Source organism: Mesorhizobium sp. URHB0026, assembly GCF_054059755.1.
Map to the genome: position 1 here is coordinate 782,501 of NZ_JBSSCN010000001.1, position 56,025 is coordinate 838,525.

Sequence of the window (56,025 nt, forward strand, 5' to 3'; positions counted from 1 at the left end):
GCTGTTCGCCGCTCTCGACGGTCGCCAGCAATTGGCGACCCCACCCGAAATCGCCGAACTGATCGGCCTTGCCAGCAACGGCGATTCCGGCGAGGTGGCAAAGACCACCAGGCTGGTGGCGCCGCGCCAGATCGCCAAGGCCAAGGATCGCCGCCGCATGGAAGTGTCGATGGTCACCAAGGTCGGCGACCGCGATGTCATCCACACCATGCCTTTCGTTCAGATCAAGATGGCACTCGCAGCCGGCCATACCACCAGCCGGGCCTACCCCCCTTTCGACCCGATGCAGGTGTTCGGCGACGACGGCGACGATGCATCGGCACAGCCTGCGACAGCGTCGGCAGCCTCCGGCCAGATCTACGGCGCCAAGGTCGAAAGCGAAATGAGCCTGAAGACCGTCGACTTCCCAATCGCGACCGCTTCCTTCGACGAGAAGAGTGACCTGTCGGCCGACGAAGTCGAAAAAGTGGTACGCGAGGCCGGCACCGACCTCAGCGACGGCGCCGTGCAGGTGGCTTCGCTTCATTATGTCGATCCGCAGCGATTCGGCGAAGCCTTTGCCGAGAGCATGGCCGGCTCCTACGATGTGAAGATCGTGCCGGAAAATGTCTCCGTATCGCCACGCGCCAACGCGGACGACCAGGCACCGGCTTTCGCCGAGGAAATCATCCCCTTTACCAAGGACACCGACCTCACGGAGGCTTTCGCCGATTCGGGCTACACGGGCGATGATGCCACCGGCATGGCCGAAGCGATCGCCAAGTTGCTCAACGCGCCGGCGCTCAAGGCCGGAACGGTGCTGCGTGTTGGCCTCGAGGTCCACGGCGACGCCGCCAAGGTCGTGCGGACAAGCGTCTATGACAAGACCACGCATATCGTCACCATCGCGCTCGACGATCGCGGCCAGTACGTGCCGGCCCAGGAGCCCGAGCCCAATCCCGAATTGCTGACCGCGTTCGACGATTCGTCGGCACCGGTGGTTGTGCGCGGCAACCTGCCCAACGTCTATGACGGCATCTACCGCGCCGCCTATTCCTACGGCATGTCCAAGGCGATGACCCAGCGGCTGATCAAGCTCCTGGCATCCGATGTCGATTTCCAGTCCCGCCTCAATCCCTCCGACCGCCTTGAAGTGCTGTTCTCACAGCCTGATGGCGACGACCAGACCTCGGACAATTCCGAGCTTCTCTATGTCTCGGCGACCTTCGGCGGCACGACGCGCAATTTCTACCGCTTCCAGATGCAGGACGGCAGCACGGACTATTTCGACGAAGACGGCTCGAGCGCCCAGCAGTTCCTGCTGCGCAATCCGCTGCCCGCCGGAAAATTCCGCTCCGGCTTCGGCGCCCGCAAGCATCCGATCCTCGGCTATGTCCGCATGCACACAGGCGTCGACTGGGCAGCCCCGATCGGCACGCCGATCATCGCCGCCGGCAATGGCGTCATCGAGAAGGTCGGCTGGGCTGGCGGCTATGGCAAGCAGATCATCATTCGCCATGCCAATGGCTACGAGACCTCGTACAATCACCAGAGCGCCTTTGCCAAAGGTATGGAGCCGGGCATGCACGTGCGCCAGGGCCAGACCATTGGCTATCTCGGCCAGACCGGCCTCGCCACAGGCCCGCACCTGCACTACGAGTTGATCGTCAATGGCACCAAAGTCGATCCGATGCGCGTCCGTCTACCGGTCGGCAAGGTGCTGAAGGGCGACGATCTCGTCGCCTTCAAGCGCGAACGCGAGCGCATCGACGATCTGCTGAAACAGGAAGATGGCAATTCGCTGAAGGTCGCCAGCGCCAAGATCGAAGGCTGAGACTCAGCCTTCGTCCTGCCGAGGTTCGGCGCGCCGCGACCACGGTAGCGCTTCGCCCGAAATCGTCGTCCAGGCAATGACAGCGGAAAGCAGGCATAGCAGCGCCGTCACCAACGAGACGGCGGAAAAGGCTACGTCGCTGGCGGCGATCCTCGCCGTATCGAGTGCCGGCGAAAGTCCTGCTGGTGGCGGTTCGCCGAAGCCAGGCAGGCCAGGGGTGGCATTTACCTCCAGGGCATTGGCGTAGATCCAGGCAGCGAGGGACCCCATCGCCGCCACCGCGATCAAGCCGCCGATGCGTGAGACGGCGTTGTTGATGCCGGAAGCCGCGCCGGTGTCCTTGTCTTCCACCGCCGTCATGATCGCGGTGGACAATGGCGATACGACCAACGCCATGCCGAGCCCCATCAGCGCCATCAAGGGGAAGATGCCGGTCCAGAAATGGTGAAAGCCGGCATAGGCGAGGAAGGCCAGCCCGGCGAAGGCAACCGCCACGATCAGGCTGCCGCAGGCAATGGGAAAACGCGGCCCGATCCGGTCCGACAGCTTGCCGACGGGTCCCGACAGAAGCGCGATCGCCGCCGACAACGGCAGGAAGATGAAGCCTACCTCGGCGGTGCTCAGTCCCCAGCCTGCGATCAGCAGCATCGGCAGATAAAAAAGATTGGCTGACAGTGCGAAATAGAGAAACGAACGTCGCGACGTTGGCGCCGGCGAAAGCACCGATGCGAAACAGGCTGAGATCTATCATCGGCTCGCGCTGCCGCCGCTCAAACAGGATGAAGACGACAAGCAGCACGGCGCCGGCGGCAATGCTTGGACCGGCCATGTGGCTCTCGCCGCTGGCGCTCATTGAAGTCAGCCCATAGGCGAGCCCCCCGAAGGCCACCGTCGCAAGCGCCCCGCCGGCAAGGTCAAGGCTGCGTTTCTCCGTCGGCGCATCGGCCGGAATCTTGGCGAGCAGCAGATAGATCGAGATCAGGCCGAGCGGCAGATTGACGGCAAAGATCGCCCGCCAGATGCCGCCGCCGAAAGCCGAGAGCACCAGGCCACCGAGCACGGGGCCGAGAGCGGTGGTCAGCGCCGACGCCGCCGCCCAGATGCCGATCGCCCTGCCGCGTTCCTTCTTGGGATAGGCGTTGGCGATAATGGCGAGACTGCCCGGCACCATGATCGCGGCGCCGATGCCCTGGAGCGCGCGAAATGCGATCAGCACGACAGCGTTCGGCGCCAGCGCACAGGCAAGCGAGGTCACGACGAACAGCGCAATGCCGGCCACGAAAGCATGGCGCAGCCCGAACCGATCGCCTGCGGCACCGCCGGCAAGGATCAGCGCCGAGAGTGTCAGCGCATAGGCATTGGAAATCCACTGCGCCTCGGCAAGGCTGGCGCCGAGGTCGACGCGGATCGCCGGCATGGCGATCGCCAGGATCGATCCGTCGATGAAGCCGAGCGCCGAGGCCAGGATCGCCGCGATCAAGACATAACGCCGCTGCGATTGCGGGCAGAACGTGCCATTCGCGACCGGAGCGGTCAGCGGAACGGCGGCGGCTCGATTGGGCGCATGCATGTCAGCCTCATTAGACCGTCGGCGCGGCGGCAACAACCGGCCAGCGGCTTGTTGTCCTTGAAACCAGCCATATTGCCAGGGATCGCATCTGCCCCGATGCAAACCGCGGCAGTCATGCTAATTCATGTCGCGCGGAAGTGACCTCGGTTTTGCGACAACGACATGCATCAGGCAAGATTTAAAAGCGCGTCGCACGGATCCGTTTCGACGAGACGCGCTTTAGGTTTGTCAGGACCCGCGGGCAGGAGAAATCGATGAAGCGTCCGCTCGAAGCATCGGTTGAGGGGCGCGGCCGTATTGTCGGTATCACCGATGGCGTGTTCGCCATCGCGCTCACCCTGATCGTGCTCGAGATCAGGGTGCCGGCGCATGAGGTGGTCCACTCCGAACATGATCTGCTCGCCGCCATCGCGGCACTCGCGCCACGCTTCCTCACCTATGCCTTGAGCTTTCTGACCCTGACCATCTTCTGGTTCGGCCAGCAGGCCCAGCATGGTCTGGTCGCCAAATCCGACAGACGGCTGGCCACGCTGAACCTCTGCTTTCTCGCCTTCATCGCGCTCTTGCCGTTCTCGACCGACCTTCTCGCCGATTTTCTGGAATTCAGGACCGCGGTGCTGGTTTACTGGCTCAACCTCTTGATGCTTGGCATCACGCTGTTCGTCAGCTGGTGGTATGCGGAGAGGAGCGGCCTTGTCGCGGAGGACGTCGACCCGGAAACGAAACGCACGGTCTACCTGCGCATCGTCAAGGCGCAGATCCTGTGGGCCGTCGGCGCCGCACTTTGCCTGATCACCCCGTTGGCGAGCGTCGGCTTCATTCTTGTGGTGCAGTTGATCTACGCGGCAACGCCGAATGTGAAGTGGGTGCGCAGGATCATTGGTTGAGAATTCAAGTCAGGCCGGCATCGCCCAAATATCGACATACCCTATTCGACGAACTCCACCGGGACACCCGGCGAGACCAGCTTGGCCAGTTCACGCGCGTCCCAATTGGTCAAGCGCACGCAGCCATGGCTCTCGGTCTTGCCTATCTTCGAGGGCTCCGGCGTCCCGTGGATGCCGTAAGTCGGCTTGTCCAGCGCGATCCACACCGATCCGACCGGGCCATTCGGCCCAGGCGGAATGGTCAGGATCTTGTTGTTCTCGCCCTGCTTGAAGTTGATGTTGGGATTATAGGTGTAGTTCGGATCGAGCGCGACACGCGACACGGCATGAATGCCGGTCGGGGATGGCGTGTCCGACGAGCCGATTGTGGCGGGGTAGGCCGCGACCAGCTTGCCCGACCCGTCATAGGCAAAGACTTCCTTCTTGCCTTTGTCGGCGACGATGCGGGTCACGGGGGTAGAAACCAGTTTGCCGAAATTCGCGACCTTGATGATCGTGCCGGGACGATTAAAGTTGGCGTCCGGATTGAGCGCCTTGAGATAGTTCTCGTCCATGTGGAAGCGCTCGGCCAGCGCCTCGGTCACGGAGGTGAAGCCCATGCGGTCGAGTTGCGCCTTCTGGCTATAATCTTCCGGGATCGACGCGACATAGGGGCCGGCCGCATCCTCCGCGGTGATGGTGTAGTTGGCGAACGGGTCGCCACCGGATTGCGACAGTGCGGCCTGGATGCCGACCGAATCGGTCGATTTGAGGCTGCTGCCGTTGATCTGATTGTAGGCCGCCAGCGCCTTGTCGACATTCGAACCGAAGCGCCCGTCGATGACGCCAGGCGAAGCCCCGCCCCGGTCGAGCAGCACCTGCAGGGCCGCGACATCCTGGCGTGCGCCCAGCGAAAGCGACGGATCGACTGACGTCTTGTCGCCGGCCTTCGGCGGCAATGCCGCCTGGTCGGAGGGCGCTGCTTGGTCCGTCGGGTCTGCCGGCCGGACGGGGTCTATCGACGCCTCGTTCAGCGGTTGGCGCTTGATTGTACCCGGCTTTGCCGGCTGCGGCGCATCGGGATAATTGTTGTCGTAACTGCCGTCGTCCTGCGGTGCCGGCGGATAGGCGTCGACTGAACCACTTCCGTCAGGATCGTATTCGTCGGCGGGCGGTGGAATGACCCGGCCTTCCTCTTCCAACTGTCTGCGGCGGAAGCGGGCCATGTCCTGGGGATCGTCGAGATAGTAACGATCATCGTCGGCCGGTGCGCGGCCAAGTTCACGCATCCGGCTCTCGCGGCGCAGCGCCCGCCGGTCGAGCCGTGTCTGTGGCGGCTGGATGGCGATCACCTTGCCGGTGTCCGAATCGACGATGACGCGATTGCCCCTGGCATCGTAATAAATGTCGAGATTGCCGTCCTGGGCGAGCAGAATGCCGCCGCTCCCGGACGCACGGACAGGCTGGGCGGCACCGTCATGCGTCGGCGCGGCGAACGCATTGGAAAACACCAGTCCCGCGGCGAGCGCCGAAAGGGTGAAGATAGTGCGCAGCATCGTGCGAAACTCTCCGGTCCGTATGTGCCGCCGCTCGGCATTGTTCAGGTCGGCGAACCCTTCGCCAGCAAACCAGTTACCCCACCATATGGTTCCAACATGAACCGGGCATGAAGATGGCGGTTTTCCGGCGCCTCGGGGAATATTGGCTAGCTTGCGCCAAGCCCCAATTCCTTGCGCGCCTGCTTCGTCAGCTTAAGGGCAACAAGGCGGTGGCTCTCGCGCAGATAGTCCTTCAGCGCACCATCATCCATGCTCTGGCTTGTCCGACGCTGGAGCCACTTCATGCCGCGGGAGGCAAGATAGGGAGCGGGGCGCAGGCCGGGCTGCTCCTTGAGCACGTCATAGGCGATGTCGGAGCATTTGAAGGTGACGAAGAGCTGCTGACCCTGATCCCAGCCACCGATCGCAAACACCTTGGTCCCGACCTTCCAGACATGGGCGCCGCCCCATTGCACAACGTGGTTCGTTGCGGGCAGCGAGGCGCAGAAGCCGTTGTAATCGTCCAGCGTCATCAATCCCCGCCAATTGCATGAAAAAGCCGCGCGTCCGGTGGACGCGCGGCTTCTGAATCAGGCCGCAACCTCGGCCGCGACGATCGCCGGCTTGGAGCGGAAATTCAGCCGGTCGGAACCGGCCGTGACCTTGACCGTCGAGCCGTCCAGGATCTCGCCGAGCAGGATCTTTTCCGCCAGCGGATCCTGCAGCTCCTTCTGCATCACCCGCTTCAGCGGCCGGGCACCATAAGCGGGGTCGTAGCCCTTGGCCGCCAGCCACTCGATCGCCTCAGGATCCAGCGACAGCGTGATCTTGCGATCGGTCAGCAGGCTCTCGAGCCGCTTGAGCTGGATCTCGACGATACGGTCCATGTCCTTGCGGCGCAGCCGGTGGAACAGGATCACCTCGTCGACGCGATTGAGGAACTCCGGCCGGAACGATGCCCTGACCACGCCCATCACTTCGTCTCGTACGGCATCGACATCCTGGTCCTCGCCGAGAGCGACGAGATATTCGGCGCCCAGATTAGACGTCATGATGATCAGTGTGTTGCGGAAATCGACGGTGCGGCCCTGCCCGTCGGTGAGCCGCCCGTCATCGAGCACCTGCAACAGCACGTTGAAGACATCCGGATGCGCCTTCTCGATCTCATCGAACAGCACGACCTGATAGGGCCGGCGCCGCACCGCTTCGGTCAGCGCACCGCCTTCCTCATAGCCGACATAGCCGGGAGGCGCGCCGATCAGCCGGGCGACGGAGTGCTTCTCCATGTATTCGGACATGTCGATGCGCGCCAGCGCCGTCTCATCGTCGAACAGGAAATTGGCCAAAGCCTTGGTCAGCTCCGTCTTGCCGACGCCGGTAGGCCCAAGGAACATGAACGAGCCGATCGGCCGGTTCGGATCCTGCAAGCCCGCACGGGCACGCCGCACTGCCTTGGAAACGGCCTGCACCGCTTCGCCCTGGCCGACGACACGCTTGCCGATCTCGTCTTCCATGCGCAACAGCTTATCACGCTCGCCCTGCAGCATCTTGTCGACCGGAATGCCGGTCCACCGCGACACGATATGGGCGACGTGGTCGGGCGTGACCACTTCCTCGACCATGCCGGCCTTGCCGTCCTGGGCTTCGGCCTCCTTCAGCTTCTTTTCCAGGTCCGGGATCTTGCCATAGGCAAGCTCGCCGGCGCGCTGGAACTCACCCTTGCGCTGGGCAATGGCAAGGTCGTTGCGCGCCTCGTCGAGCTGCTTCTTCAAGTCGGCCGCTAGCCCGAGCTTCTGCTTCTCGGCCTGCCACTTCGCGGTGATCTCTGTCGATTCCTCTTCCAGGCCGACGAGTTCCTTTTCCAGGCGGGCGAGCCGGTCCTTCGAGGCATCGTCCGTCTCGACCTTCAACGCTTCGCGTTCAATCTTGAGCTGCATGATGCGGCGGTCGATCTCGTCCAGCGCTTCGGGCTTGGAATCGACCTGCATCCTGAGCCGCGAGGCGGCTTCGTCGACGAGATCGATCGCCTTGTCCGGCAGGAAGCGGTCGGCGATGTAGCGGTTGGACAATGTCGCCGCCGCCACCAGTGCCGAATCGGAGATACGCACCTTGTGGTGCTGCTCGTACTTCTCCTTCAGGCCGCGCAGGATCGAGACCGTGTCCTCCACTGTCGGCTCGTCGACGAAGACGGGCTGGAAACGGCGGGCAAGGGCCGGATCCTTCTCGACATGCTTCCTGTATTCATCGAGCGTGGTGGCGCCGACGCAGTGCAGTTCGCCGCGCGCCAGCGCCGGCTTCAGAAGGTTCGAGGCATCCATGGCGCCATCGGCCTTGCCGGCGCCGACCAGCGTGTGCATCTCATCGATGAACAGGATGATGTTGCCACTGGCCGAAGTGACTTCCGAAAGCACGGCCTTCAGCCGCTCCTCGAATTCGCCGCGATATTTGGCACCCGCAATCAGCGCGCCCATGTCGAGCGCCATCAACTGCTTCTCCTTCAGCGATTCCGGCACGTCGCCATTGACGATGCGCAGCGCCAGGCCTTCGGCGATCGCCGTCTTGCCGACGCCCGGCTCGCCGATCAGCACCGGGTTGTTCTTGGTGCGGCGCGACAGCACCTGGATGGTGCGTCGAATCTCGTCGTCGCGGCCAATCACGGGATCGAGCTTGCCCGCGCGGGCGTCTGCGGTGAGGTCGCGGGCGTATTTCTTCAGTGCGTCATAGCCCTGTTCGGCACTCGCCGAATCGGCGGTGCGGCCCTTGCGGACGTCGTTGATGACCTGGTTCAGCGCCTGCGCGGTGACGCCGGCCTTGGCCAGGATTTCGGCGGTCTTGGCCGATTTCTCCATAGCAAGCGCCTGCAGCAGCCGCTCGACGGTGACAAAGCTGTCGCCGGCCTTCTTGGCCAGTTCTTCGGCGGTCGAGAACACCTTGGCCAGCGGCTGCGCCAGATAGAGCTGGCCATTGCCGCCCTCCACCTTGGGCATCGCCTCGAGCGCCGTCTCGACGCCGAGCTTGACATCGCGGACATTGCCGCCGGCGCGCTCGATCAACGACGCGGCCAAGCCTTCGTCATCGTCGACGAGGACTTTCAGAATGTGTTCGGGGGTGAATTGCTGGTGGTTGCGCGAGAGGGCCATGGTCTGCGCGGACTGGATAAAGCCGCGCACGCGTTCTGAGTATTTCTCAAGGTTCATATTTGTCTCCTTCCATCACCGGCCCGCTTTGCGGCACCGGATCAGATTGCGGTGACGGACCCGCTCATTCGAGCCGGATCCTGTTCAAGCCAGATATGGTGCATGGGCCCTTGCCCCTCAAGATGTCGCAATATGGCAGGTGCATAATATTCCACGTCAGCCCAAACAAAAACGGCGGAGATTTCTCTCCGCCGCTCAAGGCCTTGAATGCCGTTCGCTCAGTTGTCGATGTCGGAAACCACGGGTTCGGCACCGCCGCTGTCGACCGGAGCCGCCGCTGTCTCGGCCGCATCCTCATTTTCGCTGCCGCTCTCGACTTGATCGGCATTGGTGCGCGGACGGCGCGGACGCCGTGGACGGCGGGCAGCACCGCTTTCGGCGGCCGCCTCATTGAGTTCGGCCTGGGCGGCCAGACCTGCCGGTGAAAAATTCTCGAACCGCGGAGCCGGCTCGACCGCCGTGACGGTCTCGGGCGGTGAAGCGGCCTCTGCCTGGACTTCCGTCTGCCCCGGGGCCTCGTTGCGCTGTTGCTGGCCGCCCTGTTCGGGTGAAGCGTAGTCGCGCTGGCCGTAGCCGCCATTGGGGCGGCGATCGCGATGGCGTCCGCCACTGTTGTCGCGGCCGCCATTGTTGCGACCGTTATTGTCGCGCCCGCTATTGTCGCGATTGTCGCGACCGTTTTCCCGGTTGAGCGCAACCTCCGCCGGCATGCCCTCGATCACCGGCTGCGGACCTGCGCCATGGTTGATTACGGGAAGTTGTGGATCGGAACCGGCATTGCCGCTGCTATTGCCCGCCCCACTGTTGCCCGCCCCACTGTTGCCGGCCCCACTGTTGGCGGCCCCACTGTTGGCGGCCCCACTGTTGCCGGCATTGTCGAACTCGTCGCGATCGTCATCGCCGTCCTCGTCAAACTCGTCGCGTGCCTGCTGGACGTTCTGGATCGGCATCTGCGCCTGCGCGGCGGCAATGATGCGATTGTAGTGTTCAGCGTGCTGGAGGTAGTTCTCCGCCATAACCCGGTCGCCGGAGCTGTGCGAGTCACGGGCGAGCGTGGCATATTTTTCGGCAATCTGCTGAGCCGATCCACGGATTTTCACGTCCGGGCCGTTGCTCTCGTAATTGCGCGTAAGCGGATTCGGCCCCTTGCGGTTGTTGTTATTGTTGTTGTTATTGTTATTGCCACCGCCGCCGCCATTGTTGTTGCGACCGCGCATGCGCCTGTTCTGCTGTTGTGGCCTCATTCGACTCTCTTCATCTCTGAAATTTTGAAAAACTCTTCACGAACGGAGGCGCTCATGCAGCCAGCCGTTTCGTTTCTTCACCGGCGTTCGCCCGCATCGATTGCGTTGGCGCCACGTGTCATCCTGTTTCCGGTTACATCACTTGCCGGACGATTCCCGCACGAAGCTTGGGCGTCGTTTGCGCAAGAAGGCAGCTATTTCCAAGGAAAAACCGAATCGCTAAGAGCACTGCCTGCTTCGTCTCATCCGGTTAGGCGACCCTAGCCGCATTCCCCGGTATTGCCAAGCGCTTTTTTTGCACTGCGTCAAGACGTTGCCCGTTGAAAAACAAGAACCCTGTCGTTTCCGCCGAGATCGCCAAACAGCTCGCCAGCCGCGTAACCGGCTGCGCGAAATATATCGTTGACGTCGTTGCTTTGTGTGTGGCCGATCTCGACCGCAATCCTGCCTTCGGCTTCCAGAAATCTTGCCGCCTCGGCGGCGATGATCCTGTAGGGGTTCAGCCCATCCACACCGCCATCAAGGGCAAGGCGCGGGTCGAAATCGCGGACTTCGTCCTGCAGATTCCCAATCTCGTGAGTCGGTATATAGGGAGGGTTTGCGGCAATTACATGGTACCGGCCGGAAACTTTTTCGAACCAATCCGACTGAACCGCGGTGAACCGGCCGCCGAGCCCGAATTGCCCGGCATTGCGGGCCGCCGTAGCCAGAGCGCCGGCGGAGATATCGACACCGGTGGCGGTCGCGGCCGGCACGGCGCTCAGCAACGCCAGGGCGATCGCTCCCGTGCCGGTGCCGAGATCGAGGATGCGGCATGTGCCCTCCCGCGCGGCTATTGCCTTGACGAAGGGCAGCACCGCCTCGATCAGCGTTTCGGTGTCAGGTCGCGGCTCCAGCGTCTCAGGCGACAGCCGCAAGCGCAAACCGTAAAACTCGCGATACCCGAGGATGCGATGCACCGGCTCGCCGCTGGCTCGCCGTCTCAGGGCGCCATCGATCGCGGCCATGACGTCCCCGTCGATCTTGCACTCGGGGTCGGCTATCGCATGGGTGCGCGTCGTGCCGGAATAGTGCTCGACGATCAGCCGCGCATCGAGCGCGGGATCATCGATACCGGCTGCGGCAAGCCGGGTCCGCGCTTCCCGCAGCAGCGGCCCCAGCGTCGCGGGCGGATGGTCAGCCATCGATACCGATATCGGCCAGCAGCTTCGACTGATGATCGGCGATCAGCGCGTCGACGATTTCGTCGAGTTCACCCATCATCACCCGGTCGAGTTTGTAGAGCGTCAGGTTGATGCGATGGTCGGTGACCCGGCCCTGCGGAAAATTGTAGGTGCGGATGCGCTCGGAGCGGTCGCCGGAACCGACTTGCGACTTGCGCGACTCGGAACGCTCCTCATCCGCCTTGCTGCGCTCCATGTCATAGAGCCGGGCGCGCAGGATCTGCATGGCCTTGGCCCGGTTCTGGTGCTGCGACTTCTCCGCCTGCACCACCATGATGCCGGTCGGCAGATGGGTGATGCGGACCGCGGAATCGGTGGTGTTGACGTGCTGGCCGCCGGAGCCGGAGGCACGCATCGTGTCGATGCGGATGTCCTCGGCCCTGATATCGATGTCGACCTCTTCGGCTTCCGGCAGCACCGCGACGGTGGCGGCTGACGTGTGGATGCGGCCGCTGGCCTCGGTGGCCGGCACGCGCTGGACGCGATGCACCCCGGATTCGAATTTCAGATGGGCGAACACACCTTTACCGGAGATCGTGGCGATGATTTCCTTGAAGCCGCCGGCGTCGCCGTCGCTGGCCGATACCGTTTCGAACCGCCAGCCGCGTTCGGCGGCGTAGCGCTCGTACATGCGAAACAGGTCGCCGGCGAAGAGTGCCGCCTCATCGCCACCGGTGCCGGCGCGGATTTCAAGAATGGCGTTCTTGTCGTCAGCGGCATCCCTAGGCAGGAGCAGGATCTGGATGTCCTTCTGCAGCACCTCGATGCGCTCCTCGACGCCGGGCAGATCGGCCTCGGCAAGCGCCCGCATCTCGGCGTCGGTGCCCTTGTCGGCGAGCATTGCTTCGAGGTCGGCCTGCTCGTGCTCGGCCGAGCGCAATTCCCTGACCTTGGCCACCATTTCCTGCAACTCGGCATATTCCGATGCCATCCTCACATAGGCATCCGGCGCCGGCCCGGCCGACATCTGCGCTTCGAGCATCTCGAAACGCTTGACGACTTGATCCATACGATCGCGGGGCAAATTGACCATGATGAGGCTGCTACAACGGGATCGAGCGGTCGTCGGCGAAGGCCTGCAGCAACGCCCGCATCGGCAGCCCTTGCGCCGGCGCCATGAGATTGTCGTCGAAGAAAGCCTTCAGCTCCTCCAGCGGCAGCTCCGTCAGCATTGCCTTGACCGGACCGATCGAGGCCGGCGACATCGAGATCGAGCGGAAACCGAGGCCGATCAGCGCCATCGCCGAGATCGGCTTGCCGGCGAGTTCACCGCACAGGGTGACCGGCGTATGATTGCGGGCGCCGGCGTCGGCGATCTGCTTGAGCACGCGCAGGAACGGCGCCGACAAAGTATCGAAGCGGTTGGCCAGTTGCGTGTTGCCGCGGTCGACCGCCATGACGAACTGGAACAGGTCGTTCGATCCGACCGAGACGAAGTCGACCGCCTTCATCAGTTCGTCGAGTTGGAACAGCAGCGACGGCACTTCCAGCATGGCGCCCAGCTTGAGACTGGTCGGCAGATGATGGGCGAAGCGTGAGAGATGCCGCACCTCGCGGTCGATGATTTCGCGCGCCTGGGCGATTTCGCCGAGCTCGGTCACCATCGGCAGCATCAGCTTGAGCTCGCGCCCGCCGCTGGCCTTGAGCAAGGCGCGGATCTGGGTGCGCAGCAAGCCCGGCCGATCTAGCGTCAGGCGGATTGCCCGCCAGCCGAGCGCCGGATTCTCTTCCTGGATCGCACCCTTGAAATAGGGCAGCACCTTGTCGCCACCAATGTCGATGGTGCGGAAGGTGACCGGCTTGCCGCGCGCGGCCTCGAGCACGTCGCGGTAGAGTTTTTCCTGGGCTTCGGCGCGTGGAAAGGTCGAGGCGACCATGAACTGCAGTTCCGTGCGGAAAAGGCCGATGCCGGCAGCGCCCGCCTCCGCCAACTGCGGCAGGTCGACGGCAAGCCCGGCATTCATCAGCAGGTCGACCTGGACCCCGTCCCGGGTTGTCGACGGCTTCTTGCGCAGTTCGCGGTAGACCTCCTGCCGGCGCGCCCGGAACCGCACCTTCTCGGCATAGGCGGCTTCGAGATCGGATTGCGGCCGCAGATGGATCGCGCCTTCCTCGCCGTCGACGATGATGGCATCGCCGTTTTCCGCCATGGAAACGGCGCCCTTCATCTGGCCGGCGACGGGAATGCCCATGGCGCGCGCGACGATGACGACATGGCTGGTCGCCGCGCCATCCTCCAGCACCAGCCCGCGCAGCTTGTCGCGAGGATAGTCGAGCAGTTCGGCAGCGCCCATCGAGCGGGCGACGATGATGGCGTCCTTGGGCAGCGAGGCCGCGACATCCTCGGGCCCACGTCCCATCAGCTGGCGCAACAGCCGGTTGGCGAGATCGTCGAAATCGCTCATCCGCTCGCGCAGATAAGGATCGGTCATGTGCAGCATGCGGGCGCGCATGTCGCTCTGAACTTTTTCGACCGCTGCCTCGGCCGTTAGGCCGTTACGGATCGCCTCTTCCAGGCGCCGTACCCAGCCCCGGTCGTTGGCGAACATGCGGTAGGCTTCCAGCACCTGGCGATGCTCGCCCTCGAAGGCGACATCGCGGCGCTCCAGCATGTCGTCGATGGAAAGCCGCAGAGAACCAAGCGAGGCCTCGAGCCGCCGGACCTCTTCCTCGCTGTCCTCGTTGAACAAATTGGTGACGACGATACGCGGCTCGTGCAGCACGACGTGACCGAGCCCGACGCCGTCGTTGAAGGACAGGCCGGTGAAGCTGACAGGCCGGCGCAGGTCGAGTTCGAGGCCTGGCCGGGTCAGCCGCGCCAGATCGCCGGTGGCGATCATCTCGGCGATGACCATGGCCGTGGTTTCCAGCGCCTCGACCTCGTCGTCGCGGTAGTGGCGCATTGTCTTGTTCTGGACGACCAGGACGCCCAGCGTGCGCCCTGCCCTGAGCACCGGCACGCCGAGGAAGGAATTGTAGATCTCCTCCCCGGTCTCCGGCAGGTAGGCGAAGGCCGGGTGTTCTTGCGCGTTGGACAGGTTGAGCGGCCTGGCACTCGCGGCAATGGTGCCGACCAGGCCTTGCCCAAGCCGCAGCTGCGCCAGGTGGACGGCGTTCGGGTTCAGACCCTCGGTGGCGTAGAGCTCCAGCACCGAATCGGCGCGCAGCACGTAGAGCGAGCAGACTTCTGCCACCATGTTGGAGGCGATGTCGCGCACAATCCGGTCGAGCCGCTCCTGCGGCTCCAGCGGCTCCTGCATGAGCTCGCGGAGCCGTTTCAGCAAAACGCGCGGGCCAACGGCCGTGTCACGCATCGCGGCTTCTTCTCCAATAGACTTCTTGCCGAGGCAGTTTCCGCCGCGCCCGGCAAGTGCGCAACAGCTGATTCAGTCCTGCTACTGCTTATCCAGACCGTAGACGGAATGCAAAGTGCGAACCGCAAGTTCCGTATAAGGACCGTCGATCAGTATCGAAATCTTGATCTCGGATGTGGTGATGGCACGGATGTTGATCGCCTTGTCGGCCAGCGCCTTGAAGGCGGTGGCGGCGACGCCCGCATGGCTCCTCATGCCGATTCCGATGACCGAAACCTTCGACATGCCGGCTTCCGACTGCACGACATCGTAGCCGATCTCGGCTTTCAGCCGGTCGAGCACGGCCAGCGCCTTGTCGACATCGCCCGACGGCACGGTGAAGGTCATGTCGGTCAGCTTGCCGTCCTCGGAAATGTTCTGGACGATCATGTCGACATTGATGTTGGCCTCGGCCAACGGCCCAAAAATGCCGGCGGCGACGCCCGGCCGGTCGCCGACGCGGCGCAGCGAAATCTGGGCCTCGTCCTTGGCGTAGGCAATTCCGGTGACGACCTGCTGTTCCACGATCTCTTCCTCGTCGCAAATGAGCGTTCCCGGAGGATTGAGCAAATCCCCCATTCCGGGCGCATCGGGATCGTCGAAGGACGACCGCACGAAGGTACGCACCCTGTGCACCATGGCAAGTTCGACCGAACGCACCTGCAGAACCTTGGCGCCGAGCGAGGCCATTTCAAGCATTTCCTCGAACGATATCTTGGCCAGCCGCCGCGCTTTGGGCTCGATGCGCGGGTCGGTGGTGTAGACTCCGTCGACGTCGGTGTAGATGTCGCAGCGGTCGGCCTTGATCGCGGCGGCGATCGCCACGGCGCTTGTATCGGAGCCGCCACGTCCGAGCGTGGCGATGCGGTTGTCCGGCCCGATGCCTTGGAAACCGGCGATGACAGCCACCTGGCCTTCGCCGAAGCGCTTGACCAGGAAGGAGCCGTCGATGTCGAGGATGCGCGCCGCGCCATGCGCGTTGTCGGTCTTGATCGGAATCTGCCATCCCTGCCAGGAGCGCGCATGCACGCCCATGTTCTGCAAGGTGATGGCGAGAAGGCCAGCGGTGACCTGTTCGCCGGAAGCGACGACCGCGTCATATTCGCGCGCATCGTGCATCGGTGAGGCCTCGCGGGTCCAGCCGACCAGCTCGTTGGTCTTGCCGGCCATCGCCGAAACCACCACAGCCACCTCGTGACCGGCGTCGACCTCGCGTTTGACGTGACGTGCCACGTTGCGGATGCGAGCGATGTCGGCGACGGAGGTCCCGCCGAATTTCATCACGATACGCGCCATGGAAGCGAAATGCCTTTGACTGGAGCCGGCCCGCGGCCGAAAATGGAAGAAAGCGCCCGGCTGCCGCCGGCTACTGAATGCGCGGCCTCCATAGCCAAATGAGGAAGGTTTCGCAAGGCTGACGGCGGATTGCGTAGCAGCACGACATATTGCCTTCCGGCCCGGCGCCGCTTACCAAATGCTGCCTGCGGGAAATTGCTTTTGGTTCGGCATAACAGATGATTGCTCGGCTTCGGCGCGCCATGCGATTGCAATCGCTCCCGCTTGTCGCGGGCTTTGCAGTGCTGGCACTGATCGTTGGCACCCGTGCGGTGCTCGTCGAGAGCCAAAGGGCCAATCGTGCCGCCGCACGCGAGACAATCGAATACCAGGAACAGCTTTCCGGGCTGCTTTCATTGGCGCAGGAGGCCCAGAGTGGTCAGCGCGGCTACTTGCTGACCGGGGAAAAATCCTATCTGGAGCCTTACCGGAAGGCCGTCGAGGCAATTCCGGGACAATTGGCGCGGGTCGACAGCGCGACCGCTCCCGACGACCAGATCGGCCAGCAGATCGGCCACATCAAGGACGCGCTTTCGCAACAGCAGGCCGACCTGGCGGAAACCATAGCTCTCTACGAGCGAGGCGATGCGGCACAGGCCCTGCAACTGGTTCGCAGCGGCCATGGCAAGGCCGCCATGGACGAGATGCGGGGCAGCATGGACACAATCAGGCGTATCGGCGCAGCCGCGGTGGCCGCGCGCGACGAGCATACCGACCGGGTCGAGGCCTGGTTGCGCATCGGCTCACTGGCGGCGTTGCTGGCGATTTTCCTGCTTGCCGCCTACACCATCCGTCAATCCCATCGCCGCTTCCACGAGGTGGTCGTCGCCCAGCAAGAGCTGATGCGCAAGAACATCGAACTCGGCAACGAGATCCAGACGCGCGAAAAAGCCGAATCCCAGATGCGCCAGATGCAGAAGATGGAGGCTGTCGGACAGCTGACAGGCGGCATCGCCCACGACTTCAACAACATGCTGGCGGTGATCCTCAGCGCCATGAACCTTGCCCAGCGCAAGCTGAAGCGGGGCGAGCATGACATCGAAAAGCTCGTCGAGGCCGCGACCGACGCGGCCAGCCGTGCCGCCGACCTGACCTCCCGCCTGCTTGCCTTCTCCCGCCTGCAGCCTCTGGCGCCGCAGGTTGTCGACATCAACGGGCTGTTGACCGGCATGTCCGATCTTCTGCGCCGCACCTTGGGTGAAGGCATCCGCATCGAGACAGTGTTAGCGGGCGGCCTATGGAAAACCCGGGCCGATCCCAGCCAGATCGAGAACGCGATCCTCAATCTGGCCGTCAATTCCCGTGACGCCATGGACAATGAGGGCAAGCTGACCATCGAGACTGTCAACAGCCACCTCGACGACGGCTATGCATCGACGCACGCCGAAGTCACGCCTGGCCAATATGTGATGATCGCGGTAACCGACACCGGCGCGGGCATGTCGCCTGAGACCATCGCCAGGGCTTTCGAACCCTTCTTCACGACCAAGCCGGTCAACAAGGGCACGGGACTTGGGCTGAGCCAGGTGTTCGGCTTCGTCAAACAATCGGGCGGCCACGTCAAGATCTACTCCGAGCCCGGCGAAGGCACGACGATCAAGGTCTACCTGCCCCGGTTTTTCGGAGCCGAGGAGCCGGCAACGCCCGTCGGGCGGGACAAGAGCACGGCCAAGGTCACCGAGACGATCCTCGTCGTCGAGGATGACGCCCGCGTGCGGGCTTCCACGACGGATATCATGCGCGAACTCGGCTACATCGTCATCCATGCGGGGAGCGGACCGGAGGCCCTTCAGAAGCTCGCCGCGACACCAGGCATCGCTTTGCTTTTCACCGACATCGTCATGCCGGTGATGAACGGCCGCAAGCTCGCCGAGGAAGCGCTCGCGCGCCAGCCCGGGCTGAAAGTGGTCTTTACCACCGGCTTCACCAGGAACGCCGTGGTCCACAACGGCGTGCTCGATCATGACGTCCACTTCCTGGCCAAGCCGTTCACCATCGAGCAGCTGGCGGCCAAGCTGCGCGACGTGCTGGACACGAAATAAGCCGGCCTTTGATCGCCCGGCCCTTTGTCAGCAGAGGAAAATGTTGCCTTGACATTCGATGCCTCACGCCCGACTTCCTAGCGCATGACCCCGAAATGGACTTCGATTTCGGAAAGGGATCATGCGCAGAATTAAAGTGCTACAGCGTCCTTTGCGCGTCCGAAGGACGCGCGGCGCTATAGCGTCCGAGGAGACCAACCGATGCCTGAGCCCCGACGATCGACGATCGATGCCGGAGAGGTGGAACGCTTTTCCGCCCTCGCCGCCGAATGGTGGAACCCAAACGGCAAGTTTCGTCCGCTGCACAAATTCAATCCGGTCCGGCTTTCGTATATCCGCGACCAGATCGCGACGCGCTTCGGCCGCGACCCGCGGGCGGCGCGGCCGTTCGAGGGCCTGCGCATCCTCGACATCGGCTGTGGCGGTGGCCTTTTGTGCGAGCCGATGGCGCGGCTCGGTGCCGAGGTGGTCGGAGCGGACGCCTCCGAAACAAACATCGAAGTGGCGAAACTGCATGCCGCCGAGGGCAATGTCAGCGTCGACTATCGTGCCACGACAGCGGAAGATCTCGCCGAGGCCGGCGAAAAATTCGATGTCGTCCTCAATATGGAAGTGGTCGAACATGTCGCCGATATCGACCTGTTCGTCGCCAAATGCGGCGAGGTGGTCAAACCGGGCGGCATCATGTTCGTGGCCACCATCAACCGCACGCTCAAGGCGCTCGGCCTCGCCATCATCGGCGCCGAATATGTGTTGCGCTGGCTACCGCGCGGCACCCACCAATTCGGCAAGCTGGTGCGCCCGGAAGAGCTGGAAAAGGCGCTACGCGGCGCCGGTCTGACCGTCATCGACCGCACCGGCGTCACCTACAATCCGCTTGCCGACCGCTGGGCGCGGTCGAAGGACATGGATGTCAATTACATGGTGCTGGCGGAAAAGGATTCGGTCTGACAGCCAATCCTCAGCCAGCCGAGGCCGGAGCCCGGCGGTGACGCTGACGGCGGTGCGACGTGAGCCTCGAAGCCGTCAGGCTTTCTGGCTCTGCGCCTTGGTGGTGATGAACACGCCCGCGGTGATGATGACGGCGCCGACCCAGGTCAGCAGTTGATAGTGTTCACCAAGGAAGATCGTGCCGGCAAACAGCCCGACCGCTGCCGCGACATAGCCGATCTGGCTGAGATAGACCGGACCGCCAACCGCCTGCAGCCGGAAGAAGAAAGCAAACATCGCCGATGCCGAGGCCATCTGCGCCACGACGATGAGCGGCACGGCGCCAAGCTGGACGAAGGCCTTGCCTCCGAGCAAGATCAGGATGCCGACGAGCAGCATCGCCGCGGACGCCAGATGGCTGCCGACCGCGAGTTCGATCGGACCAGTTCCTTCCGGCCAGTCGATGGTGCGGTAGATGTTGCCGGCGGCAAGGCTGACCGGGATCAGCAGCCCCATCAGCACCCAGAACAGATCGGCCGGCTGGCCAGCCTCGCCGCGCGTCACCGCCACCATGACGGCGCCGACGAAACCAACTGCAATGCCTGATATGCCCAGCATGTTGGGGCGCCGGACGCCGAGCAGGATCGAAAACACCAGTGTGATCACCGGCGACAGCGTGAACATGATGCCGGTGTAGCCGGCGCCCAGATGCGGAATGGCCGAAAACATCAGGAGATTGGGGACGGCATAGGACACTGCCGCGGTGACGAAGAAATAGCGCAGTTTGTGCGGGGTGAGCCGGATGCGCTGACCACGCGCCAAGAGCACGCCCAAAAGCACTCCGCCGGCGCCGAGCGAGATTACAAAGGCCCAGACCGTGGCTGGCACGCCGGCCGCAGTGGCGAGCTTGCCGAAAGGCAGCGTCAGGCCCAGCAGGCCGCCGGTGACAACCAGCAAGCCGAGCGCCGAATCCCAGAGATATTTCATGATGAACCCTATGGGTGCACAGCCTCTTGGCCGGCGTTGAATATTGAGATAAGATAATGGAAAGATTCTTAACGTCAAGATACTATGGTGAGATAGATGGACCGCGCTGGGAAAGCCATCGAGCAATGGCAGCGGGAACGGCCGGACCTGGATGTGTCGCCGATGGCCGTGATCGGGCGCTTGAATGAGGTCTCCTCGCTGATAGCACGTGATCGCCTCGCCCCGCTGTTTGCCCGTTTTGGACTGCAGGCGGGAGAGTTCGATGTGCTGGCGACGCTGCGCCGCTCCGGCTCACCGTACGCACTGACCCCGACAGCGCTCTACGAGGCCACCATGGTGACCTCCGGCGCCATGACCAACCGGCTCGACCGGTTGGAAAAGGCCGGATTGATCCTGCGTGCACCGCACCCCAACGATCGGCGCGGCATCGTCGTGCGGCTGACCGAACAGGGGCTCGCTTTGATCGACGAGGCCGTTGCGGCACATGTGGCGAACGAGCATCAGATCCTGTCCGGCCTTACACTGGCCGAACGGGAAACGCTTTCGCAACTGCTGGAAAAGTTGATCGGCAGCGTCAGCTGATCGCTCAGTTCCGGTCGTCCGGAAACACCGGGATCGGCATGAACTCGACGCCGTCCTCGGCCAGGCCCTTGGCCTCTTCAAGCGTCGCCTCGCCATAGATGCCGCGCGCATCGGTTTCGCCGAAATGGATCTTGCGCGCTTCCTCGGCGAACTTGTCGCCGACATAGTCGGCGTTTTCGCGCACCTTCTCGGCCATCGCCTTCAGCTGCGCCAGCGCCTGCTTCTGCGCCTCGCCCATAGCAAGCGCTATGGTTTCCTGCTTGCGGGCCGTGGAAACGGCCGGGGCCATCAGCGCCTTCTCGACCTTGTGCGAGCCGCAGCTGGGGCAATCGACAAAACCGCGCTTCTTCTGCGTGTCGAAATCGTCATTGCTGCGAAACCAACCCTCGAACTCATGCTCGTTTTCGCAGATCAGGGAAAAGCGGATCAAGATGCGGCGCCCCTGAGACGCGGCGCCTCGCCGGCATTGATGGTGAAATCCCGCGCATTCCTGAGATTGGGGATTTTCTTGCGCGCGGCAATCGACTGCGCCGGGTCGATCTCGGCGACAATCACCGCTGGCTCGTCATGCGCGGCCTCGGCGATGATGCGACCCCACGGATCGACGATCAGCGAATGCCCATAGGTCTCGCGGCCGTCCTCGTGCAGGCCGCCTTGAGCGGCGGCGACGACATAGGCGCCGTTCTCAATGGCGCGTGCCCTGAGCAGCACATGCCAATGCGCTTCGCCGGTCTGGCGGGTGAAGGCCGCGGGCACGGTCAGCACCTCGGCGCCGGCCATCGCTTCGGCACGGAACAATTGCGGAAAACGCAGGTCGTAGCAGACGGCAAAGCCTAGTTTCGCATCGTTGATCGGAATAACGACGGCTTCGGTCCCCGGCTCATAGGCGGCGGATTCGCGCCAGCTTTCGCCGTTATCGAGGTCGACGTCGAACATGTGGATCTTGTCGTAGGTGGCGAGCGTCGCGCCATCGGGTCCGAACAGGAGCGCGCGGTTGGCGAGTTTGCCGTCGGCGCGCAGTATGGCGGTCGAGCCAACGTGCAGGAAGATGCCAAGCTCACTGGCGAGCTTCCGCGCGGTTGCGACAACGATGTCCTTGTCCTGCGAGGTGAAGGAGGCGGCACGCGCTTCCTTGTCGCGGATCAGCGCGCCGGTCATCTCCGGCGTCTGGATGTAGATGGCGCCCTGGGCCGCGGCCTCGCGCACCAGCCGCTCCATATCGGCCGCATTGCGCTCGGGACTCTCGCCTGAACGCATCTGCACTGCCGCCGCCCTGAAAACACTCATTGTCATCCCCTCAGTTCGACGAGCCGTTGGCGAGCAGTTTGTCCAGTCGGCCTTCTGCCTCCAGATCATGGAGGTCGTCGCAGCCGCCCACATGCGTGTCGCCTATGAAAATCTGCGGAAAAGTCGTGCGGCCGTGAGCCCGCGACATCATCTCCTGGCGCAGTTCCGGAGAGAAGGAAGCGTCGTGCTCGGTATAGGGGACGCCTTTGCGCTCCAGCAACCGCTTGGCCGCCGTGCAGTAGCCGCACATCATGCGCGTATAGATCGTGACATCGACCATGACGAATTCCGCTTCTGTTGACGACTTATATAGTCACGGACTCGTCCGCCCGGAAGTCCCCCGGCAACACACGGGCAAAGGTCAGCACGTCGACGGCGGCCGCACCTCCCCTTTTCAGCGCCTTGGTGGCGGCACGCACGGTGGCGCCGGTGGTGTAGACATCGTCGATCAGAAGCACCCTTCGGCCGGCAATCTCGATCTCGGCCTCTGCCGGCACGCGAAAGGCGGCGCGCACGTTCTCCTCGCGCTCCTGCCGCTCCAGTCCGACCTGCTGGCGGGTGAGTTTTATACGCCGCATGGCGGAGGGCGCGAAAGGCAGCCCGCTAAGTTCGCAAACCGCGCGCGCCAGTTCCGCCGACTGGTTGAACCGCCGCCTAAAAAAACGGCGCCAATGCAGCGGCACCGGCACCACCACATGCGCGTCGGCGATCAGGTCGGCGCCCACACGGACCATCCAGCGCGCCATCCAGGGTGCGAGATCCGTACGGTCCTGGTATTTCAGCCCTTGCACCATCTGGCGGGCAACGCCGGAGTAGACGACCGCGGCCCGTGCCCGTTCGAAGGGCGGCGGATCCGCGATCGCTTCCGCCGACAGAAAACCATCGCCCATGTGATGGGTGAACGGCGTGCCCATCACCGGACACCAGGGCCGCTCCAGCAGCCGCAGCTTCGGCCAGCAGGCGCCGCACAACACACCAGGCTGCGAGACCTGCCGGCGGCAACCGGCGCAGACCGGCGGAAACAGGATGCGCGCCGGCCAGCCCAGAGCCGACCGGGCAGCAGACCCGGCCAGCTTGCTGATCTCGACGGACTTGATCTTGGGCATCGGATCGGCCACGTGATTGGTTCCTCGGCGCCACCATACCAATCACATCAAGGGGCCGACATACAAGGATCAATCCCTTGCAGCCGATAATGGACACCTCTCTGTGGCTGGCGCACAAGCGGCGCGCGCTCATCCATCCGGTTGACGGCGCCGACTTCCTCATGCGCCGTGCCGCCGACGATCTCGCCGACCGGCTGGGCGCCGTCGAGCGAAAGTTCGCCAAGGCGGCGGTGCTGTTTTGCCAGACATCGGCCGCGGCCGGCGTCCTTGCGCGGAGCGGCAAGGTGGAGGATATCGCCCGTGTCGAGACGGCCGCGGCTTTCCTAAATGGTGCCGCCGGCCTGATTGCACCGCCGGAGACCGTCCCGTTCGAGCCGCAAAGTCTTGATCTGGTGGTATCGCTTTTGTCGCTGCAGGCGATGAACGACATCCCGGGCATGTTGATCCAGATCCGCCGCGCGCTGCGGCCGGACGGACTTTTCCTCGGCGCGTTCGCAGGAGCAGGCACGCTTGCGGAACTGCGCGAAAGCCTGCTTGCCGCGGAGACAGAGCTCTACGGCGGCGTCAGCCCTCGCGTCATCCCCTTCACCGACGTACGTGATGCCGGTGCGTTGCTGCAGCGCGCCGGTTTCGCGCTGCCGGTCGCCGACGTCGAGACGGTGACGGTGCGCTATGCCAACCTGTTTGCCCTGATGGCGGATCTGCGTGCCATGGGCGAAACCAGCGCGCTGGCCGACCGCAGCCGGCGGCCGGGCACGCGCCAGCTGTTTGCCCGCGCCGCGGAAATCTACGCCGAACGTTTTTCCGACCCCGACGGTCGTATCAGGGCAAGCTTCTCGACGGTCTGGATGTCCGGCTGGGCGCCCGATGCATCGCAGCAAAAGCCGCTGAAACCCGGTTCAGCCAAGGTTTCGCTGAAGACTATACTGGAGGGGCCTGATGGGCATTGACCTTTTCGCAGGCACCAGCCTCATTGCGCAAAGGCGTTGGCAAGCCTGCTGGAGTTGTCGCTGAACAACCAGGTCAGCGTGTTGAAGACCTGGCTGATACCCCCGATGATCGTCAGCGACAGTACGCAGATGATCAGGGCGTATTCGACGACCGTGGTGCCGTTTTCGTCCTCCAGAAAACGCAGCAGCACTGTTTTCATGGCCTCGATCCCCGTTGCGGAAACTTTACCGCGGACGTGTTAAGAAAGGTTAACGGCAAAGGCTTAACAGGCGGTGAAGCCGCCGACCGTCGGAAAGGTCCTGGCCTTGTCAGCAGTCGCCACTGCTTTTGCCATCGGAACGGATAATGCAGACGCCACCCGGATCGGCCTGCAGCACGCTGCGGCGTACCGTATAGCTGCTGCGATGGCTGATCGAACCGGTAGCCGTCATGTCCAGGCGGGGGAAACCGTCGCGGGCCGTTTGCGAACGCGCCTGGCTGTCGAGGAAAGGGGACGCGATCAACGCCAGCGCCACGGCGGCCGATCCGAAAAGCAGCGTGAGGCGCAGGACGCCCATGCCCGCTTCGGCGGCACGAAAGCCGCGCTCGGGCCGGATCGAATCCCAATCCCTGTCCAGGCTCATTCTATCGCTCCCCAGCGAAATGACGGCTGCCGCACGAAAACGGCAATGCGTCAACTTTTTCATGATGAGATAAATCTTCCATTAACGCTGGCTGATATGGACGGTGGTCCAATCGGATCCTCAAAGGAGATCGATCAGGAAGGGGATCAATGGCGTATCGGCCGGCGGCATCGGATAATCGCGCATCTGTTTGGGCCGCACCCATTTCAGCGCCTGCCCTTCCCTCGGCTGGGCGATGCCGCGGAAGCGGCGGCAGACAAAAAGCGGCATCAGCAAGTGGAAGTCGTCATAGGAATGGCTGGCGAAGGTCAGCGGCGCCAGGCATGGGATATCGGTCTCGATACCGATCTCCTCGTGCAGTTCACGGACAAGGCATTGTTCCGGCGTCTCGCCGGCCTCGACCTTGCCGCCGGGAAACTCCCACAGGCCGGCGAGTTGCTTGCCTTGCGGCCGCTGCGCCAGCAGCACGCGGCCATCGGCATCGACCAGCGCGCAAGCGGCGACCAGAAGCAGGCGCTTGCCGGCGATCGTCACATCATTCATGCCCGATTCACCCATGACCAGGCGGCCGGCGGTAGTGATAGCGATAGACTTCCTCGAAGCCGAGCGCGCGGTAGAGCGCCAGCGCCGGCGCGTTGCCGGCCTCGACCTGCAGCCAGGCTTCCCGTGCGCCGCGCAGCCTCGCCCATTTCAGTGCTGACAGGATCAGGTTGCGGCCGTGGCCCTTGTTGCGCACCGCCTTGTCGGTAGCGACCTCGAACAGGCCGGCGAGATCGCCGTCATGCACACAGATCAGCGTCGCCAGCGGCTCCGTCCCATCCTCGAGCGCGAACAGCCCGGCTTCAGGCTGGATGGCTCCGATGATCTCCGACAGGCCCGGCCGCAGCGACACGTCCGAGCCGCTGACCTTGAGCAATGCGCCGATGAAGCGGCTGATGTCCTTGAGCGGGATCTGGTCCATGGCGGCGTCGAGTTGCGCATCGGCCAGCGGCAGCCGCATGACCAGCGATTCGTCGAACCGGCTCCACCCCTCCTTGTCGAGATGGCTGGCAAGATCGGGACCCGACAATGGCGACATGCGGAACGTCAGCGGCCGGCCGTACGCGTCGAAACGGCGGCTCGCGCGACCGATGCGGTCGGCGATGTGCTGGATGTCGCCGGGATCGAGCGGATTGACCGAGTTCAGCCGCTTGGCCGGATGACCGGCGGTCAGGCGCACCACCCAGGTGCCGTCATAGTGGACGGCGGCCGCGGGCCAGGCGCGAAAGCCGGCCGCCTCGTAGCGGCGCACGGTCGCGAGCATGCTTGCGGGATGACGCGAAACCAAGGCGATCAGCTCCGGTAGTCGCCATTGATGGCGACATATTCCTTGGTGAGATCGCAGGTCCACACCGTCGCCTTGCCGCGGCCGATGCCGATATCGGCGCGGATGCGGATGTCGTCGCGCTTCATATAGGCCGAGGTCTTTTCTTCCGAATAGCTGGGGTCGCGCTCACCCTCATGCGCCAGCCTGTTGTCGCCGAACCAGATCGACAGCCGGTCGCGATCCGCGGGCTCGCCGGCCTTGCCGACGGCCATGACGACGCGGCCCCAATTGGCGTCCTCGCCGGCGACCGCCGTCTTGACCAGCGGCGAATTGGCGATCGACAGCGCGATGCGTTTGGCCGAGCGGGCCGACTTGGCCCCGGTGACGGTGACCTCGACCTGCTTGCGGGCGCCCTCGCCGTCGCGAACCACCTGCAACGCCAGCGACTTCAGCACCTTGCCGAGCGCCCGGCGGAACTGACCAAGGCGGGCATCCCTGGGATCGGTGATCTCGGGCGCGCCGCGCTTTGCCGCCTTGCCGGTGGCAAACAACAGCAGCGTGTCGCTGGTCGAGGTATCGCTGTCGACGGTTACAGCATTGAACGTCTTGGCCGTGCCGCGCGATAACAGGTCCTGCAGGACAGGAGCCGCGATCGGCGCGTCGGTGGCGATGAAGGACAGCATCGTCGCCATGTCGGGCGCGATCATGCCGGCGCCCTTGGAAATGCCATTGATGGTCACATCGGCGTCGCCGAGCTTGACCGTCGCCGTCGCCACTTTCGGATATGTATCCGTGGTCATGATGGCCTTCGCCGCCTCTGTCCACAGGTCCGGTTTGCCGTCGCTGACCAGCCCGGCGAGCAGATGGCTGAACTTGGTCGTGTCGAGCGGTTCGCCGATGACGCCAGTCGATGCCAGGAAAACCTCGCCTGCCGTGCAGCCCGCGGCCTTCGCCGCCGCTTCGCCCGTCAGCGCGGTGGACTCGCGGCCCTTCTGCCCGGTGAAGGCGTTGGCGTTGCCGGAATTGACGACCAGCACCCGCGCCTTGCCGGAGCCAAGGTTCTGGCGGCAGAAATCAACCGGCGCCGAGGGACATTTCGACTTGGTGAACACGCCGGCGACCGCGGTGCCGGCATCGAACACCATGGCCAGCAGGTCGGTGCGGCCCTTGTACTTTATCCCCGCTTCGGCGGTGGCGATGCGGACCCCTTCGATGGCGGGCATTTTTGGATATTTCTTCGGCGCAAGCGGGGAAATCGTCGTGGACATGCAGACCTCGGGCGGGAAAATCGCAAGGGGAAGGCCGGTTTGCCCGATACGGCGCGCCGGTGCAAGCGCGTTTTCATCGCTCCCGCGGAGGCCAAACCCGTTGAGGATTAAGCTTGCATTTCAAATCCGTTGGCGTCGCCGGGGTGCGTGGCGCTATGATCTTCCTCATGGGCAGGCTTGCAATCCTCGCTTGGGCGTTTCTGGGACTTTTGCTGCTGGGCGCCGATGCCGGGCCGGGGCGGCGCGTGGCGCTCGTCATCGGCAACGGCACTTATGCCGAGGCCGGCACGCTGGCCAATCCGGTCAACGACGCCCTCGACATCGTCGACAAGCTGCGTACCATCGGCTTCGAAGTCATTGAAGGCAACGATCTTGGCAAGCGCGAGGTTGAACGCAGCATCGGCGAGTTCTCCGATGCGCTCGAAGGCGCCGGCGTCGGGCTTTTCTACTATGCCGGCCATGGCCTGCAGGTCGAAGGCCGCAACTATATCGTGCCGGTCGACGCCAGGCTGGACGTGCCGGTAAGCTGCAGCTCGAAGCGGTGCCGATCGACGAAGTCCTCGACATCATGGAACAGCAGGCCAAGGTTAGGCTGGTGTTCCTCGACGCCTGCCGCAACAACCCGTTTGCCCGCAGCTTGAGCCGCACCGCCACCACCCGCTCGGCAACGGCGCTGGCGGGACTGGCGCAGTTCGATTCGACACGCGGCTCCTTCATTGCCTTCGCGACGGCGCCGGGCGCGGTCGCCATGGACGGATCGGGGCGCAACTCACCCTCGCCCAGGCCCTGCTGCGCCACATCGCCGAGCCCGGACAAAGCATGAACGACATGATGATAGCGGTGCGCCGCGACGTGGTCTCCAAACCCGCGAGTCACAGCGCCCATGGGAGCAGGGATCGCTGCTCGAACGCTTCGAGTTCGTACCGGGCGCGGGACCGGTAACGGCACCGGAACCGGCGGCCGCGCCGGCGCTTTCGACGCAGGTGGCGACGCTCGAGCGTTCGGTCGGCGACGACAAAAGCGCGATCGAGAAATTCCTGCGCGACGATTACCTGTCGCCGGACGTCAAGGACATGCGCGCCGCCGTCAAACGGCTTTATGGCCCATCGGCCACCGTCTTCGGCACACCTACGATGCCGAGACGCTTGTGAGTGTGAAGAGCGACTGGTTCGTGCAATGGGCCTCTTGGTCGCTTGGCCTGGAACCCGGCAGCCTGGAGGTTACCCCGCAGGGCGAGAGCAGCGCTCAAGCCGTCTTTGCCATGAGCTACGACTACACGCCAAAGGACAAGCCGGCGGCGCGCGTAGCCGGCAGCGCGGCTGACGCTGGAATTGGTCAAGACCGAGAAGGGATCACGCATCGTGTCGGAGACGTCGCGGGCGATGTGACGACCACCGTCGGATGACGGCGCCGGCACCTCGCCAAAAAACGGGTCGTTTCGTTTCATCGCGGGATCGCTTATCATTGCCGCGAATTGAAACGGGGACGACAGGCATGGCCGAGGAGGCGGATACGGCGCGCAGATCGATCGGTGCGCGGCGCAATCCCGACAGTGCGGACGCCATTCTGGAGGCTGCCGAGGCAGTGCTGGTCGAAGGCGGCTATGCCGGCTTCTCGATCGAGGCCGTGGCGCGCCGCGCGCGCGCCGGCAAGCCGACCATCTATCGCTGGTGGCCAAGCAAGGCGGCATTGCTGCTCGAAGTTTATCAGCGCCAGAAGCGCGTCGACATTCCAGACAGCGGAAGCTTGGAAGAAGACCTCGTCGGCTTCCTGAAAAACCTGTTCGCGCATTGGCGCGACACGCCTTCGGGCAGCGTGTACAGGTCGCTGATTGCCGAGGCGCAATCGGATGAGACCGCCGGCGCGGCGCTCGCCGGCTATGCCACCGGGCGCCGGACTCACAACAGCCTGATCGTGGACCGCGCCAAGGCAAGGGGTGAGATTGCCGACGATATCGATTCAGAGGTGGTGGCCGATCTGATCGGGTCCTTCGCCTGGAAGCATCTTTTGACCAACCGCCTCGATGTGGATGAAACCACGATACGAACCGCTGTTGGCTATGTCACGCGAGGCATCGTCACGCCCAAGCCCTAAAGAACGGCAAAAAAATAGGCGCGGCGAGCAATCACTCGCCGCGCCTTCGCGATTGCGTGTGTTACTTGGCGCTTTCCAGCGTGTCGACGGCCTTTTTCAGATTGGCGTCGGGGATCTCGACCTTGGCGCCGCCGCGCAGCGACTTGACCAGCGCGAAATACTTGTCGCGGATGACGGCTTGCTTGGCCTGATCCTTGACGTCGTCGAAGGCCGGCGGCTGCTTGGCGCGCTTGTCCTCGAGCTTGATGACATGCCAGCCGAACTGCGTCTGCACTGGCTCCTTGGTGTATTTGCCGACCTCGAGCGCGGAGGCCGCCTTGTCGAACTCCGGCACCATCTGGCCAGGTCCGAACCAGCCGAGATCGCCGCCATTGGACTTGCCCGAGGGATCGCTGGTGTGCTCGTTGGCGAGCTTCTGGAAATCGCCGCCGCTGTCGAGCTGCTTGATGATCGCCTCGGCCTCTTCCTTCGTCTTCACGAGGATGTGACGGGCATGCACCTCGTTGACCGGCGGCGTGTTGGCGATTTCCTGGTCGTAGCGGGCGCGAACCTCGGCGTCGGTGACCTTGTCGACCACACCCTTCTCAACCATCTCGCCATGCAGCGCGCGCTGCTGCAGGAAAGCCATGCGGCGCTGGAAGTCAGGATCCTTATCGAGACCGTCGGTGACCGCCTTGGCTGCCATGACGCGGATTTCGATGGCCGCCGAAAGTGCCGCGGCGCGGCGCTGCTCGGGCGGCAATTGCGCGAACTGCTGCGACAGCTCGCCTTCGGCAAGCACCAGATCGGCCTCGGTCAAGGGCTGGCCGTTGACGGTGGCGATCACGGTATTCGGGTCGACGGGCGCCGCGGCCGGGGCGGCCGCGTCCGCCGGGGCGGCCGGAGCGGGAGCGGTCTCCTGCGCGGTGACAGGCGACAGGCAAAGAGCCGACAGGCCGAGGGCCAGGCCAAGGCTGGCAAGCGACGCACGGCTGAACAACAAGGACATAAGGATGACTCCGGTCAGGGATTGTAGGGAGGGTGGCTTCCAGATCAGCCAGATTGTGGCGGAATTTGGCGCGACCGGCAGGGCCAGCGCGGCGTTGACATCAGTTGAGCCCCCTCTTATCTGTCCATCGACTTGGCGTCCAGAACCGTTTTCCGGGCGCTTTTTGTGTTTGCCCGTATTCAGGCGGTGCGTTCACGTGGATGTGATGGGGCCGGCCGGCGTCCGTCTCAAGATTGAGAATTCTATCGAAAGGACCATTGGATGGTCAGTCTCGGCGGTCTCGCCCGTAAGGTTTTCGGTTCCTCCAACGACCGTCGGGTCAAATCGACCCGCCCCCGTGTCGAGGCGATCAACGCCATGGAAAACGAGATGCGGGCGCTCTCCGATGCCGAGCTTGCCGGCCGCACGGAAAAATTTCGCCAGGATATCGCCAACGGCGCCAGCCTCGACGATCTGCTGGTCCCGGCCTTCGCAACCGCCCGCGAGGCCGCGCGCCGCGTGCTTGGCATGCGCCCCTTCGACGTCCAGCTGATCGGCGGCATGGTGCTGCACAATGGCGGCATCGCCGAGATGCGCACCGGGGAGGGCAAGACCCTGGTCGCGACGCTGCCGGTCTATCTCAACGCGCTCGCCGGCAACGGCGTCCATGTCGTGACCGTCAACGACTATCTCGCCACCCGCGACTCCGAATGGATGGGCCGCGTCTATAAATTCCTCGGCCTCTCGGTCGGCGTTATCGTCCACGGCCTATCGGACGAGGAGCGTCGCGTCGCCTACGCCTCCGACGTCACCTACGCCACCAACAACGAACTCGGCTTCGATTATCTGCGTGACAACATGAAGTACGAGCGCGTCCAGATGGTGCAGCGCGGTCACAATTACGCGATCGTCGACGAGGTCGATTCCATTCTGGTCGACGAAGCGCGCACGCCGCTGATCATTTCCGGTCCGCTCGAGGACCGTTCGGAAATGTACAACACCATCGACACCTTCATCATCCAGCTGCAGCCGCAGGATTATGAGATCGACGAGAAGCAGAAGACCTCGATCTTTACCGAGGAAGGCACCGAGAAGCTGGAGAACATGCTGCGCGATGCCGACCTGCTCAAGGGCGAGTCGCTCTACGACGTAGAGAACGTCGCCATCGTCCACCACGTCAACAACGCGCTGAAGGCGCACCGGCTGTTCCAGCGCGACAAGGACTACATCGTGCGCAACGGCGAGATCGTCATCATCGACGAGTTCACCGGCCGCATGATGCCCGGCCGCCGCTATTCGGAAGGCCTGCACCAGGCGCTGGAAGCCAAGGAGCACGTGGCGATCCAGCCGGAGAACCAGACGCTCGCTTCCGTCACCTTCCAGAACTACTTCCGCCTCTACAAGAAGCTTTCCGGCATGACCGGCACGGCGCTGACCGAAGCCGAGGAATTCGGCAACATCTACGGTCTCGAAGTCACCGAGATCCCGACCAACCTGCCGGTCATCCGCAAGGACGAGGACGACGAGGTCTACCGGACGGTCGAGGAGAAGTACAAGGCGATCGTCAGGGAGATCCGCGAAGCCAGCGCCAAGGGTCAACCGACACTGGTCGGTACGACCTCGATCGAAAAGTCCGAGCAGTTGGCCGAGCGCCTGCGCAAGGAAGGCTTCACGGATTTCGAGGTTCTGAACGCCCGCCATCACGAGCGGGAAGCGGCAATCGTCGCCCAGGCAGGCAAGCCCGGCGCCATCACCATCGCCACCAACATGGCCGGCCGCGGTACCGACATCAAGCTCGGCGGCAATGCCGAGATGCGCATCGCCGACGAACTGGGCGACATGCCCGAAGGCCCCGAACGCGAGGCGCGCGAAAAGGAAATCAATGCCGACATCGAGCGCCTGAAGGAAAAGGCGCTGGCCGCCGGCGGCCTATACGTGCTTGCCACCGAGCGCCATGAATCGCGCCGCATCGACAATCAGCTCAGAGGCCGCTCTGGCCGCCAGGGCGACCCCGGCCGCTCGAAATTCTTCCTGTCGCTGCAGGACGATCTGATGCGCATCTTCGGCTCCGAGCGCATGGACGGCATGCTGCAGAAGCTCGGGCTCAAGGAAGACGAGGCGATCATCCATCCATGGATCAACAAGGCGCTGGAAAAGGCGCAGAAGAAGGTCGAGGCGCGCAACTTCGACATCCGCAAGAACCTGTTGAAATATGACGACGTCTCCAACGACCAGCGCAAGGTGGTGTTCGAGCAGCGCATCGAGCTGATGGACGGCGAGGGCCTTTCGGAGACCATCGGCGAGATGCGCGCGGGCGTCATCGACGAGATCGTCGCCAAGGCCATTCCCGAAAACGCCTACGCCGAACAGTGGGATGTCGCCGGCCTGAAGGCCGAGGTCGCCGAATTCCTCAATCTCGACCTGCCGATCGAGGACTGGGTGAAGGAAGAAGGCATCGCCGAGGACGACATCCGCGAGCGCATCTCTCAAGCCGCCGACGCCGCCGCACAAGAACGCGCCGACCGTTTCGGTCCCGAGGTAATGAACTATGTCGAGCGCTCCGTGGTGCTGCAGACGCTCGACCATCTGTGGCGCGAGCATATCGTCAATCTCGACCATCTGCGTTCGGTCGTCGGCTTCCGCGGCTACGCCCAGCGCGATCCGCTGCAGGAATACAAGAGCGAGGCGTTCGAGCTGTTCCAGGCGATGCTCGGCAATCTGCGCCAGGCCGTCACCGCGCAGCTGATGCGAGTCGAACTGGTCCGCCAGGCCGCCGAAGCGCCGCCGCCGGAAGCGCCCGACATGTTCGGCACCCATATTGACGGCACCACCGGCGAGAATGATTTCGAAGGTGGCGAAACGGCCCTTCTGGTACGCCAGGAAAGCACCGCCATCGTCGCTCCCGAGGATCGCGACCCAAACAACCCCGAGACCTGGGGCAAGGTCGGCCGCAACGAAGCCTGCCCCTGCGGCTCCGGCAAGAAATACAAGCACTGCCACGGGACCTTCGCGTAAAGACCGCGAAATCGGTGTTCCCGGACTTCTGATCCGGGGAGGCTTCCATATTGTCAGATCAGCCCGGAATCTCGCGCGGCGGCGGTCGCCTCGCCGCGCGAAACGGCGTCCAGCTTGCCCAGCACCGCTGAGACATGATGATCGACGGTCTTCGGTGAGATGGTTAGGTGCTCGGCGATTCTCTTGTTGGAGAAACCGCGCTCGATCAGGTGCAGAACCTCCATTTGGCGGAGCGTCAGGCCAGCGTGATTGGCGCGTGTGCTCTGCCGCGGTCCCCTGGCGATGTTATGGACGCCATTCTGCCGCATGACGGCGCGGACGTGCTGCGCCACCGGCCGGGCACCGAGCCCCTCGAATATGTCCAGGGCCAGGCGCAGCGCCGGCTCGTCGCCGTACAACAGGGCGAGCGCCCGTTCGAACGGAGCGCCCAGCCGGGCCCACAGCATCGCGGCACCACGCCAGTCGCCGGTGAGCAGCAGGCGGTAGGGCTCCGCCATGCCGGTCGTGTCGCCAGGATTGCTGGCAGGTGACAAGAGCAGCCGCCAGACGGCCAACTCGGCGAACATCGCCCTCGTCGGCGACAGGCTTTCGGCCAGATCGATCAGGCGAAGTGCCTCTTCGGAGTCGCCTTGCCCTAGCCATGCCAGTTCGGCCATCGATGCCGTGTAGGGCACCAGCCGCTGCAGCTCCATTCCCTTGTCTAGGAACCGCTTCATTTCGTCCAGCACGGGCGCGGCCGGATCGCCTCGTCTTATGCGCAATTTCGCCAGCGCGACCAAGGATGGGTAACGCACCAGGGCCGTGGTCGCACTATCGTCGATGATGTCGTGAGCCATCGCGGCCGCATCGTCCCAAAGGCCGCGTCGCAAAAGCAATTGCGCCTGCACGCCCCGCATATAGTCCCGCCAGGTCGCGAGGTCATTTTCGACGCAATAGGCAATGCCCCGGTCGAGAAAGGATTGCGCCCGGACAAGGTCGAGCTGGTTCATTTCGGCGCAGGCACAATTGGTGAAGCCGCGTGCGGCGTGCTCCTGGAAGTTCTGCCCGAGCGCGATGTCAAGACTGCGGGCGAGGTGCAGCCGGCCCTTGGCCAGGTCTAGCCACTGTTCGGCGGAGCCAAGATTGTTCAGCGCATGACAGACTATTTCCGGCTTGTTCAACCGTTCGGCCAAACCGACTGCCTTGCAGCCGAGCAGCAGCGTCTCGTCGAGCTTCTCGGCCAGCATCGCCAGCTGCGAGAGATTGGAATAGGCCATGGCAAGCTCCGGACTGGCCGGCGCCTGTTCCAGCAATTCCACCGCCTGTGCCCCGAACAGGTCCGCCTGTTCTCGGTCACCCACCAGATAGGCGAAGCGCGACAGGCATCTGAGGCTGTCGCCCTCCCTGAGCGTGTCCCCCAACGCCTGCTGCAACCGCCGCGCCTGGCCCTGCGCCTCGATGGCCGTATCGATGCGGCCGATCAGATGGCATTCAAAGGCATAGCCCTCGTAAAGCCTCGCCCTGTCGCCCATGGGCAGGCTGTCGGCGTGCCGTAGGGCGACTTCGTAATAGCCGGCCGCATCGCGATGCGCGCCGACCCGGGAAGCCTCGCCCGCCGCGAGCGGGGCAAGCTCGCGTACGGCTTCCAAATTCTGGGCCTCCACCGCATGGTGCACAAGTCTTGCGGTAGCCACCTCGACGTTTTCCTGCAGTGCGGAAAGCGCGCGCTGGTTGAATTCGCGCCGATGGCTCGGCGTCAGCGCCATCTCGACGGCGCGACGGGCGATCTCGTGGCGGAAGGCATAGCCATCGCCGAGATCGTCGAGCAGGCCGTTCGATACACATTCCGCCAGCTGGCCCGCGCTGGCGACACCACAGAGGCCGCGCAGCGCCCAGACATCGGCGCGGCGCGGAAACACCGACACCGCGTCGAGCATCGAGCGCCCGCCCCGCGACAGGCGCTCGGCACGCGCCAGCACAGCGTCGCGGACGCTGGCCGGCGGGATCATCTCGCTTTCGGCAGCCAGCAACTCGGTGACGAAGAAGGCGTTGCCCGCGGTGGCGCGGTAGATTGCGCTGCCGTCGCGGTTGGCTGCTTCGGCAAGCGACAACACCGCCGCTTCGGTGAGCAGCGGCACTTCGATACGCTGGACGTTGGCGGCCGGAATTTCACCGAGCACCCGACGCGCGCGCATCTGCCCTTCGCTACGGTCGGTGCGTGCCGTGAACAGCACCAGCATATGGGTGTTGGCGATGCGTCGGCCCAGGAAACGGACGAAATCCAGGGTCGCGTCGTCGGCCCAGTGCATATCCTCGATGACCAGCAGGCCCGGACGAGACTTCGCCTCGAAAACCTCGAGAGCGTCAGAAAACAAGGGCAGCCGCTGGCCTTGCCGGTCATCGATCGCCCGGGGCAGTGCCCACTGCGCGTCCCGGGCCAGATCATAGAGGGGTCCCAGCGGATCGGGAATCGACAGATCCTCGCAGGCGCTGCGGAATATGGAAACGTGCTGCCCAACACCGCTTACGAACGCCTCCACGAGTGCCGTCTTGCCGGCGCCGGCCTCACCCAGCAATGCCGCCACGCGGCCGCGACCGAGCGCCGCCGCCGCGAGCAGTTCCTCCAAATGTTCAAGTTGCGCCTGCCGCTCCAGAAGCATCGTTACTGGCCGATGAGTATCGTCGTCAAACCCATCCCCCAAGATACCCACGCTCCGGTATCCGCAGTGTGGCTCCAAGATCAAACGTCGAAAACATAGGGAATCGTCCTGCGAAATATGGGGAAAGGCTCCGATGCGCGCTTTCGAAGGCCATGGTTCTTCTCCGACCGCGCTCACTTCGAGCGTGAATCAATCGTAAAAGGAAGCCATTCCATGCCTCGCTATCTGATCGAACGGACATTCCCCGACGGACTCAACCTTCCGATGAACGACATCGGCGCAACGGCGCTTGGCGGTATCATCATGCGCAATGCCGAGAAGGGGGTCACCTGGGTGCAGTCCTTCGTCTCGCCCGACAAGAGCAAGAGTTTCTGCATCTACGACGCCCCCTCGCCGGAAGCCATCCGCAGCACGGCGCAGAAGAATTCTCTGCCGGTGGACAAGATCACCGAGGTGAGGGTCCTGGACCCCTACTTTTATCGCTGATCCGATGGACCAAGGTTGGAGCGATGAGCGTGAAATTGTCCTGGGCAATGATAGCAGTCGGTTTTCCCTGTCGTTCCTTCCCGAAACGGCGGCCGCCGTCGTGGCGTTCGACCCCGCACCCCACCGGCGCGGTCTCGCATCGCGGATTGTCTCCGCGCTGCTATCGGCATTGCGAGGCCGGCGCAGGTGCCTGCCTCCGCAAGACGATTATTTGAGACGGGACATCGGTCAGCCGGAGCACGAGATGCGGCGGGACTACTGGGAATACTGGTGGTGGCACCAATGAGACCGCGGTCCGGTTAGACGGGATGGACGAGGTCGAACCCCTCCCGCACTGCCACTCCCATGCCGCGGGCTTCTGCAACCAGGCCTGGCCTTGATGGCCGGCCTGGGCGCCTGCCGGATCATCAACAATCAATGGAGAACAAAATGAACGTCAATTTCTGGCGCCTTGCCGCACTGTTCATCACGTCGATCGCCTCCACCGCCGCATCGGCGGGGAAGAGCAATCCGCTTGCCGACGAGGTGCGGGCGGCCAACAGCCGCTTCGCCAACGTCGCGGCGGCCACCGCCGAGGGCTATGCGCCGATACCTTGCGCCAGTGGCATCACTGGCGGCGCCATGGGCATTCATTACGTCAATGGCGCCTATCTGAAGGACGATGCGATCGACGTCGCCAAACCGGAGGCCGTGATGTACGAGCCGATGTCCGACGGCACGCTGAAGCTGGTGGCTGTCGAATACATCACCGCGAAGGGTCCGGCCTCGCTTGAAGGCCAGTTGTTCAACTTCAACAGCGCTCCCAACCGCTATGGCCTCGGCCCTTTCTACGAACTTCATGTCTGGGCCTGGAAGCAAAACCCGACCGGCGCCTTCGCCGACATGAACCCGAACGTCTCGTGTGACGCCATGAAAAAGGCCGACTGACGGCACCCGGCCTGCCGGTCCAGGTCCCGGCAGGCCTTTCGCGCGCACCGCGAGGAGAGATCATGCCCGAAATCGATGTCGTCCTGGCGAGGCCGCGCACCAAAATTTTCCGCCTGATGGCCGTTGCCGCTTGGCTTGTGCACGGGCGGCGCCTACGGCATGGCCGGCGTCGCCTTGAGACCATGCCCGATTTCATGCTGAAGGATATCGGTATCAGCCGTTGCGCGATCGACCATGTCGCACGCGCGGAGAGACGGGCCGCCGGTAGACTCGACTGATTAAAAAACGGCGCCGCGCCTGTCTCGCCTTTGCGGCACCTTCACCCGTTCGTCATCGCTCGACTTTCGGCCATTGCGCACGCCTCCCCACCCACGCTTTCTTAAGGTGTTTTCGCTACACCAAAGCCTGAAAAGAGGCGGAAAACGGAGAGAAATCGGGGTGCGCTTTTCCGCGGCCACGACTGCCGGGCGGTTCTTGCCGCAGCGTTTGGCGCTGCGCATGGAGCCTTTGCTTGGACGCCTCGACGCCGTGCTGTTCCCCGCCGACGAGCGCGGCGAAGCCGGCCGGATGTCGGTCATCGCCTTCTCCATCCGCATCGTCAGTGCCGTCATCGCCTTTATCAGCCAGGTGCTGATGGCGCGCTGGATGGGTTCGTTCGAATACGGCATCTTCGTGCTGGTCTGGGTGACAATGGTCATTGTCGGCAACCTCGCCTGCCTCGGCTTCCACACATCGGTCATCCGCTTCATCCCCGAATACCGCGAGCGCGGCCTGATGAACGAATTGCGCGGCATCGTCGTTGCGAGCCGCCTGTTCGTGCTGATCGCCTCGACGGTCATCGCCGGGCTCGGCGCCCTCGGCGTCTGGCTGGCCGCGCCCTGGATCGAAAACTACTACGTGATACCGTTCATCCTCGGTGTCATCTGCCTGCCGATGATCGCGCTGTCGGATTTGCTGCAAGGGCTGGCGCGCGCCAATTCATGGGCGTTGTTCGCGCTGTCTCCGACCTACCTGATCCGGCCGGTGCTGATCCTGCTGTTCATGGCGCTGATGCTTTGGGCGGGCTACGCCCCCGACGCGCGGACGGCGATCTTCGCCTCGATCGCCGCTACCTACGCCACCACGCTGACCCAGCTCATCGGGGTCACCCAGCGCATGGAAAGGCAAATTCCGGCCGGCCCGATGAAAGTGCATTTCGCGCAATGGTTCGTCGTCTCACTGCCGATCTTCCTGGTTGAGAGCTTCTTCTTCCTGCTCACCAACGCCGATGTGCTGATGGTCGGCGCCTATATGGATCCCAATGATGTCGCCGTCTATTTCGCCACGGTCAAGACGCTGGCGCTGGTGCATTTCGTCTATTTCTCGGTCAAGGCCGGCGTTGCCCAACGCTACGCGCAGTTCACCCATGGCGAGCCGCAAAAGCTTGCCGCCTTCGCCCGCGAGACGGTATCGTGGACCTTCTGGCCCTCGCTGCTGATGGCGTTCCTGGTGCTGGCGCTGGGCGAACCGATGCTGGTGCTGTTCGGCCCCGAATTCACGTCGGGCTATCCGCTTCTGTTCCTGCTCGTGTTCGGGGTCGTGGCGCGCGCAGCCGTTGGCCCCTGCGAAAGCCTGCTCACCATGAGCGGCAACCAGAATGTCTGCGCCGCAGTCTATGCCATGACATTGGCCTTCAATATCGGACTCAACGTGGTGCTGATCCCGCATTTCGGCCTGTGGGGCGCGGCCATGGCCACCGCCTTTGCCATGATCTTCGAGGCCGGCGCGCTGTCCTTCACGGTCTGGCGCAAGCTCGGCATCGTCATGGCGATCTTCGCGCCAGCCAAAGGAGCCGCCTGATGGCCGCCATCCCTCTGCTCGAGGAAACCAGCGGCGGTCCCGCCGGCGCCATGGTGTCCGGCCTTGCCGGGCTGGCGCGCGACGCCGATCCCGCCCATATCGAGATCCTCGCCAACAACCGGCCCGAGCGCAAACTCGCCATCTACCCGGCGTCGGCCGGCTTCGACCTTGTCGAGGAACTGGACTATCTCTGCGCCCGCACGATCGAGCCGAACGTCTTCTTCAACCCGCGTTTCCTGGCGCCGGCCATGCCCCGGCTGGAAGACCGCGAAGTGCGCCTTGCCGTGATCCGCGACGGCGATGAATACCGCAACCGACTGCGGCTGCTGGTGCCGATCTCGGTGGAACGGCCGGTGGTGCCGCTCGGCGTACCTGTCATGCGCACCTGGTCGAGCCCGTTCGGCCCGCTCGGCACGCCGCTGATCGACCGCGACGACCCGGTCGGCGTGGTCGAGGATTTCTTCTCGATGCTGTCGCGCCCGCATTTGAAAATGCCGAAAGTCCTGATCCTGCCCGACATCAGGCTCGACGGTCCGGTGGCGAGCCTGATCGCCACCGTGGCCGAAACCCGTGGCCTGACACTGGTCACCACGGGCCAGACTTCACGCCCCGTGCTGGAGAGCGAACTCGACGGCGACGACTACCTCAAGGCTTCGCTGCGCGCGCACCATTATCGCGAATTCCGCCGCCTGAAGCGGCGCCTTGGCGATCTCGGCAAGCTCGAACATGCCGTGGCACGCGGCCCCGAGGAAATCCGCCACGCCATCGAGCACTTCCTGACGCTGGAGGCGTCCGGCTGGAAAGGCCGCGAGCGCACCGCCATGGCGATCGACCGCTTCCGCGCCGCCTTCGCCCGCGAGGCGGTGCACCGGCTCGCCGAACAGGACATGTGCCGCATCCATTCGCTGACGCTCGACGGCCGTACCGTCGCTTGCCTGATCGTCTTCGTCGAGGCCGGCGTCGCCTACACTTGGAAAACGGCCTATGACGAGACGCTGGCTGCCTATTCGCCCGGCACGCTGCTGATGATCGAGGTCACAAGACAGCATCTCGACGATCCCAACATCATGATGACCGACTCCTGCGCCGTGCCCGACCACCCGGTGATGAGCCGGCTGTGGAGCGAGCGCAAACCGGTCGGCACGCTGGTCATCGGGTTGACCAGGGATGCCGACCGCCTCGCCCGCCAGGCCGCCTCTCAGTTGCATCTCTATCGCGAGACCCGAAATATGGCGCGCCTGCTGCGCAACCGGATGAAGAGTTTGCTCAAGAGGCGGTAAGAAGGCCCCGCTCCTTTTGAAGGGCTCCTTCCGTGCCCGGGTGCCAGCCGGCGCCCGCCGGCATGAACGCCTCTCCGGGAGCCCCGGATAGGCCGCCTCACCGGGCGATACCCTCCTCACCCGAAACACCGGCGGCGAGCCCCTGGGATCCATGCCGGTTCCATGGAAGCCGTGGTCATTGTGCACTTGTTTGCTCAATCCTTCTTAGAGGATTTTTGTCACGAGATTGTCCAGCCGGGAGTTCTCACGATAGATCAGCCGCGCCACAACAGCGCCCAGGGCGCCAGTGATCGCGCCGCCGATGACATCGGTCAGGTAATGGGTCCCAATGTAGATCCTCGACCAGCAAATCAGGAATGCCACCACCAAGAGCCCAATCGTCCGGCGCGGCAGCCTCTGCATCGCAAAAGCGGCAACGATGGCAATGGTGGCTGTTGCATGGTCGGAAGGGAAGGACCAGTCGGCGCTTGGCGCAATCAGGAGATGCGTCACGCCGGCATCGTAGGGCCGCATCCGATGCACGAACAGAAGGATGAACTGGTTGATTGCGAGGCCGAGCAGGAACGATAGACCTGCAGAAAGGGCCGCGTGACGAACATGGTAGCGGTCAGTCTTGGCCCACCACTGCAGCACTATGGCCAGCACCATCAGCGGAACGCCGAATTGTGAGACGCCGATCATTGCTCTATCAAGGATAGGGCTGAGGCCGGCCTCGGCATTTACCCAATGGGTGAGGGCTGCATCCATTTGTCGTCCGTTTCGTCAGTTGGATGAGGTGGGACTTTGAAGGCCGTCGACGAGAATCGCATTCACCAGGTCTTCGAGATCGGCGTCTGGCTCAAGGGAGCGCATGCCTTCATTGAGTGCGTTGGTGGGGTGTTGCTCTATCTCGTCACCACCGCCACCATTGCGTCTTGGGTCAATGCCCTTACACAGGACGAGTTGACCGAAGATCCGAAGGATTTCATAGCTGGCTATCTGTCGCAGGTGGCAAGCCATTTCTCGGTCGCTAGCAAGGAGTTCTATGCCTTCTATCTCCTCAGTCACGGCCTGATAAAGCTCTTCCTGGTTATCGGACTTCTCAGGGGCAAACTATGGTCGTACCCGGCGTCTCTCCTGGCCTTGGGCGCATTCATGATCTACCAGGTCTACCGTTACTCCTACACCCATTCGGCCGGGCTGCTCGTGCTGACCGTCTTCGATGCGGTCGTCATGGTGCTGATCTGGCACGAATGGAAGATCATACGGCAGCACGGACCCGTGTGAGGCGATCATCGCCCACGCCGCTGTTTCAATCCAGTGGAGCGCCAGCGACTGAATTGTTCAACCCAGTGGAGTCAGCGATTTGTCGACTTCCCACCTGTGTTGTGGTGCCCCTAGCCGGGATCGAACCAGCACTCCTTGCGGAACTCGATTTTGAGTCGAGCGCGTCTACCAATTCCGCCATAGGGGCTCAGGCCGGGCGGCCTGGATGGGCGCGGACTATACGGTCGGAGGCCTGTTCGTCAACAGGCCAATTTGCAAACCAGCCTCTGCCGCGACCAGACGGCACCTTTCCAATTTGTAAGACCGCGGCCATTGTGCAGCGCGAAAAACCTTTCTAGACAGACGGGCCGTTCCATAGGAGAGCCGATGCTTCGCGGACTGTATGACTGGACCCTGTCGCTGGCGGCTCGCAAATCCGCCGAATGGTGGCTGGCCTTCATCGCTTTCGTCGAGAGCTCGGTCTTTCTGGTGCCGGCCGACGTGCTCTATCTGCCGATGGCGTTGTCACGGCCGGATCGCGCCTATCGCTATGCCTTGATCGCCACCGTCGCCTCGGTGCTGGGCGGCATTGCCGGCTGGTTCATCGGCCACTATGCGTATGACGCGGTGGCGCGGCCCATCCTGGAATTCTACGGCAAATATGACGAATTCGAGCAGTTGCGGTCCTCGGCGGGCGTCAGCATCGAGTTGATCGCCCTGATGCTGGTCACCTCGGGTGCCGCGCATCTGCCGCCTATCAAGGTGGTGACGATCCTGTCCGGTGCCCTGGGCGTCAACCTGGCGCTGTTCATCGTGCTGGCCATCATCGCGCGCGGCGGCCGCTTCCTGCTGTTGGCGTGGCTTTTGCGCCGCTATGGCGAGCCAATCCGCGAATTCATCGAAAAGCGCCTGGGCCTGATCGTCGGCGCTGCCGCGGTCGCCCTGATTTTGCTCTATATCCTGATCAAATACGCTCTCTAAGGTTTGATGCTTAAAACCGGGCAACGGTTTCGGCAGCGCGGCGAGCAGACTTCGCAGACGGCGAACGCAACGGACGAAAGACGCCATGACAGCGACCATGAATTCCGATACCGGCCGCCAGCGGACGCGCGCGGCCCTGTTTCTCGCCGTCGCGATGGCCGCGACCGTTGGCTCGGCGCTCGGCTTCCAGCACATTGGCGGCTACATCCCCTGCCACCTCTGCCTGGAACAGCGCACACCCTACTACATTGGCGTGCCCTTGATGGTGCTGGCGGCGATCGCATCTATGCTGCGGGCACCGGCATGGCTGACGCGCGGCCTGTTGGCCGTTGGCGGCCTCTTGATGCTGTACGGGCTCTATCTCGGCGTCTATCACTCCGGCGTCGAGTGGCAGTGGTGGGCTGGCCCGACCGACTGCACGGCGGGCGCCGGCCCTGTCGACACCGGTGGCAAGGGCGTGCTCGACGCGCTCGACAAATTCGTGCCGCCCTCCTGCGACAAGGCCGCCTTGCGCATTCTCGGCCTGTCGCTGGCCGGTTGGAACGCCATCGCCAGCCTTATCCTGGCCGCCGTCGCCTTCCGTGGCGCGCTGGCTCGCGATTAATGTAGCGAACGCGCCGACTCGAGATCCTTCAAAGAATTCGGCAGGCTCAGTCAAATGAAGTGATTTTCGAGAACCGGAGCGGAGCGGCCATGAAGTCCGTGAGCCCCGGAGGCGCAGAAAATCGCTTCGGGCGGCCAGCCTCCTGAATTCTCGAACGAACTCAGGGCTCCAGTTCGACATCCCAGTAGAGATAATCCATCCAGCTTTCATGCAGATGGTTGGGCGGGAACAGGCGGCCGTTATTGTGCAGATCATGCACCGTCGGCTGAAACGGCTTCTGCAGCGGCCACATCTTGGCGTGAGCCGGCATCATGCCGCCCTTCCTCAGATTGCAGGGCGAACAGGCGGCGACGACATTCTCCCATGTCGTGGCGCCGCCACGGTGACGCGGGATGACATGGTCGAAGGTCAGGTCCTCGGGGGTACCGCAATACTGGCACTGGAAACGGTCGCGCAGGAAGACGTTGAAGCGGGTGAAGGCCGGATGCCTGGATGGCTTCACATAGGCCTTCAGGCTGACCACGCTCGGCAGCTTCATCGAGAAGGTCGGCGAGGAGACCGCGTGCTCGTATTCGGCCACGATGTTCACCCTGTCGAGGAACACCGCCTTGATCGCGTCCTGCCAGGACCAGAGCGACAAGGGGTAATAGCTGAGCGGACGGTAATCCGCATTCAGCACCAGCGCTGGAAGCCCATCCGGAGATACGGCAACCGTCACCTTGTTGACCTCCTAGTTCTAGAACCGTTCGGCGTGGATACTGTAAGCCTGACATGACAGGGATGTGAAGCGGATTGTCGCTGGCGCGAAGCGCCAAAAACGCATGATTTTTATGCTTTCTTGCGGATTCAGGCCGGCGGTGCGGCGTCCCGGCCCTTGGTTTCGCGATAATAGGACCAAAAAAGCCGCGATGCGACACCTCGCCACGGGCTCCATGATTCGGCCAGAGCGATCAGTGTTTTCTCCGCTGGACGCGGGTCGATGCCGAGCGCATGGCCAACGGCGCTCTGCAGGGCGACGTCGCGCGCCGGGAAAATGTCGGGGTGTCCGGCGGCAAACAACAGATACACTTCCGCCGTCCAGGGACCGATACCAGGCACCGCAGTCATCCTGGCGATCGCCTCCACGGCATCGAGCGAACAGAGGTGATGCAGGTCGAGCCCATCGGCCACGGCCTGGGCGATCGCGATCAGGCCGCGCTGCTTGGGCCGCGACAGGCCGGCCTCGCGAAACATGTCCTCGCCCGCGGCAAGGATCGCCTGGGGCGTCAGCGGATCGACCAGTTTCGTCAGCCGGCCGAAGATCGCATCGGCGCTCACCCGCGAAACCTGCTGCGAGACGATGATCGAGGCCAGGCTCCTGAAGCCCGGCTCCGAAAGCCTGAGCGGCACCTCGCCGGCCATGCCGCGCACTTTTTCCAGGCGCGGGTCGATGAGGCAAAGCGCGTCCAGCCCCCGCTCAACGTCGTCCATTGTCGCAATGCGCTGCATGGTATCCTTGTCCGAACATGTGCAGCAAGGTAGCAACCGCCAAAACCACAGCACAACCCGATTGCCGCCTGAGACATGACGCTCCTGACATTCCGCTTCGCGCCCAGCCCCAACGGCGAACTGCATCTGGGCCACGCCTATTCGGCGCTGCTCAACCAGAAGCTCGCAAATACCAGTGGCGGCCGCCTGCTGCTGCGCATCGAGGATATCGACACGACGCGCTGCACGCCGGAATTCAAGGCGGGCATGATCGCCGATCTGAAATGGCTGGGCCTCGACTGGAAGGAGCCGGTGCGTCGGCAATCGGAGCATTTCGCCGAATACGAGACGGTGCTCAAGCGCCTGATCCGCCAAGAACTCGTCTATCCCGCCTTCATGAGCCGCGGCGAGATACGCGCCTTCATCGCCGACAGCGAAAAGCGCGGGCGCGACTGGCCGCGCGATCCCGACGGGGTGCCGCTCTATCCCCCGGCCGACAAGGCGCTTTCGATGAAGGAACGCAACCGGCGGATTGCCGAGAATGCGCCCTTCGCCTGGCGGCTCGACGTCGGCGCCGCCATGGCGCGTGCCGGCAAGGACCTGGCATGGGCCGAATTCAGCGATGAGACGCTATCCACGACGCGCTTCGTCGAGGCACGTCCGCAGGATTGGGGCGACGTTATCGTGGCACGCCGCGACATCCCGACCAGCTACCACCTCGCCGTCGTCATCGACGATGCCCTGCAAGGCGTCAGCCACGTCGTGCGCGGACAGGACCTGTTTTCCGCGACCGGGGTGCAGCGCCTGCTGCAGGAGATTCTGGGATTGCAGCCACCCGCCTATTTCCATCATAGACTGATCCTCGGGCCGGATGGGCGAAAACTGTCGAAGAGCCTCAGGGATACGGGCCTTACCGCCTTGCGCGACGCAGGCGCTTCGCCGGAAGAAATCCGAAGGACGGTAGGGCTTTGACCAGCATTATGTCAGGAGAACGCTCTCCGGGCGCGCCATCCGTTCATCCCCCTTGACGCATGGATCAATCGTTTCGTTTTGCGCGCGGGGTTGAACAGGACTAGAGCATCGTCACGGTTAATTCTCACCAGCGCGGCGATCCCCGGAAAATGTCCAGCATCAAGCGGTTCATCCCCGCCACCTTCGTTGTCCTGTGGGCGACCGGCTTCATCGGCGCGCGTTACGCCATGCCATGGGCGGAGCCGTTCACCTTCCTCGCCGCGCGTTTCGTGCTCGCCGCCATCCTGCTGGCCGTGCTGATGCTGGTGCTGGGCTCGAAACGAGCCACCCGCGAGGAGGCGCTGCATGCCACCGGCGCCGGCGTGCTGATGCATGGCATTTATCTCGGGGCCGTCTTCTGGGCCATCCATCGAGGCATGCCGGCCGGTTTTTCGGCCCTGATCGTCGGCCTGCAGCCGCTGATCACCGCGGTGCTTGCCGGCAAGTTTCTGGGCGAGGCCATCCTGCCGCGCCACTGGCTTGGCCTCGCTATCGGGCTGGTCGGCATCGTCATCGTGCTGTGGCCGAAACTCGGGGCGCTCGGTGGCGGCGTGACGGCGGCGACGCTGGCTGCCTCGCTGGTCTCGGTGCTCGGCATGAGCGCCGGCACGATCTGGCAAAAGCGTTTTGCGTCCGGCGGCGACCTCGTCGCGGCCACCATGTGGCAATATGTCGGCGGCGCTTCGCTGATGATCCTGGCTTCGCTTGCCTTCGAAACGCAAGCCGTCATCATCAATGGCGAATTGGTCTTCGCCATGGCCTGGCTGCTGCTGGTGCTGTCGCTCGGCGCCATCTTTCTTCTGATGGTGATGATCCGTGACGGCGAGATGTCGAAAGTGGCCTCGTTGTTCTATCTGGTGCCGGCGGTCACGGCTGTCATCGCCTGGGCCTTGTTCAACGAGCAGCTCAATGCGCTGCAGATCGTCGGCATGGCCATCACCACTTTCCGCGTCGGCCTGGCAACCGCCCGAACAGGCAAACTTCAGCCGACCCGGGCACGCGCCTCTAGATAACGGCTGATCGCGGCGTTGAGCTCGCCGCCGAGGATGAAGATCGCCGAGACGATGTAGAGGAAGACCACCGCGATCATGATCGAGGCGAGTCCGGCATAGGTCGTCACATAGGACGAGAAATGGTCAAGATAGGTGGCGAACATGGTCGAGCCGATAAGCCATGCGGCTAGTGTGAAGATGATGCCGGGTATCAGCGAGACGAACCGGCGCTTGCCGGCCGGCAGCCAGTAATGGACGGCAAACAGTCCGCCGATGATGACGGTTGAGGCGATGACGTACCGCCATAGCGTGATCGTGCCCGTATAGGGTTTGATCCATTCGAAATGGGCTTCCGCCAGCCGCGCCAGCAACGGCGCGAACACCAGCAGCACGCTTATCGCCAGGAAGCCGGCGGTAGCGATCAGCACGAAGAAGATGCTTTGCACCCGGCGATAGATGATGCCGCGCGTTTCCGTGACCCGATAGGCGCGGTTGAGCGAGGTGCGCAGCGCCTCGATGCCGTTGGAGGCAAAGTAGGCGGCAAGCAGCACGCCATAAGTCAACAGATCGCTGCGCCTGACGGTCAGCACGTTCAGCACCTCGTGCGCGATCGGCTTGGCGATCTGGTCCGGCCAGGTGTCGAAAACCAGGTGCACGGCTGTGTCGGCAAAGGCCTGGGCGCCAAGGAAGCTGCCCAGCGTCGTGGCGAAGATCAGGAATGGAAACAGCGCCATCAGCGAGGTGATCGCCAGATGGCTGGCCATCGCCCAACCGTCATCGGTGTTGAAGTGGCCGAGCGCGTCGTAGAGCACGCGGCGCAGGGCGACAATATTCCGCAGCAAGGACGCGCGCTCCCCTCGATTGTCTCGACGCCGCGAATATGGGAAATGAATGCCGCAAATGGCAACCCTTCGTCAAACCCCGAATTCTCCTGCGGCAGAGTTGCGCACCATCATCGTCACCGGCGCGTCTTCCGGCATAGGCGCCTATTGCACCCGTGCATTGAAGGCTGAGGGCTGGCGGGTGTTCGCGACGGCGCGCAAGCCGGAGGACATCGCTGCCCTCGAAGCCGACGGCATCGAGGCTTTTTACCTCGACTATAGCGAACCGGACTCCATAGCCGCCCTGGTGACGGCGGTGCTCGAACGCACCGGCGGCAGGCTCGACGCGCTGTTCAACAACGGCGCCTATGCGCAGGCAGGCGCCGTCGAGGATTTGCCCGTTGCGGCGCTCAGGGAGCAGTTCGAGGCCAATTTCTTCGGCTGGCACGACCTGACCCGCCGCCTGGTTCCGGTGATGCGACGCCAGGGCCACGGTCGCCTCGTCCACTGCTCGTCGATCCTGGGTCTCGTGCCTGTGCGCTTCCGCGGCGCCTATTCGGCCTCCAAGCATGCCTTGGAGGCCTTGATGCTCTGCCAGCGCCAGGAACTGGCCGGCAGCGGCATCCATGTCTCGCTGATCGAGCCGGGACCGGTGAAATCGAAGATCGCCAGCAATGGCCTGCCGTGGTTCCTCAGGAACATCGACCATGAGAATTCCACGCATCGCGCCGACTATGCCGCACAGCTGGAGCGCATGCGCGCCGGCGGCAGCCAAGCGGCGCGGAAGCCCGGACCCGAAGTGGTCCACAAGGTGCTTCGCCATGCACTTCTGTCGCGGCGCCCACGCCCGCACTATGTGGTAACAATGTCGGCCAGGCTCGGTGCCATGCTCAAACGCATCCTGCCGGCCTCGATGCTCCACCGCCTGCTCGCCAAGCGCGCCTGAACAAGCAAAGAACTGGAAACGCAAAATGGCCACTGCCTTCAATATCCTTGCCATTCTGGTCATGGCCGCCGTCGTGGTCGTGCTGATCAGGGGCCTCATCAACATGATGCGCGGCGGCTCCGGTGTGACCTCCAACAAGCTGATGCAGGCCCGTGTTCTGCTGCAGGCCGTGGCGCTGGCACTGATCCTGCTGGCCGTGTATTTCACCCGCAAGTGAGGCTTTTCGGGAGGCGATGTGGTCAAGCTCAACAAGATCTACACCCGCACCGGCGATGATGGCACCACGGGCCTTGGCACTGGTGAGCGGCGGCTGAAATCCGATCTCAGGGTGGACGCCTACGGCACGGTCGACGAAGCCAATGCCTGCATCGGCATGGCTCGAGTGCATACCGCCCAGAGCTACCAGGCGATCGACGCCATGCTCTCGCGCATCCAGAACGATCTCTTCGACCTCGGCGCCGATCTCGCGGTGCCTGATGACGGCAAGCCGCTTGGCTACGAGCCGTTGCGCATCGTTGCCACGCAGACCGATCGTCTCGAGCACGACATCGACGTCCTCAACAAGAAGCTCCAGCCGCTGAAATCCTTCGTGCTGAACGGCGGCACGCCGGCAGCGGCGGCGCTTCATCTCGCCCGCACGGTGGCGCGGCGCGCCGAGCGGCTGATGGTCGCCCTGGCTCAGGATCCGGCCGAACACGTCAACCGCGAAGGGCTGAAATATATCAACCGCGTCTCGGATTTCCTGTTTGTCGCCGCCCGGGCGGTCAATGACAACGGAAATGCCGACGTGCTATGGGTTCCCGGCAAGAACCGCTGAACGGACCAGAGGCGGGAGGGGGCCGGCGACCGATGTTCATCCCGCTTTACGACACCAACAGGCTGCGCCACATCAGGCTGCAATATGTGACGATCGGGCTGATTGTCGCAAACGCCGTGGTCTATTGCGCCACGGCGCTCGGCGGCGAGAACTTCACCAATGCCGCCGTGCTTGGTCTCGGCTTCATCCCCTCCGTCGTTCACGACACGGCCGAACTCGACCCCCGCTTTGTCATCATCCCCGAGAGCCTGAGCTATCTCACCTATTCCTTCCTGCATGCCGATATTTTCCATCTCGGCGGCAACATGCTGTTCCTTTGGGTGTTCGGCGACAATGTCGAGGACGCGCTCGGTCACATCCGCTACCTGATCTTCTATCTGCTGTGCGCCATCGCCGGTGCCGCCTTCCAGGGGCTGGTCGCCTGGGATTCACAGGCGCCGCTGATCGGCGCGTCGGGTGCTATCGCCGGCGTGGTCGTCGCCTACCTGATCCTCTATCCCAGGGTGAAGGTGTGGGTGCTTGCCTTCGCCCGCATTCCTTTGCGCATTCCAGCCTTTATCCCGCTCATCCTGTGGGTGCTGTTCCAGATCGTCATGTTCGCGGCCGGCGGCGAGGATCAGATATCCTGGGCCTGCCACATCGGCGGCATCATTGCCGGCGCGGTTCTGGTGCTGGTCCTGCGCAGCCGCGGCGTGCCGCTGTTTGCCCCTGCCGACGAGGATGCCGTGCTACCGACGGCTGAACAGCCGCCGGCGGTCGGCGAACCAGCGGCGCCCCAAACGGCCGCCACCACGGCGCGCTGGGGACGTGGAAACCCATCTGGCCCAAACTGAACCGATTTGAGCGGCTTTCAGCGTATTGACGGCAGGGGTTGCCACAATTACGGAAACGTCTCCACTGCGGCCCAAGGCGTTGAGGAGCAGCCCAGGGCGGGCAAAGACCAGAATTTCCATCCGGCCAGAATTCCGTCTGGCCGGAATTCAGTCAGGAATGTCGGCTTTCGACAACTCATAAGGGGCGCAGGCTGCTATAGCGCGCCCAACTAGCGTGAAGAGGTGACAGGCAAATGAAGATCCTTGTGCCCGTGAAGCGGGTTGTGGACGCGAACGTCAAGGTGCGCGTGAAGGCTGATGGCTCGGCGGTGGAACTGGCCAACGTCAAGATGGCGATGAACCCGTTCGACGAGATCGCGGTCGAGGAAGCGATCCGGATCAAGGAAGCCGGCAAGGCCGAAGAGATCATCGTCGTTTCGATCGGCCCGCAGCAGGCGCAGGAAACCTTGCGCACCGCGCTCGCCATGGGCGCCGACCGTGCCATCCTGGTCAAGACCGACGAGCAGACCGAGCCGCTCGGCGTCGCCAAGGTGCTGAAGGGCGTGGTCGAGGCGGAACAGCCCGGCCTTGTCATTCTCGGCAAGCAGGCGATCGACGACGATTCCAACCAGACCGGCCAGATGCTGGCTGCCCTGCTTGGCTGGGCGCAGGGCACTTTCGCCTCCAAGCTCGTGCTCGAGGGCGATCATGCCAGGGTGACGCGCGAAGTCGACGGCGGCCTGCAGACGGTGGAGTTGAAGATGCCGGTGATCGTCACCGCCGACCTTCGCCTCAACCAGCCGCGCTATGCCTCGCTGCCCAACATCATGAAGGCCAAGAAGAAGCAGCTCGACGAGAAGAGCCCGGCCGATTACGGCGCCGACGTCAAGCCACGCCTCAAGGTCATCAAGACCGAGGAGCCGAGCGGCCGCAAGGCGGGTGTCAAGGTCAAGAGCGTCGCTGAACTCGTCGACAAGCTCAAGAACGAAGCCGGCGTGCTCTGAGATCGGAAGGAACAGACAAAATGGCAATTCTCCTCATCGCTGAACACGACAACGCCACCCTTTCCGACCAGACCGCCAAGGCGCTTTCGGCCGCCCTGCAGATCGGCTCGGACGTTCATGTGCTGGTGGCCGGCAAAGGCGCCAAGGCTGCCGCCGACGCAGCCGCGAAACTGAAGGGTGTAAGCAAGGTGCTGCTCGCCGAAGCCGACGAACTCGCCGAGCGTCTGGCTGAGCCGACGGCGGCGCTGGTCGTCTCGCTGGCTGGCGCCTACGACACGGTCATCGCGCCCGCGACGTCGGCCGGCAAGAACATCGCGCCGCGCGTGGCGGCCCTGCTCGATGTCGCGCAGGTCTCAGAGATCATCGAAGTGGTCTCGCCCGATACCTTCAAGCGGCCGATCTATGCCGGCAACGCCATCCAGACGGTGCAGTCGAGCGACGCCAAGAAGGTGATCACCGTTCGCACCGCGTCCTTCCAGGCCGCGCCCGAGGGCGGCGCGGCTTCGGTCGAGACGGTCAATGCGGCGGCCAATCCCGGCCTGTCCACCTTCGTCGAGAACAAGCTGTCGGAGACTGACCGTCCGGAGTTGACCTCGGCCAAGATCATCATCTCGGGCGGCCGCGCGCTCGGTTCCTCGGAGAAATTCCAGGAAGTCATCCTGCCGGTCGCCGACAAGCTCGGTGCCGCCGTCGGCGCCTCCCGCGCCGCCGTCGATGCCGGCTACGCGCCGAACGACTGGCAGGTCGGGCAGACCGGCAAAGTCGTCGCCCCCGATCTCTACATCGCGGTCGGCATATCGGGCGCCATCCAACACCTTGCCGGCATGAAGGATTCCAAGGTCATCGTCGCCATCAACAAAGACGAGGAAGCGCCGATCTTCCAGGTTGCCGACTACGGCCTCGTCGGCGACCTCTTCGTCATCCTGCCGGAGTTGCAGAAGGCGCTTTGACGCTTCCGCGCAACCGTACTAAATTGCGAGGGGTGGGGTAGACGAAGTCGCCCCACCCTTTTAGTTTGCACCGCACAATAAGCACGCCACAAAGGCTGAGAGCAATTCCAGCAGCAGTGCGCAGGGTTTTGCGCCGGGAATTGCGGGAAAACAAAGAGATGGGGCGGTTCGCTATTCCAGCGAAAAACGCCCCGGACGGGATCGGGTAATGAGCAAGATCGAGACGATCGGCATCATTGGTGCGGGCCAGATGGGCGGCGGCATCGCCCACGTCTCCGCGCTTTCGGGCTATAAGGTGCTGATCTACGATATATCGCCCGACCGCATCGAGAAGGGCATTGCCACCATCAGCGGCAACATGGCCCGTCAGGTGGGGTCCGGCAAGCTCGACGAGAAGCTGCGCAATCAGGCCATGGCACGCATCGCGTCGGCACCGACGATGGCCGATCTCGCCGGCGCCGATCTGGTGATCGAAGCGGCGACCGAGGACGAAACCGTCAAGCGCAAGATTTATGCGCAGCTCTGTCCGCAGCTCAATCCCGAAGCGATCCTGGCGACCAACACCTCGTCGATTTCGATCACACGGCTGGCTGCGCAGACCGACCGGCCGGAGCGGTTCATCGGCATACATTTCATGAACCCGGTACCGCTGATGAAGCTGGTCGAACTGGTGCGCGGCATCGCCACCGAGGACCAGACCTTCGAGGCGGCCAAGACCTATGTGAAGCAGCTCGACAAGACGATCACCGTCTCGGAGGATTTTCCGGCCTTCATCGTCAACCGCATCCTTTTGCCGATGATCAACGAGGCGATCTACACGCTCTATGAGGGCGTCGGCTCGGTCGATGCTATCGACACCGCCATGCGGCTCGGCGCCAACCATCCCATGGGACCGCTGCAGCTTGCCGATTTCATCGGCCTGGATACCTGCCTGTCGATCATGCAGGTGCTGCATGACGGCTTGTCGGACTCGAAGTACCGGCCTTGTCCGCTGCTGGTCAAATATGTCGAGGCCGGCTGGCTCGGCCGCAAGACCGGGCGCGGCTTCTACGATTATCGCGGCGAGCATCCCGTTCCAACGCGCTGACGTGATTGCCGCTCACGAGGCCGCGGCGAATGGCTTGAGCGGTTCTGACCTGTCGTCGTCGCTGACCTTGCCGTCCGGCGCCACCGAAACGCATCCGCGGCCGGCGGCCTTGGCCGCATAGCAAGCGGTGTCGGCCCTTGCGATGATCTCGTCGACTTCGCCGCAATTGGCGCGGATCGCGGTCAACCCGATGCTGGCGCCGATCCCGTGCGGCCGGCCATCCCATGTGAAGTTCAGGCCGGTTATCGCATCGATGATGGAACGCGCCGCGATCCTCGCGCCGGTTGTCGAAGCCGATTTCAGGATCACGGCGAATTCGTCGCCACCCAGGCGCGCGACGATGTCTTCAGGACCAAGCACGCCGCGCACGGCGTCAGCGACACGCTTCAGCAGGGCGTCTCCGGCAGCGTGACCTCCCGTGTCGTTGACCAGCTTGAAATGGTCGAGGTCGATGAACATGAACTGATGGCGGCCCCCAGCCGCGGTGCCGTCCTTGCGCGCCTGATCGACCATCCCCTCCATGGCACGGATGAAACTCGAGCGGTTGGCAAGGCCGGTCAGCGCATCATGCGCGGCGGCATGGGCAAGCTGTCGCTGCAGGGCACGCGCATCGGTGAAGTCCTGGAAGACGATCACCAGACCGCAGAATTCGGTGCGTTCGTTGAGGATCGGCGACACGACCTGACGGATGCTGCAGCGTGTGTCGTCGCGGCGGATGAGGACCGCGCGGCTGTTCTGGTCGGAGCGCGTCTCTTCGCCTGTGACCGGCCGCGTCATGCCGATCCTGTGGCCCGTCTCCTCGTCAACCGCCCAGTAGACATGGCTCAGCGTCTTGCCCAGCGCGTCGTCACTGGAAACGCCGGTCAACTTTTCGGCCACCGGGTTCATGAAGGTGACACGGTTCGCGGCGTCGGTGCAGATGACGGCATCGCCGATGGATTGCAGCGTCACCCTCAGCCGCTCCTTCTCGTCGGCCAGCATCGCCGCCGAGACGATGAGCCGTTCTTCGGCCTGCTTTCGCCGGGTGATGTCCATCAAGCTGCCGATCGCTCTGACCAGTTGTCCGTCCGCATCGCGCTCGATGGCCTTGCCACGGTCGAGGATCCAGATCCAGTGGCCGTCCTTGTGGCGCATGCGGAACTCGGCTTCGAAAAACTCCGTCTCGCCGGCGAGATGGGCGCGATCGGCCTCCGCGACCGTGGCGCGATCGTCCGGATGGATCATCGTCAGCCAGCGATCGGGGTCGCCATCGAGCTCGCCATCCCCGTAGCCCAGCATCTTGACCCAGGCGGAAGAATAGGTGGTGCCCCCCTTGCGCATGTCGAAATCCCAGACACCTTGACCAGCGCCGGCCAGCGCGAAGTTCCAGCGCGTTTCCGCCTCTGTGATGCGCGCCTCGGCCTGTTTGCGCGCGTCGATGTCCTCGATCTGCGAGACGAGATAGAGCGGCCGGCCGCTTTTCTCGTCGCGAATGACCGAGCCGGCAAGATGAGCCCAGACGGGTGTGCCGTCCTTCTTGAGATAACGCTTGTCGAAGTGGAAGGCATCGACGGTACCCGCCTTCAGGCCGGCCATCGTTTCGCTTCCGATCTGCACATCGTCGGGATGCGTGAGCTGGAAGAAGGTCAGCGCCTCGATCTCCTCGCGGCTGTAGCCAAGCATGGCGGCAAAGGCCGGATTGGTCTGGAGAATACGCCCGTCGAGACCGACGATAGCGATGCCGATCGCCGAGTCCTCCATGGCCCGGCGGAACCGCTGCTCGCTGTCCGTGATCTGTCGTCGATCCTCCGAGATTCGACCGATGAACAGATAGGCCGCGAAAAGCGCGCAGACCGTCACCGCGACCGATATTTGGAGGCAAAGTCTGAGTGCTTGCGCGCCAAGGTCCAGCCCTGACAGCACAAGCAGGTGGCCACTACGGCCAGACCGGCCACAAGCAGCGCCAGAGCTGCATGCTTGTGCGGTCCCGGCCCGATGATACCTCGCAATGTCACGATCCGTGCCACCCCCGTGGGCAATCGCTTTTTCCCGTTAAAACCCTGAAGGATCGATTTTAAGGAAAGGTTGCGCCTGGGGCGTTGGCGACATGGAAACCCGGCAAACAATTGCCGGCATGATTAAGGATCGGTATTCACGGTGCAGGCGTGGGTATCCTGCTACCAGCGCACGAAAAACCGGCCGCCGAGCGCGCCAAGCAAAGCGAGAGCCGCGATGGCGATCGTGTACCAGGTGGCTACGAAAAGCGGCGAATCGTCGAAGCAGTGCGCCGCGTAGAAAGTCGCCGCCAGGCCGCCGGCAAGCAGCCCCGCGACCGCGCCGGCAAGCACCGGCCGTGTCGGCGCGCCATAGCGCAGCATCCACAGGAAGATGGCCAGCGGGCCGATGCCGATCAGTGGGATGAAGCCCATGCAGATCATCATGTTCGAGCCGATCAAGCGCGTGCCCCACAGGGCCTGCGGCACCATGAAGAGCTCCAGCACCACGGCCACCGCGACCAGCAGCGGCGCGGCGATCATCGCCGCCATTGCCCGGCCTGTCGCCACACCCGGCGTCGACAGGGCACGGATCAGGGCAAAGGCGCTGATGGCGAGCACGATGGTGAAAACGAATTTGGACAGGAAACGCATCGTGTGCGCGGCCACCATGAAGTCGGGGCGCGGCCCGATCGTCATCATGAAAACAGCGGCCGCGAGGACGGCGGCCGCAACAGCCGCCAGCCACCAGGCCGATCGCAGCGGCATCGCCTTGCTGCGGGCATCGGCGTCGAGCGCCTTGATGAGATCGTCGGTCTTCATGTCATTCCCGCCCGAACCGCCCCTG

At 63.6% G+C, this 56,025-nt stretch carries 56 protein-coding genes, 1 tRNA gene and 1 pseudogene (2 of these 58 only partly in view); 29 read left to right on the forward strand and 29 right to left on the reverse strand.

Translation table 11 applies throughout. The features are described 5' to 3' along the window. Positions 1–1,813: the 3' portion of a M23 family metallopeptidase gene (locus ACVWWD_RS03960; protein ID WP_015315610.1), read on the forward strand. 158 nt of this gene lie to the left of the window's left edge; the window shows 1,813 of its 1,971 coding nt (coding positions 159–1,971); its start codon lies off the left edge, out of view; its stop codon occupies positions 1,811–1,813. Between the two features lie 3 nt (positions 1,814–1,816). Here the strand turns inward: ACVWWD_RS03960 and ACVWWD_RS03965 are convergent. After that, a pseudogene (locus tag ACVWWD_RS03965) lies at positions 1,817–3,383 on the reverse strand (MFS transporter). A gap of 254 nt (positions 3,384–3,637) precedes the next feature. Here ACVWWD_RS03965 and ACVWWD_RS03970 point away from each other — a divergent pair. Then, positions 3,638–4,270 carry a TMEM175 family protein gene (locus ACVWWD_RS03970; protein WP_352548776.1) on the forward strand — a complete coding sequence of 211 codons (633 nt, stop codon included), beginning with the start codon at positions 3,638–3,640 and terminating at the stop codon, positions 4,268–4,270. A gap of 41 nt (positions 4,271–4,311) precedes the next feature. On the opposite strand, the gene ACVWWD_RS03975 is transcribed toward ACVWWD_RS03970, so the two are convergent. The 8 genes from ACVWWD_RS03975 to ACVWWD_RS04010 all read right to left on the reverse strand — a co-directional run bounded on the left by ACVWWD_RS03975 (position 4,312) and on the right by ACVWWD_RS04010 (position 16,100). Then, on the reverse strand, positions 4,312–5,805 hold the full coding sequence (locus tag ACVWWD_RS03975) for a L,D-transpeptidase family protein (RefSeq protein WP_352548775.1): 1,494 nt from the start codon (positions 5,803–5,805) through the stop codon (positions 4,312–4,314). Between the two features lie 149 nt (positions 5,806–5,954). Next, on the reverse strand, positions 5,955–6,320 hold the full coding sequence (locus tag ACVWWD_RS03980; protein ID WP_352548773.1) for an MmcQ/YjbR family DNA-binding protein: 366 nt from the start codon (positions 6,318–6,320) through the stop codon (positions 5,955–5,957). A gap of 57 nt (positions 6,321–6,377) precedes the next feature. Next, positions 6,378–8,984 carry an ATP-dependent chaperone ClpB gene (gene clpB / locus ACVWWD_RS03985; RefSeq protein ID WP_023770726.1) on the reverse strand — a complete coding sequence of 869 codons (2,607 nt, stop codon included), beginning with the start codon at positions 8,982–8,984 and terminating at the stop codon, positions 6,378–6,380. A gap of 218 nt (positions 8,985–9,202) precedes the next feature. Further along, on the reverse strand, positions 9,203–10,228 hold the full coding sequence (locus ACVWWD_RS03990) for a DUF4167 domain-containing protein (RefSeq protein WP_352548771.1): 1,026 nt from the start codon (positions 10,226–10,228) through the stop codon (positions 9,203–9,205). A 305-nt stretch (positions 10,229–10,533) separates the two neighbouring features. Further along, positions 10,534–11,412: a peptide chain release factor N(5)-glutamine methyltransferase gene (prmC, locus tag ACVWWD_RS03995; protein ID WP_352548770.1), complete on the reverse strand. Its 879-nt coding sequence runs from the start codon at positions 11,410–11,412 to the stop codon at positions 10,534–10,536. Beyond that, positions 11,405–12,484, reverse strand: a complete 1,080-nt coding sequence (prfA, locus tag ACVWWD_RS04000) for a peptide chain release factor 1 (RefSeq protein ID WP_352548768.1) — start codon at positions 12,482–12,484, stop codon at positions 11,405–11,407. Before prfA ends, prmC begins: the two co-directional genes overlap by 8 nt. Positions 12,485–12,494: 10 nt before the next feature. Then, positions 12,495–14,765: a phosphoenolpyruvate--protein phosphotransferase gene (ptsP, locus tag ACVWWD_RS04005; RefSeq protein WP_015315601.1), complete on the reverse strand. Its 2,271-nt coding sequence runs from the start codon at positions 14,763–14,765 to the stop codon at positions 12,495–12,497. Positions 14,766–14,846: 81 nt separating this feature from the next. Beyond that, on the reverse strand, positions 14,847–16,100 hold the full coding sequence (locus ACVWWD_RS04010; protein ID WP_352548766.1) for an aspartate kinase: 1,254 nt from the start codon (positions 16,098–16,100) through the stop codon (positions 14,847–14,849). Between the two features lie 242 nt (positions 16,101–16,342). Between ACVWWD_RS04010 and ACVWWD_RS04015 the strand changes: the two genes are divergently transcribed. Both ACVWWD_RS04015 and ubiG read left to right on the forward strand, forming a co-directional pair. Continuing rightward, positions 16,343–18,181 carry a CHASE3 domain-containing protein gene (locus ACVWWD_RS04015; protein WP_023770731.1) on the forward strand — a complete coding sequence of 613 codons (1,839 nt, stop codon included), beginning with the start codon at positions 16,343–16,345 and terminating at the stop codon, positions 18,179–18,181. A 201-nt stretch (positions 18,182–18,382) separates the two neighbouring features. Beyond that, a complete protein-coding gene (gene ubiG / locus ACVWWD_RS04020) occupies positions 18,383–19,132 on the forward strand; it encodes a bifunctional 2-polyprenyl-6-hydroxyphenol methylase/3-demethylubiquinol 3-O-methyltransferase UbiG (protein WP_023770732.1) in 750 nt (249 codons plus the stop codon). A gap of 75 nt (positions 19,133–19,207) precedes the next feature. Here the strand turns inward: ubiG and ACVWWD_RS04025 are convergent, their stop codons facing one another. Beyond that, positions 19,208–20,098, reverse strand: a complete 891-nt coding sequence (locus ACVWWD_RS04025) for a DMT family transporter (RefSeq protein WP_352548764.1) — start codon at positions 20,096–20,098, stop codon at positions 19,208–19,210. Between the two features lie 96 nt (positions 20,099–20,194). Between ACVWWD_RS04025 and ACVWWD_RS04030 the strand changes: the two genes are divergently transcribed. Beyond that, positions 20,195–20,680: a MarR family winged helix-turn-helix transcriptional regulator gene (locus ACVWWD_RS04030; RefSeq protein WP_352548762.1), complete on the forward strand. Its 486-nt coding sequence runs from the start codon at positions 20,195–20,197 to the stop codon at positions 20,678–20,680. A 4-nt stretch (positions 20,681–20,684) separates the two neighbouring features. Here the strand turns inward: ACVWWD_RS04030 and ACVWWD_RS04035 are convergent, their stop codons facing one another. The 4 genes from ACVWWD_RS04035 to ACVWWD_RS04050 are packed head-to-tail and all read right to left on the reverse strand — an operon-like array spanning position 20,685 to position 23,073. Then, positions 20,685–21,110: a DUF1178 family protein gene (locus tag ACVWWD_RS04035; protein ID WP_023770735.1), complete on the reverse strand. Its 426-nt coding sequence runs from the start codon at positions 21,108–21,110 to the stop codon at positions 20,685–20,687. Next, entirely contained in the window at positions 21,107–21,967 is an 861-nt protein-coding gene (locus tag ACVWWD_RS04040; RefSeq protein WP_352548761.1) for a carbon-nitrogen hydrolase family protein, read from the reverse strand. The genes ACVWWD_RS04035 and ACVWWD_RS04040 overlap by 4 nt, the downstream gene beginning before the upstream one ends. 10 nt (positions 21,968–21,977) lie before the next feature. Then, positions 21,978–22,247: a glutaredoxin 3 gene (gene grxC, locus ACVWWD_RS04045; protein ID WP_023770737.1), complete on the reverse strand. Its 270-nt coding sequence runs from the start codon at positions 22,245–22,247 to the stop codon at positions 21,978–21,980. A 25-nt stretch (positions 22,248–22,272) separates the two neighbouring features. After that, positions 22,273–23,073, reverse strand: coding sequence for a double zinc ribbon domain-containing protein (locus ACVWWD_RS04050; protein ID WP_435054002.1), 801 nt, complete (start codon positions 23,071–23,073; stop codon positions 22,273–22,275). 77 nt (positions 23,074–23,150) lie between these two features. Between ACVWWD_RS04050 and ACVWWD_RS04055 the strand changes: the two genes are divergently transcribed. Beyond that, a complete protein-coding gene (locus tag ACVWWD_RS04055) occupies positions 23,151–24,023 on the forward strand; it encodes a methyltransferase domain-containing protein (protein ID WP_023770739.1) in 873 nt (290 codons plus the stop codon). Positions 24,024–24,043: 20 nt separating this feature from the next. On the opposite strand, the gene ACVWWD_RS04060 is transcribed toward ACVWWD_RS04055, so the two are convergent. The 5 genes from ACVWWD_RS04060 to argJ all read right to left on the reverse strand — a co-directional run bounded on the left by ACVWWD_RS04060 (position 24,044) and on the right by argJ (position 27,221). Further along, positions 24,044–24,223 carry a Flp family type IVb pilin gene (locus ACVWWD_RS04060; protein WP_023770740.1) on the reverse strand — a complete coding sequence of 60 codons (180 nt, stop codon included), beginning with the start codon at positions 24,221–24,223 and terminating at the stop codon, positions 24,044–24,046. A gap of 109 nt (positions 24,224–24,332) precedes the next feature. Beyond that, complete coding sequence (locus tag ACVWWD_RS04065) at positions 24,333–24,647, reverse strand: hypothetical protein (protein ID WP_352548759.1); 315 nt, start codon at positions 24,645–24,647, stop codon at positions 24,333–24,335. A gap of 120 nt (positions 24,648–24,767) precedes the next feature. After that, entirely contained in the window at positions 24,768–25,190 is a 423-nt protein-coding gene (locus ACVWWD_RS04070) for a (deoxy)nucleoside triphosphate pyrophosphohydrolase (protein WP_023770742.1), read from the reverse strand. Between the two features lie 7 nt (positions 25,191–25,197). Next, positions 25,198–25,950: a GNAT family N-acetyltransferase gene (locus tag ACVWWD_RS04075; protein ID WP_352548780.1), complete on the reverse strand. Its 753-nt coding sequence runs from the start codon at positions 25,948–25,950 to the stop codon at positions 25,198–25,200. Between the two features lie 29 nt (positions 25,951–25,979). Then, a complete protein-coding gene (gene argJ, locus ACVWWD_RS04080; protein WP_023770744.1) occupies positions 25,980–27,221 on the reverse strand; it encodes a bifunctional glutamate N-acetyltransferase/amino-acid acetyltransferase ArgJ in 1,242 nt (413 codons plus the stop codon). 113 nt (positions 27,222–27,334) lie between these two features. Here argJ and ACVWWD_RS04085 point away from each other — a divergent pair, with 113 nt between their 5' ends. The 5 genes from ACVWWD_RS04085 (at position 27,335) to ACVWWD_RS04105 (ending at position 29,315) form a co-directional block, all read left to right on the forward strand. After that, on the forward strand, positions 27,335–27,862 hold the full coding sequence (locus ACVWWD_RS04085) for a caspase family protein (protein WP_352548756.1): 528 nt from the start codon (positions 27,335–27,337) through the stop codon (positions 27,860–27,862). Further along, complete coding sequence (locus ACVWWD_RS04090) at positions 27,817–28,044, forward strand: hypothetical protein (protein ID WP_457102920.1); 228 nt, start codon at positions 27,817–27,819, stop codon at positions 28,042–28,044. Before ACVWWD_RS04085 ends, ACVWWD_RS04090 begins: the two co-directional genes overlap by 46 nt. Positions 28,045–28,204: 160 nt before the next feature. Then, positions 28,205–28,372, forward strand: coding sequence for a hypothetical protein (locus ACVWWD_RS04095; RefSeq protein ID WP_352548753.1), 168 nt, complete (start codon positions 28,205–28,207; stop codon positions 28,370–28,372). Next, complete coding sequence (locus tag ACVWWD_RS04100; RefSeq protein ID WP_352548752.1) at positions 28,369–28,626, forward strand: hypothetical protein; 258 nt, start codon at positions 28,369–28,371, stop codon at positions 28,624–28,626. Before ACVWWD_RS04095 ends, ACVWWD_RS04100 begins: the two co-directional genes overlap by 4 nt. 89 nt (positions 28,627–28,715) lie before the next feature. Continuing rightward, positions 28,716–29,315 (forward strand): TetR/AcrR family transcriptional regulator, encoded by a 600-nt coding sequence (locus ACVWWD_RS04105; RefSeq protein ID WP_023795059.1) that lies wholly within the window; start codon positions 28,716–28,718, stop codon positions 29,313–29,315. Positions 29,316–29,376: 61 nt separating this feature from the next. Here the strand turns inward: ACVWWD_RS04105 and ACVWWD_RS04110 are convergent, their stop codons facing one another. Continuing rightward, positions 29,377–30,303 (reverse strand): peptidylprolyl isomerase, encoded by a 927-nt coding sequence (locus tag ACVWWD_RS04110; RefSeq protein ID WP_023783549.1) that lies wholly within the window; start codon positions 30,301–30,303, stop codon positions 29,377–29,379. A 261-nt stretch (positions 30,304–30,564) separates the two neighbouring features. Here ACVWWD_RS04110 and secA point away from each other — a divergent pair, with 261 nt between their 5' ends. Then, complete coding sequence (secA, locus tag ACVWWD_RS04115; protein ID WP_023783550.1) at positions 30,565–33,297, forward strand: preprotein translocase subunit SecA; 2,733 nt, start codon at positions 30,565–30,567, stop codon at positions 33,295–33,297. Positions 33,298–33,350: 53 nt separating this feature from the next. Here secA and ACVWWD_RS04120 read toward each other — a convergent pair whose 3' ends face one another. Continuing rightward, positions 33,351–35,936 carry a helix-turn-helix transcriptional regulator gene (locus ACVWWD_RS04120; protein ID WP_352688524.1) on the reverse strand — a complete coding sequence of 862 codons (2,586 nt, stop codon included), beginning with the start codon at positions 35,934–35,936 and terminating at the stop codon, positions 33,351–33,353. 213 nt (positions 35,937–36,149) lie between these two features. On the opposite strand from ACVWWD_RS04120, the gene ACVWWD_RS04125 reads away from it, so the two are divergent. From ACVWWD_RS04125 to ACVWWD_RS04145, 5 genes are all read left to right on the forward strand, one after another. Beyond that, positions 36,150–36,422, forward strand: a complete 273-nt coding sequence (locus ACVWWD_RS04125) for a DUF4242 domain-containing protein (RefSeq protein WP_023770749.1) — start codon at positions 36,150–36,152, stop codon at positions 36,420–36,422. Positions 36,423–36,851: 429 nt separating this feature from the next. Then, the gene (locus ACVWWD_RS04130; RefSeq protein WP_023770751.1) at positions 36,852–37,349 is read left to right on the forward strand and encodes a hypothetical protein; all 498 of its coding nucleotides are present in this window, start codon (positions 36,852–36,854) and stop codon (positions 37,347–37,349) included. A 62-nt stretch (positions 37,350–37,411) separates the two neighbouring features. Then, complete coding sequence (locus ACVWWD_RS04135; RefSeq protein ID WP_023783553.1) at positions 37,412–37,627, forward strand: DUF1127 domain-containing protein; 216 nt, start codon at positions 37,412–37,414, stop codon at positions 37,625–37,627. 160 nt (positions 37,628–37,787) lie between these two features. Beyond that, on the forward strand, positions 37,788–39,188 hold the full coding sequence (locus ACVWWD_RS04140; protein WP_352548742.1) for a lipopolysaccharide biosynthesis protein: 1,401 nt from the start codon (positions 37,788–37,790) through the stop codon (positions 39,186–39,188). Beyond that, entirely contained in the window at positions 39,188–40,468 is a 1,281-nt protein-coding gene (locus ACVWWD_RS04145; protein WP_023770754.1) for a GNAT family N-acetyltransferase, read from the forward strand. The genes ACVWWD_RS04140 and ACVWWD_RS04145 overlap by 1 nt, the downstream gene beginning before the upstream one ends. 204 nt (positions 40,469–40,672) lie before the next feature. Here ACVWWD_RS04145 and ACVWWD_RS04150 read toward each other — a convergent pair whose 3' ends face one another. Next, the gene (locus ACVWWD_RS04150; protein WP_352548740.1) at positions 40,673–41,215 is read right to left on the reverse strand and encodes a phosphatase PAP2 family protein; all 543 of its coding nucleotides are present in this window, start codon (positions 41,213–41,215) and stop codon (positions 40,673–40,675) included. 36 nt (positions 41,216–41,251) lie between these two features. Between ACVWWD_RS04150 and ACVWWD_RS04155 the strand changes: the two genes are divergently transcribed. After that, positions 41,252–41,734, forward strand: coding sequence for a DUF2127 domain-containing protein (locus tag ACVWWD_RS04155; RefSeq protein ID WP_352548738.1), 483 nt, complete (start codon positions 41,252–41,254; stop codon positions 41,732–41,734). Positions 41,735–41,836: 102 nt separating this feature from the next. Here the strand turns inward: ACVWWD_RS04155 and ACVWWD_RS04160 are convergent. Continuing rightward, positions 41,837–41,921, reverse strand: a tRNA-Leu gene (locus ACVWWD_RS04160). Between the two features lie 179 nt (positions 41,922–42,100). On the opposite strand from ACVWWD_RS04160, the gene ACVWWD_RS04165 reads away from it, so the two are divergent. Together ACVWWD_RS04165 and ACVWWD_RS04170 are read left to right on the forward strand one after the other, a co-directional pair. Beyond that, positions 42,101–42,694, forward strand: a complete 594-nt coding sequence (locus tag ACVWWD_RS04165; RefSeq protein WP_352548736.1) for a YqaA family protein — start codon at positions 42,101–42,103, stop codon at positions 42,692–42,694. Positions 42,695–42,779: 85 nt separating this feature from the next. Next, positions 42,780–43,298, forward strand: coding sequence for a disulfide bond formation protein B (locus ACVWWD_RS04170; protein WP_023770758.1), 519 nt, complete (start codon positions 42,780–42,782; stop codon positions 43,296–43,298). A 160-nt stretch (positions 43,299–43,458) separates the two neighbouring features. On the opposite strand, the gene ACVWWD_RS04175 is transcribed toward ACVWWD_RS04170, so the two are convergent. Both ACVWWD_RS04175 and ACVWWD_RS04180 read right to left on the reverse strand, forming a co-directional pair. Continuing rightward, on the reverse strand, positions 43,459–44,016 hold the full coding sequence (locus tag ACVWWD_RS04175) for an HNH endonuclease (RefSeq protein WP_006328497.1): 558 nt from the start codon (positions 44,014–44,016) through the stop codon (positions 43,459–43,461). A gap of 128 nt (positions 44,017–44,144) precedes the next feature. Then, complete coding sequence (locus ACVWWD_RS04180) at positions 44,145–44,786, reverse strand: DNA-3-methyladenine glycosylase family protein (protein ID WP_352548733.1); 642 nt, start codon at positions 44,784–44,786, stop codon at positions 44,145–44,147. A gap of 75 nt (positions 44,787–44,861) precedes the next feature. Between ACVWWD_RS04180 and gluQRS the strand changes: the two genes are divergently transcribed. Both gluQRS and ACVWWD_RS04190 read left to right on the forward strand, forming a co-directional pair. Continuing rightward, entirely contained in the window at positions 44,862–45,737 is an 876-nt protein-coding gene (gene gluQRS, locus ACVWWD_RS04185) for a tRNA glutamyl-Q(34) synthetase GluQRS (protein ID WP_352548731.1), read from the forward strand. 149 nt (positions 45,738–45,886) lie between these two features. Beyond that, a complete protein-coding gene (locus ACVWWD_RS04190; protein WP_457102921.1) occupies positions 45,887–46,789 on the forward strand; it encodes a DMT family transporter in 903 nt (300 codons plus the stop codon). On the opposite strand, the gene ACVWWD_RS04195 is transcribed toward ACVWWD_RS04190, so the two are convergent. Next, positions 46,759–47,610: a YihY/virulence factor BrkB family protein gene (locus ACVWWD_RS04195; protein WP_015315569.1), complete on the reverse strand. Its 852-nt coding sequence runs from the start codon at positions 47,608–47,610 to the stop codon at positions 46,759–46,761. The genes ACVWWD_RS04190 and ACVWWD_RS04195 overlap by 31 nt on opposite strands. A 58-nt stretch (positions 47,611–47,668) precedes the next feature. Here ACVWWD_RS04195 and ACVWWD_RS04200 point away from each other — a divergent pair, with 58 nt between their 5' ends. The 7 genes from ACVWWD_RS04200 to ACVWWD_RS04230 all read left to right on the forward strand — a co-directional run bounded on the left by ACVWWD_RS04200 (position 47,669) and on the right by ACVWWD_RS04230 (position 53,205). Continuing rightward, on the forward strand, positions 47,669–48,535 hold the full coding sequence (locus ACVWWD_RS04200; RefSeq protein WP_352548727.1) for an SDR family oxidoreductase: 867 nt from the start codon (positions 47,669–47,671) through the stop codon (positions 48,533–48,535). Positions 48,536–48,560: 25 nt separating this feature from the next. Then, complete coding sequence (locus ACVWWD_RS04205; RefSeq protein ID WP_015315567.1) at positions 48,561–48,752, forward strand: twin transmembrane helix small protein; 192 nt, start codon at positions 48,561–48,563, stop codon at positions 48,750–48,752. 18 nt (positions 48,753–48,770) lie between these two features. Then, on the forward strand, positions 48,771–49,352 hold the full coding sequence (locus ACVWWD_RS04210) for a cob(I)yrinic acid a,c-diamide adenosyltransferase (protein ID WP_352548725.1): 582 nt from the start codon (positions 48,771–48,773) through the stop codon (positions 49,350–49,352). A gap of 32 nt (positions 49,353–49,384) precedes the next feature. Continuing rightward, positions 49,385–50,185 (forward strand): rhomboid family intramembrane serine protease, encoded by an 801-nt coding sequence (locus tag ACVWWD_RS04215; RefSeq protein WP_023783561.1) that lies wholly within the window; start codon positions 49,385–49,387, stop codon positions 50,183–50,185. A gap of 233 nt (positions 50,186–50,418) precedes the next feature. After that, positions 50,419–51,168 carry an electron transfer flavoprotein subunit beta/FixA family protein gene (locus tag ACVWWD_RS04220; protein WP_023770766.1) on the forward strand — a complete coding sequence of 250 codons (750 nt, stop codon included), beginning with the start codon at positions 50,419–50,421 and terminating at the stop codon, positions 51,166–51,168. 20 nt (positions 51,169–51,188) lie between these two features. After that, complete coding sequence (locus ACVWWD_RS04225) at positions 51,189–52,118, forward strand: electron transfer flavoprotein subunit alpha/FixB family protein (protein WP_023770767.1); 930 nt, start codon at positions 51,189–51,191, stop codon at positions 52,116–52,118. A 208-nt stretch (positions 52,119–52,326) separates the two neighbouring features. After that, on the forward strand, positions 52,327–53,205 hold the full coding sequence (locus ACVWWD_RS04230) for a 3-hydroxybutyryl-CoA dehydrogenase (RefSeq protein ID WP_015315562.1): 879 nt from the start codon (positions 52,327–52,329) through the stop codon (positions 53,203–53,205). A gap of 12 nt (positions 53,206–53,217) precedes the next feature. On the opposite strand, the gene ACVWWD_RS04235 is transcribed toward ACVWWD_RS04230, so the two are convergent. The 3 genes from ACVWWD_RS04235 to ACVWWD_RS04245 all read right to left on the reverse strand — a co-directional run. After that, the gene (locus ACVWWD_RS04235; protein ID WP_457102922.1) at positions 53,218–55,107 is read right to left on the reverse strand and encodes a PAS domain S-box protein; all 1,890 of its coding nucleotides are present in this window, start codon (positions 55,105–55,107) and stop codon (positions 53,218–53,220) included. 254 nt (positions 55,108–55,361) lie between these two features. Continuing rightward, complete coding sequence (locus ACVWWD_RS04240; RefSeq protein ID WP_352548719.1) at positions 55,362–56,000, reverse strand: NrsF family protein; 639 nt, start codon at positions 55,998–56,000, stop codon at positions 55,362–55,364. A 1-nt stretch (position 56,001) separates the two neighbouring features. Next, a protein-coding gene (locus tag ACVWWD_RS04245; protein ID WP_352548717.1) for a sigma-70 family RNA polymerase sigma factor crosses the window boundary here: on the reverse strand, positions 56,002–56,025 show its 3' portion. 528 nt of this gene lie beyond the right edge of the window; 24 of the gene's 552 nt are visible here — the last part of the coding sequence; the start codon falls outside the window, past its right edge; its stop codon occupies positions 56,002–56,004.

Coding starts and splice junctions, on each gene's coding strand:
- gluQRS (WP_352548731.1), top strand. CDS start 44,862: ATGACGCTCCTGACATTCCGCTTCGCGCCCAGCCCCAACGGCGAACTG.
- ACVWWD_RS03970 (WP_352548776.1), top strand. CDS start 3,638: ATGAAGCGTCCGCTCGAAGCATCGGTTGAGGGGCGCGGCCGTATTGTC.
- ACVWWD_RS04050 (WP_435054002.1), bottom strand. CDS start 23,073: ATGCCCAAGATCAAGTCCGTCGAGATCAGCAAGCTGGCCGGGTCTGCT.
- ACVWWD_RS04110 (WP_023783549.1), bottom strand. CDS start 30,303: ATGTCCTTGTTGTTCAGCCGTGCGTCGCTTGCCAGCCTTGGCCTGGCC.
- ACVWWD_RS04075 (WP_352548780.1), bottom strand. CDS start 25,950: ATGCTCGCGACCGTGCGCCGCTACGAGGCGGCCGGCTTTCGCGCCTGG.
- ACVWWD_RS03990 (WP_352548771.1), bottom strand. CDS start 10,228: ATGAGGCCACAACAGCAGAACAGGCGCATGCGCGGTCGCAACAACAAT.
- ACVWWD_RS04130 (WP_023770751.1), top strand. CDS start 36,852: ATGAACGTCAATTTCTGGCGCCTTGCCGCACTGTTCATCACGTCGATC.
- ACVWWD_RS04025 (WP_352548764.1), bottom strand. CDS start 20,098: ATGAAATATCTCTGGGATTCGGCGCTCGGCTTGCTGGTTGTCACCGGC.
- ubiG (WP_023770732.1), top strand. CDS start 18,383: ATGCCTGAGCCCCGACGATCGACGATCGATGCCGGAGAGGTGGAACGC.
- ACVWWD_RS04200 (WP_352548727.1), top strand. CDS start 47,669: ATGGCAACCCTTCGTCAAACCCCGAATTCTCCTGCGGCAGAGTTGCGC.
- ACVWWD_RS03975 (WP_352548775.1), bottom strand. CDS start 5,805: ATGCTGCGCACTATCTTCACCCTTTCGGCGCTCGCCGCGGGACTGGTG.
- ACVWWD_RS04165 (WP_352548736.1), top strand. CDS start 42,101: ATGCTTCGCGGACTGTATGACTGGACCCTGTCGCTGGCGGCTCGCAAA.
- ACVWWD_RS04105 (WP_023795059.1), top strand. CDS start 28,716: ATGGCCGAGGAGGCGGATACGGCGCGCAGATCGATCGGTGCGCGGCGC.
- ACVWWD_RS04220 (WP_023770766.1), top strand. CDS start 50,419: ATGAAGATCCTTGTGCCCGTGAAGCGGGTTGTGGACGCGAACGTCAAG.
- ACVWWD_RS04190 (WP_457102921.1), top strand. CDS start 45,887: ATGTCCAGCATCAAGCGGTTCATCCCCGCCACCTTCGTTGTCCTGTGG.
- ACVWWD_RS04180 (WP_352548733.1), bottom strand. CDS start 44,786: ATGCAGCGCATTGCGACAATGGACGACGTTGAGCGGGGGCTGGACGCG.
- prmC (WP_352548770.1), bottom strand. CDS start 11,412: ATGGCTGACCATCCGCCCGCGACGCTGGGGCCGCTGCTGCGGGAAGCG.
- ACVWWD_RS04070 (WP_023770742.1), bottom strand. CDS start 25,190: ATGAATGATGTGACGATCGCCGGCAAGCGCCTGCTTCTGGTCGCCGCT.
- ACVWWD_RS04240 (WP_352548719.1), bottom strand. CDS start 56,000: ATGAAGACCGACGATCTCATCAAGGCGCTCGACGCCGATGCCCGCAGC.
- ACVWWD_RS04015 (WP_023770731.1), top strand. CDS start 16,343: ATGCGATTGCAATCGCTCCCGCTTGTCGCGGGCTTTGCAGTGCTGGCA.
- ACVWWD_RS04150 (WP_352548740.1), bottom strand. CDS start 41,215: ATGGATGCAGCCCTCACCCATTGGGTAAATGCCGAGGCCGGCCTCAGC.
- ACVWWD_RS04120 (WP_352688524.1), bottom strand. CDS start 35,936: ATGCTTCTGGAGCGGCAGGCGCAACTTGAACATTTGGAGGAACTGCTC.
- grxC (WP_023770737.1), bottom strand. CDS start 22,247: ATGGTCGATGTCACGATCTATACGCGCATGATGTGCGGCTACTGCACG.
- ACVWWD_RS04040 (WP_352548761.1), bottom strand. CDS start 21,967: ATGAGTGTTTTCAGGGCGGCGGCAGTGCAGATGCGTTCAGGCGAGAGT.
- ACVWWD_RS04225 (WP_023770767.1), top strand. CDS start 51,189: ATGGCAATTCTCCTCATCGCTGAACACGACAACGCCACCCTTTCCGAC.
- ACVWWD_RS04205 (WP_015315567.1), top strand. CDS start 48,561: ATGGCCACTGCCTTCAATATCCTTGCCATTCTGGTCATGGCCGCCGTC.
- secA (WP_023783550.1), top strand. CDS start 30,565: ATGGTCAGTCTCGGCGGTCTCGCCCGTAAGGTTTTCGGTTCCTCCAAC.
- ACVWWD_RS04010 (WP_352548766.1), bottom strand. CDS start 16,100: ATGGCGCGTATCGTGATGAAATTCGGCGGGACCTCCGTCGCCGACATC.
- ACVWWD_RS03980 (WP_352548773.1), bottom strand. CDS start 6,320: ATGACGCTGGACGATTACAACGGCTTCTGCGCCTCGCTGCCCGCAACG.
- ptsP (WP_015315601.1), bottom strand. CDS start 14,765: ATGCGTGACACGGCCGTTGGCCCGCGCGTTTTGCTGAAACGGCTCCGC.
- ACVWWD_RS04060 (WP_023770740.1), bottom strand. CDS start 24,223: ATGAAAACAGTGCTGCTGCGTTTTCTGGAGGACGAAAACGGCACCACG.
- ACVWWD_RS04135 (WP_023783553.1), top strand. CDS start 37,412: ATGCCCGAAATCGATGTCGTCCTGGCGAGGCCGCGCACCAAAATTTTC.
- prfA (WP_352548768.1), bottom strand. CDS start 12,484: ATGGTCAATTTGCCCCGCGATCGTATGGATCAAGTCGTCAAGCGTTTC.
- ACVWWD_RS04230 (WP_015315562.1), top strand. CDS start 52,327: ATGAGCAAGATCGAGACGATCGGCATCATTGGTGCGGGCCAGATGGGC.
- ACVWWD_RS04215 (WP_023783561.1), top strand. CDS start 49,385: ATGTTCATCCCGCTTTACGACACCAACAGGCTGCGCCACATCAGGCTG.
- argJ (WP_023770744.1), bottom strand. CDS start 27,221: ATGTCCACGACGATTTCCCCGCTTGCGCCGAAGAAATATCCAAAAATG.
- clpB (WP_023770726.1), bottom strand. CDS start 8,984: ATGAACCTTGAGAAATACTCAGAACGCGTGCGCGGCTTTATCCAGTCC.
- ACVWWD_RS04030 (WP_352548762.1), top strand. CDS start 20,195: ATGGACCGCGCTGGGAAAGCCATCGAGCAATGGCAGCGGGAACGGCCG.
- ACVWWD_RS04170 (WP_023770758.1), top strand. CDS start 42,780: ATGACAGCGACCATGAATTCCGATACCGGCCGCCAGCGGACGCGCGCG.
- ACVWWD_RS04125 (WP_023770749.1), top strand. CDS start 36,150: ATGCCTCGCTATCTGATCGAACGGACATTCCCCGACGGACTCAACCTT.
- ACVWWD_RS04065 (WP_352548759.1), bottom strand. CDS start 24,647: ATGAGCCTGGACAGGGATTGGGATTCGATCCGGCCCGAGCGCGGCTTT.
- ACVWWD_RS04145 (WP_023770754.1), top strand. CDS start 39,188: ATGGCCGCCATCCCTCTGCTCGAGGAAACCAGCGGCGGTCCCGCCGGC.